We start from the raw sequence: 45,710 nt of genomic DNA on the forward strand, positions 1-45,710 counted from the left end.
AGCTGTAAAGTCTCAAATCGATACTGAGGCTAAGACTGCTCAAGATGCGATCAATAGTGCTAAGACTGACAATGAGGTAAACAATGCCGTTAACAGCGGTAAGGTTTCAATTGATAAAGATGTTGCTAACGCAGCAATCGATAATGCAGTTGCAGGTAAGCTTAAGGAAATTCAAGATCCACTAACTACTGACGAAAAACAAGCTTACACTGATTTAATTAATTCTGAAGCAAATAATGCAAAACAAAATATTGCTAATGCAACTACTGTTGAAGAAGTAACTACTGCACAAAACAGTGGCGTAGATGCAATTAACAAGATTGAAGTGCCAACTACTTCTACAGTTAAGGACGATGCTATTAAGGCAATTGATAAAGCATTACAAAATAAGACTGATGAAATCAACAATGCCTCTAACATCAATCCTCAAGAAAAGACTGATTTAATTAATCAGGCAACTGAAGCAGCAAATGCTGCTAAGAACAATATCAACAACGCCACTACTAATGCCGATGTTGATACTGCCCAAACAAATGGTGAAAAAGCAATTGCTGATGTAACAGTTCCAAACTTGTCTGATGTTAAGAAAGAAAGTATTGATTTAATTAACAAGGCTTTAGATGCCAAGACTGACGAAATTAACAATGCTTCTAACCTTTCTCAAGATGAAAAGCAAAGTTTGATCAATGATGCAACTAATGCTGCAACTGAAGCAATTAACAACATCAACCAATCTCAAACAAATGATGATGCTAAAGCTGCTGCAACTACTGGTGTTCAAAACATCGAAAATGTCACTATTCCAACTCTTGATGATGCTAAGAAGAACGCTAACCAAGCTATTGATGATGCATTAAACTCTAAAGTAAATGAGATTAACAATGCTTCTAACTTGAATGATACTGAAAAGCAAAAATTAGTTGATCAGGCAACTGAAGCAGCAACTACTGCTAAGAATAGTGTTGAAAATGCCACTACCAATGATGCTGCTCGCGATGCAGCCAATGCAGGAATTGACAACATTAAAGGCATTCGCTTTACTTCACTAGAAGATGCCAAGAAGGTAGCAAACACTGCAATTGACAATGCTTTGCAAGTTAAGACAGATGAAATTAATAATGCATCTAACTTAAGTACTGAAGAAAAGCAAGACTTAATCAATCAAGCAAGTGAAGCAGCTAAAAATGCAAAAGACAATATCAACAATGCCACTACCAATGATGCTGTGACTGACGCACAGAATAAGGGTATTGCAGATATTGCTAATGTGACTGTTCCAAGCTTAGCTCAAGCTAAACAAGATGCAATTAATGCCATTAAACAAGTTCAAGATGCTAAGAATAAGCAAATCTCTGCTGCATCTAACTTAAGTGCTAAAGAGCAAAAAGAATTAACTGATCAAGTAGACAAAATTGCTAACGATGCAATTGCTAAGATTAATGATGCAGCAACTACTACCAATGATGCAGTTACTGCAATCCGTGATGACGCAATCAAGCAAATTACTGATCTATTTATTCCAACTCTAGACGGTGCGCAAACTGATGCTCTTAATGCAATTGAAAGTGCTAAGAATGCTAAGTTAAATGACATTAACAACGCTGTTCACTTAACTGATCAAGAAAAGCAAGCTTTGGTTGATCAAACCAATAAAGCTGCTGATGAGGCAACTAAGGCAATCAACGCTGCTCAAACTAATGATGAAGTCAAGAGCGCAGAAACAGCAGGTTTAGATATCATTAATAACATCACTATTCCAACTCTAGTTCAGAAGCAACAAGAGGCGATTGAAGAGTTGAATGCAGCCCGTGATGCTAAGAATAGCGCAATTGATAATGCTGCTGATTTAACTACTGATGAAAAGAACAGCTTGAAAGATAAAGTTCAAGCAGAATACAGTAACGCGGTATCAAATATCACCAGTGCAACAACGGATGAAGCAGTAACAACTGCTAAAGAAAACGGCATCGCTGCAATTAAAGACATTCAAATTCCAACTAAGTCAGCTGCGAAGGAACAAGCAACCACTGACCTTAATACGGCAGTTGACGATGCTAAGAAGGCAATTGACCAAGATAGCAACTTAACTGACGAAGAGAAGCAAGCTGCGAAGGATCAAATTGATTCCGATGCTAAGAAGGTCCAAGAAGCCATCGATAATGCGAAGACTGATGATGAGGTAAACAGTGCCGTTGATAATGGTAAGCTTGCCATTGATAAAGACATTGCTAATGCAGCAATCGATAATGCAGCTGCTGGTAAGAAGGCCGAAATTGCTAAGTCACCATTAACCGATGAAGAAAAGACTGCGTTAAACAATAAAGTCGCTCAAAAGGCTCAAGATGCTAAGGAAGCAATCAATGATGCCACTACGCCAGAAGCTGTAACCACTGCGCAAGAAAATGGTATTAAGAAGATCAATGATACTGAAGTACCAACCGAATCAGCAGCCAAAGAAGCAGCTAAGAAGGCAGTAGCAGAAGCTGCTGAAACTAAGAACAATGCAATCGATTCTTCAAACTTAACAAATGAAGAAAAAACTGCATTGAAGCAAGAAGTTACTGATGCCCAAAATGCTGCCAATACTGCAATTGATAACGCAACTACCAATGCCGCAGTAACCGAAGCAGAAGACAATGGTATTAAAGCCATTAATGGTATTGAGGTACCAACTAAGTCAGCTGCGAAGGAACAAGCAACCACTGACCTTAATGATGCCGTTGACGATGCTAAGAAGGCAATTGACCAAGATAGCAACTTGACTGACGAAGAGAAGCAAGCAGCTAAGGATCAAATTGATTCTGATGCTAAGAAGGCCCAAGAAGTCATCGATAATGCGAAGACTGCCGATGAGGTTAAGACTGCCGTTGACAATGGTCAGCTTGCCATTGATAAAGATGTTGCTAATGCCGCCATCGACAATGCAGTTGCTGGTAAGAAGGCTGAAATTGCAAAGGCACCATTAACCACCGATGAAGCTAAGGCCTTGAATGACTTAGTTGACCAAGAAGCAAAGGCCGCTAAGAAGGCAATTGATTCAGCTACTACCATTCCAGCGGTTGAAGATGCTAAGAATACCGGAGTTGCTGCAATCAACGATATTGCAGTTCCAACAACTTCATCAACCAAGGATCAAGCTAACCAAACAATTGATGATGCTTTAGCTAACAAGACTAAAGAAATCAATGATGCAACCAACTTATCTAATAAGCAAAAGCAAGACTTAATTGATGAAGCCACCGATGAAGCAGCAAAGGCTAAGGAAAATATTAAGAATGCCACTAGCAATGAAGCAGTCAACAAGGCTACGACAGATGGTGTAGATGCTATTGCAAATGTCACTGTCCCAAGTCTTGATGATGCGAAGAAAGATGCTAGTCAATTAATTGATGACGTTCTTAAGCAAAAAGAAGCTGAGATCAATAATGCTTCCCACTTGACTGATCAAGAGAAGCAAGACCTCATTCACCAAGCACAAAACGCCGCTGACGAAGCCAAAGACAAGATCAACCAAGCGACAACTAATGACGATGTAGCTACGGAAAGAGACGCTGGCGCAGAAAAGATTGCCAATATTGCTGTTCCGAGTCTTGATGATGCTAAGGATAAAGCCACGAAGGCAATTGATGATGCTTTAGCAGATAAGACGAAGGAAATTAATGAGCAAACTCACTTATCTGACCAAGAAAAGAATGATCTTATCAAGCAAATCACTGATATTGCTGATAAGGCAAAGGATAAGATTAACAATGATTCTAATGATGCAGAAGTTGCCAAGGACGAAAAAGAGGGTATCGATGCAATTGTTGATACTAAGGTTCCTGGCTTAGAAGATCATAAACAGAATGCAATCAAGTCCTTAGACGAGGCTAAATCTACTAAGCTTGCCCAAATCGATGAAGCAGGTCACTTAACTGCAGATGAAAAGGCTAACTTAACTCAACAAGTTGATGCAGAATACAATAAGGCCCTTGATAATATTAATAAGGCAACAACCAATGATGATGCTGATAAAGCAAGTGCAGACGGTGTAGAAGCCATTCTTAATGTTGCCGTTCCAAGTCTTAATGAAAAGAAGCAAGATAGTATCGATGCTCTTAATGAAGTGCGTGATGCGAAGAAAGAAGAAATCAACAACGCAAACAACTTGAACCAAGATGAAAAGGACGAGTTGACTAAGCAAGTTGATCAAATTGCTGATAATGCCATTAATGCAATCAATGGAGCAAAGGATGATCAAACAGCTAAGAACGCGGAAAATAAGGGTATTCAAGATATTCTTGATGTTAAAGTGCCAAGCTTAGATGAAGTTAAGACTAATGCTAAGCAAGCAATTGCGGATGCCTTAGAAAGCAAGACTAATGAGATCAATGCTGCTTCAAATCTCGATTCTGCCACTAAGCAAGAATTAATTAACCGTGCTAACGCAGAAGCAGATACAGCCATTGAAAAGATTGATCAAGCTACCAGCAATGATCAAGCATTAGCTGCATCTCAAGCAGGTGTTGATAAGATTTTAGGAATTGAAGTGCCAACTCTTGCTGATGCTAAGCAAAGTGCCATTGATGCAATTAATGATGCCCTTAAACAAAAGGAAACAGAAATTAATAACGCCTCACAGCTAACTTCTGATGAAAAGCAAAATCTAATCAATCAGGTAAACAGCATTGCCGACAATGCTAAGGATGCTATTGACAACGCAACTACTAACCAAAGTGTTGAAGAGACAAAGAATGCTGGGATTGAAAAGATTAATGCTATCAATGTCCCAACAACATCAGCTGCTAAGAATGAAGCGATCAAGGCAATTGATGATGCCTTAACTAATAAGGTTAATGAGATCAACAATGCTACTAATATTACTGCTGAGGAAAAGGTCAACTTAATTGATGAAGCTAAGAACGCGGCTAATACAGCTAAAGATAATATTGATCAAGCAACATCTGATAGTGAGGTTACAACAGCTACTACAGATGGTATTAACGCGATCGCTAATGTAATAGTCCCAAGTCTTGAAACCGCGAAGGACCAAGCAAAGAATCTGATTGATGATGTTCTCAACGAAAAGAAGAATGAAATCAATAATGCGCAAAACCTTTCAGATAGTCAAAAGCAAGACTTGATTAACCAAGCAACTGATGAAGCAGATCAAGCGAAGAAGAATATTGATAATGCTACAACCAATAATGATGTTCAAACTGCAGAAGACAATGGTGCTCAAGCAATTGAAAATGTAACTGTTCCGAGTCTTGATGATGCTAAGAAGGCTTCAACTAAGGTGATCGATGAGGTATTGAAAGAAAAGATGGCAGAAATTAATGCTGCAACTAACCTTTCCAATACTGAAAAAGATGCTTTAATTAAGGACGCTACAACTGCGGCTAATACTGCTAAGGATAATATTGCGAAGGCAACAACTAATGACGCAGTTAAGGATGCTGAGACTGATGGTGTTAAGGCAATCCTTGACATTAAGGTTCCTGGTCGAGAAGATCAACAAAAGGATGCTATTGCTGCCCTTGATAGAGCATTAGCTGATAAAGTCAGTGAAATTGATAATGCTAATAATCTTTCTGAAACTACTAAGCAAGATCTTAAGCAACAGGCTCAGGCAGCCTACACGACCGCCGTTGACAACGTAAATAACGCCCAAACTAGTGCGGAAATTAATGCTGCTCGGGATAACGGTGTTCAAGCAATTCTTGATATTACAGTACCAACGTTAACTGATGCTCAAGATGCTTCAATTACAGCAGTTGAACAAGTTCGGGATGCTAAGAAGACCCAAATCGAAGCAGCTAAGAACTTGACTGAGACGCAAAAAGAAGCATTGAAGAACCAAGTAGACGAGATTGCAGATAAGGCAATTGATAATATTAAGAATGCAACCACTGACGCCACTGTTAAGGATGCGGAAACAGCAGGAATCAACGAAATCTTGAATGTAACCATCCCAACTCTGAATGCTGCAAAGAGTGATGCTAAACAAGCTATTGCCGATGCATTAACAGCTAAGATGGCTGAAATTAACGCTGCTCAAAATTTAACTGATGCTGAAAAGCAAAAGTTAATTGACCAAGCACAAACAGAAGCTGCTGCTGCAAACAAGAACATTGATGCAGCAACAACTAATGATGCGGCTGAACTTGCTGCGAAGAATGGCGTGCAAGCAATCTTAGATATTCAAGTACCAACTGTTGAAGAGACTCGCGACCAAGCGAAGAAGAACGTTGATAATGCTTTGAATTCTAAGAAGGAAGAAATCAACAATTCTAACCTAAGCCCAGCAGCGAAGGAAGCGTTGATTAATGAAGCTGAACAAGCAGCAGAAAATGCGCGGACAGCGATTGACAATGCTACTACTGCTAGTGCAATTGGTGAAGCAGAGGCAGCTGGAATTGCGGCAATTGAAAATATTAAGGTTTCAAACGCTTCTACTGAATCTGATAATTCTTCTAACCACCAAACTAATACTGAAACGCCAACTGAAGGCAACAGTGCTAGCCAAGATAATAACAATGCAACTCAAGCTCCGGTTCAAGGTAACAATACCCAAGCCGACCTAACGGGAAGTCATGGAACAAACCTTACTATTGGTCAACAGACAGAAAAAGCTGCTGATACAAATAGCAAGGAAACATTACCACAAACAGGTAATGAAACAGAACGTGGCTTAAGCATTGCTGGTTTAGCAATTGCAAGTCTATTAGGCTTATTCGGACTTTCAGGATTAGGTAAGAAACGCGATTAAATTAATTAGTCGTTTGATAAACTTAAACTGGTTTAGGATAAATTAAAAATGCCCCGCTCTTATTTAGGAATGTGTAAATAAGAGCGGGGTATTTCGTTATCCTTTTATAAAAATATTTATGCTAATTATTTGATTTATTTATAATGTATTTGTTACGATTATTACGATGATTAGTATCTGAGAAGATGATCTCATGTAGATATTCGGCTATTATTTCATCATGCAAATTAAGTGTAAAGGGGGGCTAATTTTTCTTGTTTGGTACTTGAGGAGCTGCAGGGTTATTTATGCCTTGTGTGAGAGAGGTTTTGACGATGCAAAAATTAGAGCAATTGATTGATAAAAACTTTGCTGAAACAGCTCATGGTAAGGTTGCAAACTATATTCCGATATTAGGAATTGTTGATCCGCAGCAATTGGGCATTGCCATTTATGACGTTGACGAGGACGAAATTGGAACTGCTGGAATGGCAGGAACGAGATTTGCAATTGAGAGTATTGCAAAGGTCGTTGCCTTAATATTAGCGATCAAGAGATTAGGACATGAGCGTGTCTTAGCAGAACTGGAAAATGGTTCGGCAGATTATAGCCTAAGTTCGGTACTATTGGATGATGAGTTGACCGAGCAAGCACACCGAGTAAATTACCTTAATAATTCCTCCGCCTTGTTAACGACAGCCTTAATTGACCAGTTGATGGGTCAAAATAGTTTTAATGCTCTTCTTGGTTTCTGCCGGGAGATCTGCAATGACCCATGTATCAGTTTGAATGAGCGTTTATTTCGGTCAGCAATTATGAATGACAAAGATATTCATGCACTGGCTTACTATATGAAAGATAAGGATATTTTAGAGACTGTTGATCAAACATTGATAACTTACTTTATGCAAAGCTCAATGATGGTGACGTCGCAAAGTCTGGCTAACTTAGGAGCAGTCTTGGCAAATGATGGAATTAAACCTTGGGATCATGAGCGTCTTATTAGTCATGAAGATAACGAGCTGGTAAAGAAATTGCTAACAACAGTTGGTTCGTTTGAAGAATCCAAAGAATACACAATTAAAATTGAACTCCCTATTAAAAGTGGTACTGGCGGTGGCTTATTGGCTTGTGCCCCGCAAAAATGTGGTATTGGTATTTTTAGTCCAGCTCTTGATCAACATGGAAATAGTTTGGCAGGAATGAGTTTATTACAAGATGTTGTTGATCAATTAGAATTAGTAGTTTAATAAAAGCGAGGCCCGAAGGAAATTCTTCAAGTCTCGCTTTTTGTTAATGTAATTTTTCTTGGAATTTCTGTAAATTACCAGGAGTTGGGGTTAAGTTAGTCCATTCTGGTGAAAGAAACTTACTATTGATTTGGTAATGTGGTTGCGGTTGCTTGTTAGAAATAAAACTATTAGTAGCTTTATCAACTTTTACCCAACCAGCCCAACCGATATGAATAGTATCTTCCATAAATCCAGGCTTATCACCATCATGAGAAAGATCCAAAATGTGATTGAACCCTTGTTGGCGAAGCTGGAATTTGATTTTTTCAACAGATTGGTAATACATATTCATGTCCATTCCCGTGTACTTTTCCCACTTTGAATTAACCGGTGGGATAATAAAGAGGACGTTTGAATTGGTATTCTTAAACTGATTCAAAACTACTTCCAAATCGCCATATTCTGGTGACTTAGTATAATTGAAATTCCGTTGTGATCCCTTTGTTTTCGCTAAGTTTTTCTTCACACGCTGCGTATAGAAGCTGTTTTTAATACCAAAACGATTGTTATTAGTATCCTTGGCGGCTTCATTCATTGCATCATCATAAAGTTCATTGTAATTGTAACGCGGAGGAAGTTTCTTAACGTTTGGGAGGATATGCTTGCCATAGTTATTATTTAATTGAAAACCTGAGAAAATGGCATCTTCATGAACCAGCATGTTAAGCCGGAAGCGGATAACTCCCATATCGAAACTGCTCAGGGCTTTTCCTTCGGCGATTTTTTTAGCATACGAAGAAACAGTCCCATCTTTGCCAAGCATTGCAATTAATCGTGTTGCAATGTAGCGATCGTATGGTGATTTAGGATTAGCGTGTTGAAGCCAGTTAAGGTTAGCGAGTTCACCATTGTAGTACTTGAAAGCTGGTGGTTGAACACCCTGCTTGGTAAACCATTGTGGTGAAATGATATAGACGGCCTTATTATCTCTCATCTGCGTTTCCATTGAATTAATGTTAAAGAATTGCGGAAGAGATTGGGTACCCCGTGAACCAAAAAGGAAGGGGGTATAGTTATGATAACGAGCAGCCATTACAGAAGGATGGAAGCGATCCATTCGCCGTAATTCACTAGAACCAAAGAATGGAACATAGTGGGTGTGCTTATCACTGAGTGCTTGTTGTTTGATTGATTGATTCTTAAAAACAACGGGGCTTAGTGATACTGCAGCTTTATGTTCAATCGCCGCTGAGTGCTTTTTACTAATCGGCAGTGAAAACAAAAGAACTACTAATAGACAAGCGACAATCAGCGGGCCAAAGATTGACCACAGCTTTTTGCCATTATGCATTTTGGAGCTCCTTTACCCGTTCTTCAATCTTTTCAATAGTGTCCCATTGGCTACGGTCAAATTCTGAAACTGGTACTTGAACGCCAAAAGCATCTTGTAAACCAAGAAGAAGGCTAACAGTTGCCATTGAGTCTAAAAGACCACTTTCAAAAAGGTTTTGACTTGCATCACTAAAGTCTGCAGTGTCCCGACCAGTTGCATCAGCTAAAATATTAATAATTTGTTCTTGCATAATTAAAATCCTCCTAAAATTATTTGAATAGATAAGTATCTAAGAACCCACTGAAGATCAAGAAAGTAAACATTACAAAGTTAAATGTGACAAAAATAGCAACTCCAGTAGTGAACTTATTATGTGGTAGCTGTTTTAAGTTTTTGCGCTTGAAACGCAGCCACCAGTCATTAACTACTAGGCCTAGACCTTGGAGAAAACCATAGAGAATATAGTACCAGGTAATTCCATGCCAAAAGCCCATTAGTAACATATTAAGCATATATGCGGTTGATGACAAGGCATTTCGATTCTTAAACCACCGTTTTTTGGTAGCAAGAAAGACGAACCGCATAAAGATATAATCACGGAACCAGAACGAAAGGCTGATGTGCCAACGATTCCAGAACTCTTTAAGGTTTTTCGATTTGAACGGTTGCTTAAAGTTCATTGGGGTCCGCACACCCATAAAGTAACTAATAGCAACTGCAAATAATGAATAACCAGCAAAGTCAAAGAATAAGTAAAGTCCGTAAGTGTACATGACACCGACTAAGTTCCAAGAAGGAAATGATGGATCAGCCAAGGCCGCTTTTTCAAAGAAGGGGTAAAAACGCTGACCAAAGAAATAGCCGATGACAAACTTGTACAAGAAACCAAGGAATAAGTAGAAAATTCCGGTGTTAACAAGATTTAAATATTCCTCGCGGGTCGGAACCTTTTTATAATCCTTCTCAAAACGTCGGTAACGATCAATTGGTCCAGAAGTAATGGTTGGCATGAACAGGATGAAACGAATGAACTTCCATGGGGAAATCTCTTTAATCATTCCGTCACGTGTTTCAATTACTGTTCCGACTGCCCGGAAAGTTAAATAACTAATTCCCAAGAACCCAAGGAGGGAGTTATGACCAACCATTGCTGGTGAAAGCTTAACAATTACAATCGGCAAAATTGATAGGGCGGTAGTAAAGTAAAAAACACCACTCGAATTATTATTTTGCCGGTAGCGATGATAAGCCATCACAATAATTGTCTGGTAAATAACATAAGCAATTAATGAAATTCCTTGTTGCCAGCTTGAACCATCGAACATTAAGAAGATAAAAATGAAACTAATTAATGCTTCATACCAGCTAAACCTCTTCCCAAAGTAAAGGCCGATTCCCAACGGCAAAATAGCAAGAAGTAAGTAGAAGAAGTATACCGGGGTTCCATAAGCACTGAAATTAGGAAGGTTCGAAATCCAATCAATCATTACTTGTTAGCCTCAGCAATCATTTGTTTAACTGCAATCTTGCCATTTGCAGACATTGGGAATGATTCACGGTAAACGAATTGGGTAGGCATCATGTATGGCATGATTAAGCCGTCCAAACTTTCACGAATCTGTTTTGTTAATCCCGCCTCATCGTCAGTCGCTTCGGTTGGAATAACATAAGCAATCAGGTGTGTAACTTTGCCGTCTTTATTATATTTTGGAACCGCAACTGCTTGTTTGATTAAAGGACTCTTTTCAAGAGAGGCACGAACTTCATCAAGTTCAATCCGGTAACCATGTAATTTAATTTGGAAATCCATGCGGCCTTTGTGGTGAAGTAAGCCATCACTGTCAAGGGTTCCCGCATCCCCTGTCCGGTAAGCAGGCACACCATCAATCTTAAAGAATGACTTGGCTGTTTTTTCTGGATTATTCATGTAGCCCCGTGCCACACTATTACCACTGATTACAATTTCACCTTGTTCACCAGGAGTAGTGATTTCTTGATCGCCATTCCAAATGGATAATTTGACTCCTGGCTTAGCATAGCCAACTGGTAGGCGATCATTATTTTCAATGATTTCTGGTGTGATTTCGATTTCTGATACGGCAACTGTTGTTTCAGTTGGACCGTAAGTGTTGAAGATTTTAGCATCTGGGAATCGTTGATGAAGACCTTTAGCAGTCTTTACTGTTAATTCTTCCCCACAGAAGAGGAATGTCTTTAAGGTTGGCATTTTTTGTTGGTTAAATGCTGGGCTAAGCATTAACATATCAGCAAAGGATGGCGTCCCTACAAATACCTCAAGGTCAAGGGTTGGTAAGGCAGTAAACATCTGACCGAAATTCTCAACAACTTCGTGAGGGAGCGCCTTGATTGTCCCACCGTTAAGTAATGCCGGTAACCAGTACATATTTGAAAGATCAAATGAGTATGGTGGTTGACCTAAGAAATTAGCATGTTCTTTGATTTGAAACTCGTCACTTAACATCCAGTCAACAAAGGTCATAAAATTATCGTGACTAACTTCAACCCCTTTTGGTGAACCAGTAGTTCCAGATGTAAAGAGGACATAAGCTAGTTCGTCACCATTAATCATTGCTGAAGTATCAAAAGTTTGTGGTGTTGCTAAAATCTTTTCAAGCTGTTGATGATCGACAATTGGGGCATTAAACTGGAGATCATTGCTTGGAAAATCATTAACAGCAATAATCATCGCTGGTTTAGCAGTATCTAGGATTGATTGCATCCGTGGAATTGCTGAATCGTTGGACACGGGAATATAAGTATGTCCAGCTTTTAGAGCTGCTAAAAAGCTAATAATCATTTCAACTTGATGATCACCATATACGAGAATCGGACTACGATCAGGCAAAGATTGAGTACTAAGCCATGCCGCTAAAGTATCAATTGCTGAGCTTAAGTCCGCATAAGTGGTCGTTTTGCCCATTTCATCATATGCGATCCGCGTTGAGTTGTCTTTGGCGATTTGCTCAAAGACGGTAATAATATTCTTACTCATATATTATCTATTTCCTCCGCATTAGAATTCGTTGTAGATAAATGGCTCTTGGCCTGCTCCATAATAACCGTAAAGGTAGATTAATAAAAGAAGCACTACAAAGTAAAATAATGTTTTTAAGATGAATCGTAATGCAGGATGGCGTTGAATAATCTGAGCCATAGTTCTCCTTCTCTCATCTTTATAAATTTGTAATTGGCATTCATATCAAGAATACCATTAATTATGTATCTCTGCTAATAGGGTGAGTTACTTTCACCTTACTATAAAGTCCTTAAGAAAAAATTAATGAAATATTCAAAAATAAGAATGCTTATTGCCTTAAAATTATAACTTTTTCTGAGCTAATTGTAACTAGAAAAACCTAAACTTTATTTATAATTTTATATGACAGGACAATGATGGACTAATGTAACAATAATTGCAAGAAGCGCTCATTTTCGATAAGATTAAGCGGTAGATAATAGTGAGAATTAAGGAGACGAACGCTCGATGATTAAGGGAATTGGAATTGATATAACCGAGATTGAACGAGTTAAGAAAGCTGCGACAGCGCATTCTCAATTCATCCAGCATGTATTGACACCGCCTGAACTAGAACAATATAGTCAATTTAGCGGTCAGCGATCAGTAGAATATCTCGCTGGTCGGTGGTCATTAAAAGAATCTTTTGCTAAAGCATATGGAACGGGGATTGGTGCTAAACTAGGCTTTCATGATATTGAAATCATTGATAACCAATATGGGGCGCCGATTGTGACTAAATCGCCGTATAATGGTAATGCTCATGCTTCAGTGAGTCATACTGCTACCTTAGTAATGACAGAAGTAATTTTAGAAAGTGAGAATAAATAATGGTTAATGGTCGTTTGCGAGATACATCATTAATAGTGGACTTAGATGCATTACGTCATAATATTCAAGAACAGAAAAAAGTATTGCCCGAAAATAGCAAAATCCTGGCCGTTGTAAAAGCGAATGCTTATGGCAATGGATTGATTCCAGTTGCCCAAACGGCAATGACCAGTGGTGCGAGCGGTTTATGCGTGGCAATCCTAGATGAAGCATTAGAATTACGGGATAACGGGATTGAAGCGATGACGCTTGCCCTTGGAATTACGTCCGTTGAAGATGCGTTAATTGCTGCTCAAGCCGGAGTTTCTTTAACAGTTGGCTCCTTAGATTGGCTTGAGCAATATCATCAACTAGCACAAGTTGCCAAGCCTAAGAAACCATTAAAGGTTCATCTTGGAATTGATTCAGGAATGGGTCGGATTGGTTTTACAGCGGTAGACACATTTAAGCAAGCTGTTAAGTTGCTTGATAATCCTGAATTTGAATTTGAGGGGATGTTCACCCATTTCGCAACTGCTGATAGTCCTGATGAAAATTACTTTAATCAGCAAGTCCAACGTTGGCATCAATTTGTTGCCAGCCTTGATGAACTACCACCATATGTTCATATGGCAAATTCAGCGACTGGTTTATGGCATCGGGAGAAAATCACGGCTAATACAGTTAGAATGGGGATTTCAATGTACGGACAAAACCCATCTGGACGTGACTTGAAATTAACACTTGATTTACAGCCCGTTAGTTCATTAGTTTCATCAATTTCTTTTGTTAAGCAATTAAAGGCAGGAAGATCGGTCAGTTATGGGGCCACTTATACGGCAGAACAAGATGAATGGTTAGCCACCTTGCCAATTGGTTATGCTGACGGTTACCCACGGTGTATGACTGGTTATAAAGTATTAGTTGACGGTCAATTTTGCGATATTGCCGGACGAGTATGTATGGACCAAATGATGGTTCGCCTTCCTAAGTGTTACCCAGTCGGCACTCCAGTAGTATTGATGGGCAAGTCCGGTGATCAAGAAATTACAGCAACTGATTTAGCTGAACAGGCCGGAACTATTAACTATGAAATCCTAACTAATATTAGTAATCGGGTTCATCGCATTTATCGCCAAAGTAAATAATTAAGGGAAGCGAAGGTAATGACAAAACGAAAAGTAAAACGGGGTGACATCTATTACGCTGACTTATCCCCGGTAATTGGATCGGAACAGGGAGGCGTTCGTCCAGTCCTGATCCTTCAAAATGACGTGGGAAATCATTATAGTCCAACAGTAATCATTGCTGCGATTACTGCCCAAATGCAAAAAAAGAAGATGCCTACTCATGTCCAACTAAAAGGTAAGTCGTTACCGTTAACTCATGATTCGGTCATTTTGTTGGAGCAATTACGTACGATTGATAAGCAACGATTGAAAGACCGAATTGCTCATTTATCGCCAGAGGCAATGGCAAAAGTGGATAGAGCATTAACTATTAGTGTGGGATTAAATGCTGCCTATGATGAAAATAAATGAGTTTGACAATTCGCGTCAGAACTCGTATACTCACTATTAAATTAATCACGGTTCTTTTAATGTAGCCCAGAGAGACTACAAAAGACAAAATAATATAAGCATAGTGGGCACAAAACTATGCTTCCTCTTTTGTAAAGCTCTAGGACCATTAAAGGGACTAGAGCTTTTTTAGGTCTAAGGAGGATATCTTGTGAAAGAACAAAAGGGGACAACAATTTTTAGTATTCCAATGAAGAACAGAAAGACTAATACTTGGGATATGTTTGCCACATGGGTCGGGGCAAATGCCAATAATGGGACATGGTTTGTCGGCGGAGTGCTCGCCGCTTGTGGATTTTCAGTTGCCATGAAGGTCTTAGTATTGTCATCTGCCTTATCATATGTATTTTTAAGTTTGGTAGGTTACATTGGTTATAAGACTGGGGTATCAACGATGACTTTAAGCCGTGCTTCATTTGGTGAACGAGGCAGTTATCTTCCATCATTAGTTAATATTACCCAATTTATTGGTTGGACAGCAGTTAATACTTTTATTGCGGCCCAATCGGTAAGCATTCTTTTCCATGACTTATTAGGATGGCCTGTGTGGGGACAACATGGTGGCTATTTAGGGCTAGTAGTCGGGATTATTATCATGAGCGTGCTCCACATTATTAGTGTTTCTAGTGGATCACGTTCAGTCCAAATGATTGAACGCTTAGGAATAATCCTTGTTCTTGTGTTTGTCATTTGGGAGTCGGTGGCTGTTTTTCGCACTGTTTCCTTTAGTCAAATTGTAAATTGGCATGTTCCTGCGCAATCAAAAATGGCAGTCGGCGCGGCGGTTGATTATGTAGCAGCTTTTAATTTAGCTTGGGTAACTGCCGGCGCTGATTTCACCCGCTTTACTGCTAAAGAAAAGAACGCAACTTTGACGCCGTTCCTTGGTGCTTTACTAGGGGTTGTATGGTTTGCTTTTATCGGCCTGATTTCAACAATTAGTATTGCAATTTCAAGTGGGGTATATAACGCAAATAACTCCGATCCCTCAACGATTGCTAGCAAGTTAGGACTGGGGATAGTTGCCCTCCTTGTTATTATTTTGACCTCGATGACGGCCAATGCTGTTAACTTATTAGCGGCCGGATCAGCTCTTTCAAATATCTTTACAAAGCTCAAATTAAAGTATTCATTATGGATCGTAGTATTGCTTGCGACAGTTGTGACCTTTATTCCGATGTTTGTCGGTAGTTTCTTGAGTGCTTTTGAATCGTTCCTTGACTATGTGGGGATGGTGTTAGGTCCGACGATTGCCATTATTTGTACTGATTTTTATTTCCGTGCTCACCGGCAATATGATGTTGATGAATTAGGTAAAGTTGGTGGAAAATATTGGTATCGCGGAGGCGTCAACTGGGTAGCGATTATTGTTTTTGCTATCGGGGTTGCTTTCTTCTTAGGCGTGCATCAGCTGCCAATCTTCGTAAATACGATTGGGGCCACATTTATTGATATGTGTTTGAGTGGTATCCTATACTATGGAATTATGTTGCTGGTTGACCGAAAGGAAGATGAATTATGCTATTAAAAAATGTACATGTTGATAATCATGAAGAAGTAGTCGATGTTCGAATTCTCAATGGAAAATTTAGTGAGATTAAGGCTAACTTAGCGCCCTATGATGGTGAAGAGGTTATTGACGGTAAAGAAAATTTACTTTTGCCACCATTTGTTGATTCTCATGTTCACTTAGATGCTACGCTTACTGCTGGTCAGCCAGAATGGAATGAAACCGGGACTTTATTTGATGGTATCCGGATTTGGAGTGAACGGAAACAAGATTTAACTAAAGAAGATGTTAAATCGCGTGCGAAAAAGACACTACTAAATATGGTTGGTCATGGAATTCAACACGTTCGAAGCCATGTTGATGTGACTGATCCTCATTTGATTGCTGCCCGTGCTCTCCTTGAACTGCGTGAAGAATTAAAAGACCAAATCGACCTGCAGTTGGTTGCTTTTCCACAAGAAGGTATTCTCAGCTATCCTCATGGACGTGAATTAATGGAGCAGGCGATTAGGGAAGGATTAGATGTTGTTGGTGGCATTCCTCATTTTGAATTTACAACTGAATATGGTTGGCAATCTGTCCATTTCTTAATGGCTCTCGCGGATAAGTATGATCGTTTAGTTGATGTCCACTGTGATGAAATCGATGACCCAGCTTCGCGTAACCTTGAAGTTTTAGCGACCGAAGCCTATGAACGAGGGATGAAGGACCGGGTCACGGCAAGTCATACGACAGCGATGGGATCATATAATGATGCTTATACTTATAAATTATTCCGTCTATTAAAGATGAGTGATATTAACTTTGTATCAAATCCATTAGTCAATGTTCACCTTGGCGGCCGCTTCGACACTTACCCAAAGCGTCGCGGCGTTACCCGGATTAAGGAATTAACAGGAGCAGGGATTAATGTTTCTTTTGGGGAAGATGATATCCAAGATCCGTGGAATCCTCTCGGCAATGGTAACATGTTAGATGCAGTTACGATGGGTGTTTATATTGCTCACTTGATGGGGTATCACCAACTGCAAGATGCCTTTAATTACGTAACTTATAACGGCGCGAAGACATTGCATATTAGTGATGATTACGGAATTGAAGTAGGAAAACCGGCAAACTGTATCTTATTGAATGCCCACGACTTTTATAATGCCCTTAATAAGCATGTTGAAGTTCTTTATAATATTCGTCATGGGAAAGTCCTTGCCGAGACAAAACCAGCTGAAACCAAAGTTAACATCAAATAAAATTAAAAAAATCTCATAATAATTATTGACAAGTTAGGGAATGGTCGGTATATTATATTCAACAATTAAATTTAGATTAGAAAAACGTTGAAGGAAATAACGATTTGAAATTGGTGACAGAGAATTAGCGGGTGGTGTGAGCTGATCAAGATTTCTAATTGTTAATCGTTCCTGAGTTACCGGCTGAAACCAAGTAAGCTGAGGTTGGCTGCCATCCATTATTTTGGCCACAAATGATTGTTTGTGAATGAGAGGATTGACTACGAGTTGATCAAAGTAGGATGGTACCGCGCAGAAGCGTTCTTACAATTGCAATAAAGCAATGTAAGGGCGCTTTTTTCTTTCTAAATTTTAAGAAAATATTTTGTCTTGGAGGTAATTATTATGACTGAATTAAACGCACGACAGGAAGAATTTGCTAAGGCTCTTTTTGAAGCTTATGACACTAATACGCCATTAAACGAGGAAGAATGGAAAGACGTTGTTACTGATGATGAAACCGCATATGCAGTTCAAGATGCGGTAGTAAAGTTAAAAGGAAAGCCAACTGCAGGCTATAAAGTTTCGTTAACTAGTAAAGAAACTCAAGACATGTTTGATGCTGATTCACCATTGTACGGACAACAAGTTGCTGAACGATTCCTACAGTCACCAGCGGATGTTGACTTGCAGATGTTAAACGAACCGTTATTAGAGGTTGAATTAACCTTCCGCGCAAAAGAAGACTTGCAGCCTAGTGATACATTAGAAGATTTGTTTCATAAGGTAACTGTTGCGGGTGCCTTAGAATTACCTGATGCACGTTTTGTCGACTGGTTTCCAGATTTAGGAAAATATAATGTAATGGCTGATTGTGCTGTTGGTGGTCTTGTTGTATATGGTGAAGAACATGATGCAGATAGTGTATTTGAAAACGTTGACGATGCTGCTAATGTTCATGCTGTTTTATTCAAAGATGGTGAGAAATTAAAAGAAGGGGTATCATCAGAAGTTTTGGGCAATCCCTTTAAGTCTCTTCAATGGTTAGTGCAAAAATTAGCTGAACAAGGAAAAGCATTTACCAAGGGCCAAATGGTATCATCTGGAACATTTGTCTTACCACCTAAGCTCACTGCTGGTAAGTGGGAAGTTGAGTTTGATAGCGGTTTAGGAAACGTTGTGGTTAATGCAAAATAAGTGTTGAAAGCAGGTGGGAAAATTGGGTGAGGAATCGCCAACGGAAATTAATATTTTGAGAATTAAAAGAGGCTGGGAGAAAACTTTTGTTTTCTCTCAGCCTCAACCGCTTTTATAAATAATAGTAAGATAACGTGGAAAATAACCACAAGGCTCGAGTCTAAGTACGAACGATAATCAGCCCGTGCCGTGCTAATCATCGTTCTAGCTTAGCCAACCGCCTTGTCGAGAGGGTTATTTCCCACTCTCTTTAATTTAATAGCTTTGGTGCAAGTCTTCAATTTCTGAAACTTCCAACCCCTTTTTTTTAAGTCGTTTAACAATTCGCTCCATCTTTTCTTTAGTAACATCAGCAGGTAAGGTGTATAAGACTCGTTTCATTGTCTCGTCTTCGGGATCGAGTGAAATGACATTTACGATCTGGCAAAAACGAGTGATTTCTTTGGCAGCCGTTACCAGAGCTCCCCGTTCATCAGGAGTGATGACGGTTAGAACATAGCTTCCGTTGTTGACGTTCCAGCCAGCAGCTAGCATTCGTAAAAGACTATTATGGGTTAGTATTCCGTAAAACTGGTTATTATTGTCCAGTACCGCAATATATGGAAGATCACGAATAGCAAAGAAGATAGAGAAGAAAGCGGCGTTAATTGAGATAAATTTAGTGGCATTTTTTAATAATGCAGTTACCGGTAACTGCATATCTCCATTTCGTGCCTTGTGCCGGTAAAGGTGCATTTTGTAAATGTTTCCCCGAAAAATCTTTCCCGACTTATCCAAAACTGGTACACAGCGGTAGCCAGTATCCTCTAAGATAGTCAGAGCCTCATCCAATGTCGCGGTTTCTGGAAGAGTTGTTAAGGTTGCTTTGGGTTTGATTAATGAATTGAAAATCATAATTAACATCCTTTTTATCGATTAAGTGCACCAATTATAATAACACATTTCTATCAAAAGGATTAGAAAAAGATTAGAAGATTTATGCTGTTAATTCAAATCAGTATGCTGAAAAAAGTAACATAGGGTATAATACTAATTAAAATTTATGCTGGACGGGAAGAGTGACCGTGCAGCTTTTTTGCGTGAAAGGAATGAAAGAATAATGAAAATGATTGTTGGCTTAGGAAATATTGGGACGCGGTACGATGAGACCCGTCATAATACTGGCTTTATGGTAGTTGATCAACTAGCACGAGATTATCATCTGGGAGCATTTACTCACCTAAAGCAAGAAGCAGTCGCAGTCAGTGGAGTAATTAATGGTGAAAAAGTAATGTTGGTTAAGCCAACGACGTTCATGAATGATTCAGGACGAGCAGTCGGACCGTTAGTAGATTATTATGATATTGATTTGGATGATCTTGTAATTGTTAATGATGACTTAGATATGCCAGTTGGCAAAGTACGCTTAAAAACACATGGAGCTTCTGGTGGCCATAATGGACTTAAAAGTATTATCAGCGTGTTAGGAACCAAGAACTTCAACCGGGTAAAAGTGGGAATTGATCATCCCCAACATGGAACGGTGGTAAGTCATGTCTTAGGTAAATTTTCTAAAGAAGAACTCCCTAAATTTGACCAAGCAGTTGAACAAGCTGAGCATGCATTAGAAGACTGGATTAATGGAGAAGACTTTGCCAAGTTAATGAATACTTACAATTAAAATAGAAAGGTGGCGTTGATGGTGCAGATAGAAAATTTAATCGAGAAGACGCCATCATTTAAACAAATTACGGCTGACCTCCAACCCAAGCATCATCAATTAATAACTGGGATTTCTGGATCAGCGCGAACTGAATTACTAAGTGCTCTTTCTAAAGAAGGGCAGCGACCAATTCTAGTAGTGACCGACACGATTTCCCATATGCAGGAATTAGCTAGTGACTTAGAGAACCTCCTTCCTGCCAATCGTGTTTATCAGTTTCCGGTTGAAGAGGTTTTAGCAGCAGAAGTAGCAACTAGTTCTCCTAACTATCGTCTTCAGCGGGTACTGGCCTTGAATGCGTTGATTAATAACGAACCGGCAGTTGTGGTTGCATCTGCCGCGGGATTACGGCGCAATATTATTTCACCGGAATACTTTGCTCAGTCCTCGTTAAAAATTAAGACTGGCGGGGAAGTGGATCCAGCTAAAATTCGGCAGCAGTTAAGCGCAATGGGGTACCAATATCAAAAAATGGTTTTGCGTCCTGGTGATTTTGCAATTCGTGGGTCGATTATTGATATCTATGCCTTAAATACTGATAATCCGGTTAGAATTGATCTCTTTGATACAGAAGTTGATTCGCTCCGGTACTTTGATGCTAGTACCCAGCGAAGTATTGATAATGTTGAAGAAGTTCAGATACTGCCAGCGACAGACTTTATCATCCCATCGCCTGAATTTTCGCGGGTGGCTAAAGCGCTTGATGCTGAATACAAAAAGGTAGTGAAAGAATTAAGTGCTGATGATGCTGATATTAAACAGCAGGTGGCTAACCGCTTTGAACCATTATTGAACGCACTTAAGAACCAGCACTTGCCTAATGAACTTTTAGAATTTAGCAACCTGGTTTATCCGGCTAAGCATTCCTTATTTGATTATCTTCCTGATGATGGGACAATTTACTTTGATGATTTGACGCGGATAAAGCAATTTGCCAAGCAGATGACTCAAGAAGATGTAGGCTGGTTTAAAGATAAGGTTGCTCACCATCAATTAACGGACGTTCCAGATCTTAGCAATGACGTATCGACCATAATAAAAAAAGACCTGCATCCGCAAATTTATGGTGCCTTGTTTAAAAAAGGTCTCGGTAATATTAAACTTAGCCAAATTACCGACCTAAAAAGCAGAACCATGCAACGTTTCTTTGGTCAAATGCCACTGTTGAAAGCCGAACTTCAACGATGGATTGATCAAGGGCAAACGGTAGTCCTGATGGCTAATAGTCCAGAACGACGAAAGCAAATTGCCCAAACGCTTGCTGACTTTGATATCACCGCAACAGAAACTGAATTAACAAATATCAAGCCAAATGTTGTGCAAATTGTTGCTGCTAACTTAAATAATGGATTTGAAATGCCGCTGGCTGGGCTGGTTGTTATTACGGAAGGCGAGATGTTTAAGCAGGTAAAGAAAGTTCATCATCGTCCACAAAAACTTGCCAATGCCGAACGATTAAAAAATTATACTGACCTTAAACCAGGTGACTATGTAGTTCATGTCAATCATGGAATTGGGATTTTTAGTGGAATTAAGACGATGGAAGTTGACCATGTTCACCAAGACTACATGATCATAAATTACCGGGATAACGCTCAGATATATGTGCCAGTAACTCAGCTAAACCTTGTCCAAAAGTATGTATCATCAGAATCTAAGACCCCGCATATCAACAAGCTTGGCGGTAACGAATGGGCAAAGACTAAACGGCGCGTTTCTTCAAAAATTGAAGATATCGCTGATGAATTAGTTGACTTATATGCTAAGCGAGAAGCGGAGAAGGGGTATGCTTTTCCGAAAGACGATTATCTCCAAAAACAATTTGATGCTAATTTCCCATATAATGAAACTCGTGATCAGTTGCGAAGTATTGATGAAATTAAAGAAGATATGGAAAAGCCAAAGCCGATGGATCGACTATTGGTAGGGGATGTCGGCTATGGTAAAACCGAAGTTGCAATGCGGGCAATTTTTAAGGCAGTCACTGGCGGGAAGCAGGTTGCCTTCTTAGTACCAACAACTGTTCTTGCCCAGCAACATTACAACACCCTCATGCGCCGGTTTGAGGGCTTCCCAATCAACATTGCCTTGATGTCACGTTTTAAAACGCCAAAAGAGCTCAAAGAGACAGAAGCAGGGCTAAAGGATGGAAGTGTCGATGTCGTTGTCGGAACTCACCGAATCCTATCAAAAGATGTTGAATTTAAGGACCTTGGGCTGTTAATTGTTGATGAGGAACAGCGATTTGGAGTAAAACATAAGGAAAAACTAAAACAATTAAAAAATAATGTTGATGTTTTAACCTTAACGGCAACCCCGATTCCCCGAACCTTGCATATGTCAATGCTGGGCGTACGAGACTTATCAGTTCTTGAAACACCGCCTGCTGGCCGTTACCCAATCCAAACCTATGTAATGGAGCAAAATAGTGGTGCGATTCGTGATGGGATTATTCGTGAAATGCAACGTGGCGGACAGGTTTATTACCTTCATAATCGTGTTCATGACATTGAAGAGACAGTGGCATGGTTACAAGAACTTGTTCCTGAAGCCCGAATTGGCTATATTAATGGTCAGATGAGTGAAAATGAACTGGAGACAGTCCTCTATGAGTTTATTCAAGGAAATTACGATGTATTAGTGACTACCTCTATTATTGAAACGGGGGTTGATATCCCCAACGCTAATACCCTCTTTGTTGAAAATGCTGATCGGATGGGGTTAGCACAGTTATATCAGATTCGTGGACGGATTGGTCGTAGTAATCGAGTGGCTTATGCTTACTTTATGTATCAACCTAATAAGGTCTTAACCGAATTAGGAGAAAAACGGTTGGCCGCAATTCGTGATTTTACCGAGTTGGGATCTGGATTTAAGATTGCGATGCGCGACCTTGCTATTCGGGGAGCTGGTAACCTCTTGGGAAAACAGCAACATGGGTTTATCGATTCTGTTGGTTATGACCTTTATTCAGCGATGCTTAGTGATGCGGTAGCTAAAAAGCAGGGTAAGAAGCAAACTATTCACTCTGATGCGGAAGTTGAGTTAGGGGTTGAAGCTTACCTACCAACGGACTATATTGCTGATCAACGGCAAAAGATTGAATTATATAAGACAATTCGCCAAGCTAAGACGGATGAAGAAGTTATTGATATTCAAGGTGACTTGATTGATCGGTTTGGCGATTATCCGGCACCTGTTGGGACGCTGTTACTTGTAAGCCAATTGAAGAATCGTGCTGATCTGGCAATGATTGCTGAGATTAAACGACAACGAGATAATATTAATATCAAGTTTACCGAACGTGCTAGCCGCTTGATTAAGGCCCCCGCAATAATTAAAGAGTTAGCTAATACGCGGTTTAAAGCAACAATTGGTGAGGATAATCAGCAACTAACGATTCGGCTGGTTATTCAACCTAAAATGACAACTGATGATTGGCTTCACCAGTTACTACAATTTGTAACGGCTTTAGGAAATGTTATTCAAGCCGATGAAAAAGGAGCGGAAAAATGAGATTAGATAAATTTTTAAAAGTATCACGAATTATTAAACGTCGATCAATCGCTAAGGAAATCGCGGATCAAGGACGGATCTTAATTAATGGGCAACCAGCAAAATCATCCAGTCGGGTAGCGGTTGGTGATACTTTAACAATTAAGTTTGGTAATAAGACAGAAACGGTTAAAATTAATCGAATTGTTGAAACGACGAAAAAGAGTGAAGCGGAAGATATGTATGAAATTGTCGATGAAACTTATGCGGAATCCTTTGACCAACTATAATGTCTTCTGAGATATAAAAAAGTTGATAATTATATAGACATTCTCTGCGGTAACTTGCTATACTTAAAGCGTGATAAGTTAAAATGGAGGGGAATGTCAGATGAAAGGACAATCTGATAGCAAAGTTTCACAATTAAATACCCCATATGCCCGCCAGGTTTCGAATCAAAAAACATATAATCGGCATGTGCATAAGCGCCGTTGTCAGCGGATTATTGCTGTTTTTTTGGTTATATTCTTAATCTTTGGAATTCAGATATTTCAAAGCAAACGGACATTAGCGGATATTAATGGTAATATTCGACAAGCACAATCACAATTAACAAAACAAAAACAAAAGAATCAACAATTACAACGTCAGATTAAGATGTTACATAATCCCGAATACATCCAACAGGTTATTCGTGCCAAGTATAATTACTCTAAAAAAGGCGAGACGATCTATAATTTGAACTAATGATCACAAAATTAGCTCAATAAGATGTTTTTAGTAGGGTTAGAATATTTTAAATGTTAAAATTAAGAATGTAATTGGGTGATTTTCAACTTAATTTTTTAATGAGAAGATTAGTTATTTTCATACGTTTTCAAGATGAAGTTATGATATACTCAAATACAAAAAATATGAGATGGTTCAGGAGGATCTATAGGTTTCATGGCAATTGAAGTTGGAGCAAAGGTTTCAGGTAAAGTTTCAGGAATCACTAATTTTGGTGCATTCGTTGATTTAGATGACAATCAGACAGGGCTAGTACACATCAGTCAAATCTCTGATAAATATATCAAGGATGTTCATGATGTATTGGCTGTCGGGGATGAAGTTACAGCAAAAGTAACACGGATTGGTGATGACGGTAAGATTGCCCTTTCAATCAAGGCCGCAGCTCCTCGTGAACATCAAGATCATCATGAAAATAACCATCATCGTGAAAATAATCACCGGGATTTTCATCACGAACGGAATAACAATTTCCGTGGCCACAATGATAACTTCCGTGGTGGCTTTAGTGGTCGCCACCATAATAGTCACCAACACGAAGACTTTAATGACATGTTAGCTGGCTACTTAAAGGAAAGTGAATCACGTTTATCTACTTTGAAGCGTCAAACTGATGGTAAGCGTGGCGGCCGTGGTGGTCGACGGAGCTAATATGACGGATTTACAACAAGCATTTGAGCGACACCTAGAAAGGAGTCGCTTTTTTGCTACCCAGGATAAGGTAGTAGTTGCCGTTTCAACCGGGGTCGATTCGATGGTTCTGTTAGATCTCTTGCAGCACTTGCCGTCAAAGAATCGTCCCCAGATTATTGTTGCCCATATGAACCATCAGTTACGAAAACAAAGCCAGCTTGAAGAACGGTTTATTCGGCAATATTGTAAACGAAATGATTTAAAACTAGCGGTTGCACACTGGCCACAAACTCTTCATCCACAGACCGGGGTCGAAAACGCTGCTCGGCAAGCCCGCTATCATTTTTTTCAGGAAGTGATGAAAGATAACCAAGCAAAAATCCTGCTCACGGCACACCACCAAAATGATCTAGCAGAAACAATGCTGATGAAGATGACTCGTGGTGGTCAGTTGAGTCAATTAGTGGGAATACGGGATCGGCGCCCATTTGCTTCTGGAACCTTAATTCGACCACTTTTGCCCTTTAGCAAACAGCAGTTAAAGAAATATGCTTTACAGCACCATCTTAAGTGGTATGAGGATAAGACGAATAAAGACTTGAACATTCAACGGAATCGATTTCGGCATGCGATAATTCCAATGCTTGAAGAGGAAAATCCCCAGTTGCTTTCTCACCTCGAAAGCTATCATCAACAGTTAACGGATCTTCTTGCTTGGCGTGATCAAGCAGTTGCAGATCAATTAGCAGCATGTGTTGATCAACAAGGAAGGATGATCCTGGCAAGGTTAGCGAAAAACAAGGAAATTATTCGAAAAGAAATTTTAAGACAATGGTTTAATCAACAAGGAATATATGATATTAAGGACCAGCAACTTGATGAATTGCTGCAGACCTTAGAAAACGAGAAAAAGCCACAGCAAATCATTGAATTGCCGCACCGATATATTCTTGAGAAATCCTACGCTACTTGTGCATTAAAAAAATTGGATAATCCGCTTGAGAACCTACAAAAGCCCCAAGATCATGTGATAAAATTGGAACAATGGTATCAAGTAGATTCAATAAAATTAATGGCAGTGTCAGCTGAAAAATCTTTCTTTAAGGATGAAGAGCAGGTGGTTTCGCAATGGTTTGCTTCTGATCAATTTCCACTAGGTCTACGAAAATGGCGACAAAAAGATCGTATTCGCTTAAAAAACGGTCATCACCAGTTAGTTAAACGGGTACTAATAGATCAAAAAGTTCCCCAAAAACAACGTGATCAGCAAATGGTCTTGGTCGATGCTCATGATGAGGTCGTCTGGATAGTTAATCGAAAGTGGAGTTGGTTTGAACGGCCGACCGACTATCAGCAGACATGGCAGCCATGTTTTATTGGAATAAAAAATAAGGAGAAGAAGGTAAATGAATAACGATATTGAGCGTGTCTTATATAGTGAAGAAATGCTTGGCAAACGAATGGACGAATTAGCAACGGACTTAACAAAAGACTATAAGGATAAACGGCCGATTATCATTTCCGTTCTAAGCGGAGCAGTTTTATTTACTGTTGACATGATTGAACGGCTAGATATTATGGCCCAAATCGACTTTATTGATGTTTCTAGTTATTTTGGTGGATTAGGTTCGACTGGAAAAGTTAAACTTATCCATGATTTAAAAACAGACGTTAAAGATCGGCATGTTCTAATTATGGAAGATATTGTTGATACTGGTCGTACTTTGAAATACTTGATGGACCTGTTAGCTGACCGGGGAGCAAAGAGCATCAAGGTTTGTTCATTATTAAATAAGCCAGAAGGTCGGAAAGTAGATGTTGAACCTGACTATGTTGGCTTTACGGTTCCTAAAGAATTCTTAGTTGGTTATGGTCTTGATTACAAAGGATTCTACCGAAATTTGCCATATGTTGGAATTTTGAAGCCATCTGTATACCAAAATGACTAAAAATGTTAGATAATTAGGATGACGGAAAAATCGATATTAACATGGACGGTATTTTAAAGATATTCTTAATTAACGTCCATTTTATGGATCCGTAAATATGTAGTATGTATTATTAATAACATTGGCGATAAAACTATTAATTCTTCTGTGAAATTAATGGTCAATATTTGTCAAATATGCTATGATAGTGACTACAATTATAAAATATCGTTGCTGGTAGATAGGAGGTTGTTATGAACAACAATCGTAAAAAAAATAATTTTACTCATAACGTTCTCTTCTATGCCGTGATGTTCTTGTGTATTATGGGAATCGCCTACTTCTTCTTTGGGGGTAATACCTCAAATGGACAAAGTAAGACCGTTTCCCAAAGCGAGTTTATCTCCGAACTGAAGAGTAATAAGGTTAAGAGCGTTCAGCTTCAGCCAAATGGTGGTGTATATAAGGTTACGGGTACTTACCGTAAACCCCAGTCAAATAATGACAATTCCGCCAACAATACTGGCTTTGCTCTTACACCACAACGAAACAATAAGGTAACCCAATTCCAAAGTTCTGTTTTGGAAAGTGACGTAACTGTTAGTCAACTTCAAAACTATGCTAACCGTCATAATGTAAAGATTAGTACTCGTGCTGAAGAATCTAACAGTGTCTGGATGAACCTGTTGTTGACTGTCTTGCCATTAGTCATCATGATTTTCTTCTTCTACATGATGATGGGCCAAGCTGGCCAAGGTGGTGGCGGCCGTGGAGTGATGAGCTTTGGTAAGACGAAGGCTAAGCCATCTGATGCTAAGAAAAACAAAGTTCGTTTCTCAGATGTTGCCGGTGAAGAAGAAGAGAAACAAGAATTAGTTGAAATCGTTGAATTCTTGAAGAATCCAAAGAAGTTCACTAAGCTTGGTGCTCGTATTCCATCTGGTGTTTTACTAGAGGGGCCTCCAGGTACTGGTAAGACCTTGCTAGCTAAGGCGGTTGCCGGTGAATCAGGGGTACCATTCTTCTCAATCTCTGGTTCTGACTTTGTTGAAATGTTTGTCGGGGTTGGTGCTAGTCGTGTTCGTGACTTGTTTGATCAAGCTAAGAAAGCTGCTCCAGCAATCATCTTCATTGATGAAATTGATGCTGTTGGTCGGCGCCGTGGAAATGGCATGGGCGGCGGTCACGATGAACGTGAACAAACCTTGAACCAATTGTTAGTTGAAATGGATGGTTTCCAAGGTGATGAGGGAATCATCGTCATGGCAGCTACGAACCGTTCAGATGTCTTGGATCCCGCACTTTTACGTCCAGGACGTTTTGACCGAAAGATTTTGGTTGGTCGTCCAGATGTTAAGGGCCGTGAAGCCATTCTGCGAGTTCATGCTAAGAACAAGCCAATGGCAAGCGACGTTGATTTAAAGGAAATTGCTAAACAGACTCCTGGTTTTGTGGGGGCTGACTTAGCTAACCTCTTAAACGAAGCGGCCTTATTAGCTGCGCGGCGAAACAAAACTGAAATTGATGCTGCTGACTTAGATGAAGCAGAAGACCGGGTAATTGCTGGACCAGCTAAGCATAACCGTGTCCAATCTGAACAAGAACGAAAGACTGTTGCATACCACGAAGCAGGTCACACAATTGTAGGTCTTGTATTAAATGACGCACGAGTTGTTCATAAGGTTACAATTGTTCCACGTGGGCGCGCAGGTGGATATGCTATCATGCTTCCACGTGAAGATCAGATGTTAATGTCGAAAAAGAATGCGATGGAACAAATCGCTGGTCTGATGGGTGGACGGGCTGCTGAAGAGCTTGTCTTTAAGTCACAATCTTCAGGAGCTTCGAATGACTTTGAACAAGCAACTCAAATTGCTCGTTCAATGGTTACCCAGTACGGAATGAGTGATAAGATTGGTCCAGTAGAACTGCAAAGTTCTGGTCAGGTCTTTACAGGTCAAGGCTATGACCAATCGCCTTACTCCGAAAAGACTGCTGCTTTAGTTGATGAAGAAGTACGTCGAATCTTAACTGAAGGGCACGAAACTGCCTTACACATTATTGAGACGCACCGTGAGCAACATAAGCAAATCGCTGAAGCATTACTCAAGTACGAAACGCTTGATGAAAAACAAATTCTTAGTCTATATAAGACTGGAAAAGTTCCTGATAAGGATGTGGCTGCTGAAGACGAAGAGGCACGTGCACAAACCTTTGAAGAATCCAAGCGTGAACTTGAACGATTGGAAAATGAGCGTCACGCTGAAGCAAAGGATAATCAAAATGATTCATCCGATACTAAGAGTGACAACTCAAATGATTCACAATCAAGTGATGATTCAGGCAATTCTGAAGACAAGTAAACTATTGAAAAGACGGAAGATACAAAACCTGATTGGTAGGTGGTGGTCTTCCGTTTTTTCTTTAGGATTAATTTTAAGGAGGAATTTAAAATGAAAACAACAGATTATTTAGTAAAGTCGATGACTAAGGATGGAAAGTTTCGGGCTTATGCTGTAAATGCTACCCAAGTCGTTCAAAAGGCACATGAAATTCATGATACATGGAGTGCTTCTTCTGCTGCCCTTGGTCGAACGTTAATTGGAACGATTCTCTTGGCTACTTCTAGTTTACAAGGAGAAGCAGGAATGACGGTCAAGATTCAGGGAAATGGGCCGGTTGGCTTTATTATTGCGGATGGAACTGCTGAAGGAACTGTAAAAGGCTACATGGGTAATCCACACGTTTCTTTACCAGCAAATGATAAGGGGAAGATTGATGTTGCAAAGGCAATTGGTAATCAAGGAACTCTTTCTGTAACCAAAATGGCTCCAGGCGACAAGACACCATATACCGGTGAAGTAAATTTAGTTTCTGGTGAACTTGGTGATGACTTTACTTACTACCTTGCTCAATCTGAACAAATTCCTTCAGCAGTTGGTCTTTCAGTATTCGTGAACCCTGATGAAAATATTGACGTTGCTGGTGGCTTCATGATTCAAGTAATGCCTGGTGCTAGTGATGAAGAAATTAGCAAACTTGAAAAGACATTGAAGGGCTTGCCATTGGTATCACAAATGTTACGTGATGGTGATACGCCAGAAGATATTTTGAAGAAGATTTTTGATGATGACTTAAAGATCCTTGAAACAATGCCAGTTCGTTATGCATGTGATTGCTCAAAGGAACGTTTTGCACACGCCCTTGCAAGTATCTCTAAAGATGACATGAAGAAGCTGATTGACGAAGACCACCATGCAGAAGCTGTTTGCCAATTCTGCGGGAAGAAGTACGAATTTAACGAAGACGAATTAAAGAAGATCTACGCGGAAATGACGGCGAATGATGATAAAAAATCAACAGATGAAAAGTAATTTTTGGTGCTAAGCGCGTTGATATGCTATGATAGTTGAGTTATCGGACAATTAAAAATGAAACTGGATGGCCAGCACAGTTTCTTAAGCAGTAATGAGGTGAAAAAATGAAGTGGAAAATCGGTAACGTTGAAATTCCTAATCAAGTTGTTGTTGCACCAATGGCTGGAGTAACCAATTCCGCCTTTCGGGTTATCTGTAAAAGATTTGGTGCTGGCTACGTTGTCTGTGAAATGATCTCAGACCGTGGCATTATGTACCATAATCAACGAACTTTAAATATGATGGATGTCGACCCGGAAGAACATCCAATGGGAATTCAAATTTTCGGTGGAACCAAAGAAACATTAGTTGAAGCTGCCAAGTATGTGGATCAACATACCGCAGCTGACGTGATTGATATAAATATGGGGTGTCCTGTTAATAAGGTTGTAAAAACTGACGCGGGTGCACGATGGTTACTGGATCCTAATAAAGTTTATGAAATGGTGTCATATGTTACTGATGCTGTTAAAAAGCCAGTTACCGTTAAGATGCGAACGGGTTGGGACGATAAGCATATTTTAGCTGTTGAAAATGCTTTAGCAGCTGAACGGGCAGGAGCTAGCGCGATTGCGATGCATGGTCGAACTCGAAAACAAATGTATACGGGACAAGCAGATTGGAATATACTAAAAGAAGTAGCGAGTCAATTAAAGATTCCGTTCATGGCTAACGGTGATGTACGAACACCAGAAGATGCCAAAAAGATCCTTGATATGACGGGAGCAACTGCGGCAATGATTGGCCGGGCAGCAATGGGTAATCCGTGGATGTTAAAGCGGACAGAACATTACCTTGAAACCGGCGAATTACTTCCTGAAGCAACCCCCGAACAAAAAATTGAGATGGCAAAAGACCACCTTAATCGTTTAGTTGATTTAAAAGGTGAATATGTGGGAGTTCGTGAGTTCCGTGGGTTATCTACGTACTACATCAAGGGTATTCCGCGTGCTGCCCGGACTAAGGTAGCATTAGTCGAGGCCGAAACACTTGATGAAATGAACGATATTTTTGACCGCTTTGCTGAACAAACTGCAGAACGAACTGTAAAAAGACAGCAAGCTTAATTACGAGGAGGAGAACTTAAGTGTCACAAGAACTAGATCAAATGCGCGTTCGGCGTGAAAAAATGGAAGAGTTAAAAGAAGCGGGAATTGAACCATTTGGCCGCCGCTTCAAACGAGACCATCTTGCCCAAGACTTGCATGATAAGTTTGATCAATACGATAAAGAAGAATTAAACGAGATGGGCGCCAAAGTAATTATTGCGGGGCGAATGACAAGAAAGCGGAGTAGCGGTAAAGCTGGGTTCGCTGACTTTGTTGATCGGACTGGTAAGATTCAAGTTTACGCTCGTAAGGATATGGTAGGTGATGAACCTTACCATGTTTTCAAGCGGTCAGATATTGGTGACTTCCTGGGAATTGAAGGGGATGTTATCAAGACAGATACAGGCGAATTAACTGTTCGTGCACATAAAATTACCTTCTTGTCAAAAGCATTGCGTCCGCTTCCTAATAAGTGGGATGGGGTTACTGATCCTGAAACTATCTATCGTCAGCGTTACCTTGATTTAATTTCTAACCCAGAAAGTTTCAAGCGTTTCCACCAACGGACAGCGATCATCAAGGCTGTCCGGAAGTACATGGATGATAATGGCTTTACAGAGGTTGAAACCCCAATCTTGAATACGCAAGCTGGTGGTGCTAATGCGCGTCCATTTATCACTCACCACAATGCGCTTGATATTGATATGTACTTGCGGATTGCTACCGAATTGTACCTCAAGCGGTTAATCGTTGGGGGCTTTGAACGGGTATACGAATTGGGTCGGATTTTCCGGAATGAAGGGATGGATCCTCACCATAACCCTGAATTTACTACAATGGAAACTTATGCTGCTTACTTTGACTTCCAAGATGTTATGGATGAAACGGAAGGAATCGTTAAGGCAGCAGCTAAAGTTGTTTCAGATGATGGAACGATTACTTACCAAGGACATGAAATTGACCTTGGAGGAAACTTTAAACGGATCACGATGGTGGATGCCGTTAAGGAAAAGACTGGCATTGACTTCAGCGATGAATCAATGACGGACGAAGATGCTAAGAAGTTAGCCGATGAGCACAAGGTTGAATATAAGCCTTACTGGACAAAGGGGCATATCTTGAACGCATTTTTTGAAGAGTTCGTTGAAGACACACTTATTCAACCAACTTTTGTCTATGAATTCCCAGTCGAAGTTTCACCATTAGCAAAGCGGAATGCTGATAATCCTGCGATGACTGATCGTTTCGAATTGTATGTTGATGGTAGCGAATTGGCAAATGCCTTTAGTGAATTAAACGATCCAATTGACCAGAAGGAACGTTTTGAAATGCAAGCAAAGGAAAAAGCTAACGGTAATGATGAAGCTGAACCAGTCGACTTAGATTACGTTCAAGCCCTCGAATACGGAATGCCGCCTACTGGGGGACTTGGTATCGGAATCGATCGTCTTGTAATGCTGCTTACTGATGCAAAGTCAATTCGTGACGTAATCCTCTTCCCAACTATGCGTCCCGAAAAGGAAGAAACGAACGATAAGAAGAAAAAGAACAAGAAGAAGTAAGACCAGTAATTGTTGTAATGCTGGGCTTTGGGGGCAATTTAAGCCATTGCTTTATCTTGCTTATTAGTATTAAAATTGCTTATAAAAAATGGTGTGTACACCAAAAATACACCATTTTTTAGAAAAGAAAGTAAAAAGGGTCTGGCGCAAAAAATGTAAGAACCCGTATCTGATTTGCTCAGGTACGGGTTCTTTCTACGTTTATTAGGTTATTTCAATACACCATTTCGGTGGATGTTTTAATTAGGACACAAGTATTTCTAGTTATAAATAGTGTAAAATAGGGATTATCAGATGGAATCGACTTAATATTTCTACTTATTATCCACTAGAAGCTCTTTTAAGCCACTTTAATTATGATTAGGTTAAATTATATGCTTGTTAATAAAAATGGCTAAAAAGCTATCAGAAACAATATTTATATTATCTGAACCGAAAAGTTATTTGGGGTGTTATCTAAGTTTATTTGTTATACGTTATCCGAAAGCTTTGTGTAGTTGAGAGGAGCCAAACAGATGAAAGCTTTATTAGTAATTGATTTGCAAAATGGTGTTTGTAACCAAGGTGGCCAGAAATTGTGGCAATTACCAGTATTAATTCATTTGGTTAACCAACGAATTAATCAGTATAGTGCCCAGGACCTACCAATAATTTTTATCCAACATGAAGATGATACCTTAGTTGCTGGAACGACGGATTGGCAACTACTACCAGAGCTTAACTTTATGAAGGACGACCTTGTCATTAGGAAAAGTCATCCGAATGCTTTTTACCAAACAGACTTACAATATTTTTTAAAACAGTTGCAAATTAACGAGTTGGAAATTTGTGGAGCTCAAACAGAATACTGTATCGATGCAACGGTTAAAATGGCGCATGGTTTAGGTTACCAGCTGACAATGAAACCGGGAGCTAGTAGCACTATTGACAATCAATTTATGACTGCGGAAGAGACACGTCGTTATTTTGAATGGCTTTGGGGAAAGAACTTCCTGAGCTATTGCTAAATTTCTCTGTAAATTACTCGAAACGAAATATAAAAGGTTGATTACCTGCCGTACAGAATTCTTGCTTTAATTCTGAAGGGGTAGTAGTATGCTCAACTTTTTTCTCATGATTACTCCTCCATAATTCTATAACACTATAGTTATAAACAATCATAATAGTTGTAGTTGAATTAGGTAAGACAAAAAGGTAGGTACTGTGACATAAGTCCCTAAATTAAGAAGATCCATTCGGAAATTGAAAAAATTTTCGAATGGATCTTTCCTTTTTGATTTAATGTCTTTAGACCTAGTTGAGTGCGTGAGCAGAGCGAATGCACGAAACAAAAAACCACCTGCTATGCGGGTGGGCGATAAAAATTATATAAAAAAGGCCTCTTTTGCCTTAAGGTGTAGGTGTTCAAGCCAAAGTCAATAAGGGGAAAGAGGTTATATAAATATGGCTAATAAATTAAATAGCTTAGCCCATACGAAGTAGTTATGTAAATATCACATAAAGTATAGGCATAAAGCGATTTTTAATCAATACCGAAGAGACCTAGAAGAAACCTAAGAGATTATATTCGTTTGTTGTGCAAATATAAGGGAGTAGAAATAATTGAAGGTCATATGATGCCAGATCATGTGCACTTGTTAGTAAGTATTCCGCCGAAGCTAAGTGTATCGCAGTTTATGGGATACTTAAAAGGGAAAAGTGCATTAATGATGTTTGATCGACATGCAAACTTAAAATACAAATATGGGAACCGACATTTTTGGGCTGAAGGCTACTATGTGAGTACAGTTGGATTAAATGAATCAACGATAAAGAAGTATATCCGAGACCAAGAGAAACATGATATAGCAATGGATAAGCTAACAAGTGTGGAATATTCGGACCCTTTTAAGGGTAAGTGAGGTAGTACAAATACCGCTTAAAGCGGTGACAAAGTAGTCAGAGCATTTTGGCTTGAGCAAAGCGAAAGCCAGCGTCTTGAGACGCCGGCTTTTATTATCGGCTTATAGCCGATGTGCAAACTACCCGATTGACGGGTGGTTATGATTAAGGAGCTAGGAAATCCTCGACAATTAAGTCATAAGATTCTAGCGGATTACTCAATTAAGGCTAATAATGAGGAAATTAAGAATAACCATACAGCATCACCCCGGTCCAACTGGCGGTTTTTTTGGTTAGTAGTTATTGCAATCATTACATCGCCGATTACGTTTGTGTTAAGTCTGGGAGCATTAATCGTTCTTATTTGCGCCTTGGCAGCTGTCTTTCGGGTCAGTGTGGGAATATTAGGAACCCTAGTTGGCTTGATTTTTAGTAGCGGGGTAATGATCTATTCAGGACTTGGAGTTATTGCTGCTGCACCAAGGACGGGGATCCTGTATGCCGGAATTGGGGTAACAATGATTGGCTTTTTACTCTTATGTATTCCCGTAGGATATTGGATTATTCGCTGGTTAGCACAGGCAATTGCTAATTTAGCTAAGTATATTTACCAAAAACTACTTCAAAGGAAGGCTGAGAAGCATGAAAAAACATTTAAGGTTGGTTTAGGAATACTTGTTATTGGGATTGTTTTAATGGTAGTTGGCTTTGCTGGTCACGGAATGAAAAATGTTAGTTTTGAGGGAACTACCCCAGTAATTGAGAAACAAGTTACTAAAAAATTAAGCACAGCTAAAGAGTTTAATAGAGTTAATCTTACTAGCTCAAGTGCTAATGTTTTAATCAAGACAGGATCAAAATTTTCAATTAGTTACCAAGGTAGTAATGCACGACTTCCTAAGGTTACGGTAACTAATCAGCCCGCAACCATTCATCAAGATGAAGGGCGTGGGATATTCTTTTCCTACAATAATGGAGACGATACCATTATTATTACAGTGCCTAAGGGAACTAAATTAGCCGGAAAACTTGATGTCGCTGATGGCGATTTGAGTATTACAAATGTTGATTTGGAGAACATGGATGTTAACATTGGCTCTCTGATGGGTAAAAAGTTGGTGACAACGAACATATTTGGTATCAACCAAATACCATGACGAAACTCGCTAATAAGTTAGCTAAGGATTATGGTAAAATTGATCCTCAACATGCTGACTACTACCACCAGAATGTTAAAAAATATATCACATCATTAGATCAACTTGACCAAAAGATTGCTCAAGTTAAGAGCCAGGTAAATCCGCAAAAGAAGGAAGCTGCGGTAAGTGAACCGGTATTTGACTACGCGTTGGAAAACCTTGGTTATAAAGTAATGGATCAACACTTTGAAAAGGCAATTGAAGAGGGAACCGATCCTTCACCTAAGGATATTCCTCAAATTCAGACTGCAATCAAGAACCACCAAATTGCTTTCTTTGTTGATAATACACAAGCAAGTGATCATGTTGTAGATAATCTTGTTAAGCTTGCTAAAAAGAATCATGTTCCCGTTTTAAGGGTGACTGAAACAAAGCCAAGTCGAAAGATGACTTATACAGAATGGATGATGAAACAATATCAGAAATTATCATCTATCCAGCAACAATAATTTTAATCTCTCAATAATAAAAAATGATCTCCAGAGTTCACACTGGGGGCCGTTTGTGTATTTCACTGTTTATTCTTTATTTAAGTAATAAGGATTAACCTCTTATATTTGACTTTCTCTTTCTCAGTTAGCTTTGGGGAACTATGTCTTTTTTAAAGAATGGGAGTAATTAAGAAGGAGCGTTGCAACTTGCTCTTGAATGCTTGTCCTTGGTCCATAGGGATAGGAGAGATAAATTCTTCTATGAAAGCCATTTTTCCCAATTTTATGTAATGAAATTTTTTCAAGATTAGCTGTAGAGTTCCAGGATAACTCAGGAACAAAACATGAAGCATAGCCCTGAGCTACTAAATTAATCATGAGATTACGATCGCCTGTTCGTAATACAACTTGAGGATCTATTCTTTGTGCAGAAAGAAAGCGTTGGATAAAGTCGGCAAATGGTGACTCGTTCATTTCAATTAGGGGCAGTTGGTTAATTTTTTCCAATTGAAATGTTGATTGTGAATTTTCCTTACTCGTTGCCAAAAAGACTTCTTCGGATAGTAATAATTCGTTATGTTGCTCAGGAACCGGTAGAGGTACAAGCTGAAAATCATAATGCCGAGGATCGTTATCGATTTTACTTTGGATAAATTGAAGATTAATTTGTGGATATTTGTTATGAATTATTTTGAGAAACGAAACCAGTAAGGGAGTAGTTTCACACATCTTAATAGTGATCTTTTTATTGTTAAGTGAGTGAATTGCCTTTACATTTTCCTTTGCTAACCGTAGTTGATTGAATGACCGATTAACTACCGTAAAAAATAATTACCTTGAGCGGTCAAGATTAGCTTCTTTCCTTGACGAATAAATAACGAAACGCCTAATTCGTTCTCCAACTCCCGAATACTGCGACTGATAGATGGTTGTGCAACATGTAATTTAGTTGCCGCTTTTGTCATATTCATTGTTTTGACGACTTCGGTAAAGTATTTCAATTGCGATAAGTTCATCTTTGTTACCTCTTTCATAGCAATTTTGTTACTAACTACATAAAAAGTAATATTGGATTTTAAAAATAAATGATAATATTCTAATTATATTATAATTTTTGGGGTGATGAAATGACAATTGATGACTATGTTAGGAAAAATCAGCAGCAGTTTATTAATCTATTGGCTAACTTTGTAAGTCAAAAAAGTCTTAGTCAAACAGGAGAAGGAATCCAAGCAACGGTTAAATTCTTGAAAGAACTTTTAGAACAATTTATTCATGCGAAAGTGGAGATTATTGAAACGGCTGGTAATCCAATTATTATCGCAACACTTTCTCCAGGAAAGGATAATGAATATTTGTTTTATGGGCATTATGATGTTCAGTTACCAGGAGAATTGGCTGAATGGAAAGTAAAGCCATTCAAATTGACTCAGCGTGATGGTCGCTTGTATGGTCGCGGTACTGGCGATAATAAGGGCCAATTAATTGCACAAATATGTGGTTTTTATGTTTATCAGCAATTATATGGGGAGTTACCTTTTACAGCCAGAATTCTCATTGAGGGTGAAGAGGAGATTGGAAGTCCGCACCTTATTCAAGCAGTTCGCACCTTGAAAGATCCGTACCTAAATAACCTTTCAGCAGTTTTTGTAATGGATGGATCAATAAGTCAATCAGGAGATCATGTTTTACGATTAGGAAACCGGGGTGTCTTATCGTTTAGGTTAGGAGTAAGGACTAACGGAAGTGATCTGCATTCAGGAAATTTTGGAAATGTTAGTAAGAATGCGGCTGTTGAACTTATGCGGGCTTTAAATAAGCTAATTAACCCATTGACTGGTCAATGTAGAATTAAGGAATTTTATAAAGAAGTCGTTGAGCCAAGCAGTCAAGAACGAGAGTGGTTAAATGCTCTGCCAAGTCAGTACAATATTCCAGCACCAATTTATAAGAATAAATTTGATTATTACTATCGTCTGATGTTTCAGCCATCAATGACAATTAACGGTTTGAGTAGTGGTTATGAGGGAAATGGGGTAAAAACAATTATTCCAGGCAAAGCAACTGCAATTATTGATTGCCGCTTGGTTGCTAACCAAACATGTGATGAGGCAATTAAATTAATTAATGACACGCTTAAAGCAGAATTAGATGAGAAACAAATCCAAATTAAGTACTTGGTTAAGCTTGATCCTGTAAAAATTGAAGCAAGTAACCCATTAATCCCTCGGCTGGTTTCGACAATTACAGAAGCCACCGGTAAAGCATTGATTGAGCCGGTAATGCCTGGCAGTGTTCCTAATTATATTTGGAGAGATATTATCGGGATTCCGCCGTTTACTATTCCCTTAGCAAATTATGATCAGCATAATCATGCACCAAATGAGAATATAACAATTGATGCTTTTCTTGATGGGATAAAGATTATTGCTTATCTTTGTCGAAATTTAAATTCTAAATAGTGGAAAGAAGGTTACCTTATGGATGAATCACAACATTTAGTGAGCCAGAATGAAAGGCCAAAGTCGTATCGAACATTAGTATTAGTTTTTTTAGGATTTATTATTTGCTTTATTGATCGTTCTGCAATGAATATTGCACTTGCTTATGTTGGAAAAAGCTTTACGTTAACTCCAGCTCAATTAGGAGTAGTCGGCTCTGCTTTTTTCTTTAGTTATTCATTAATGCAGGTTCCAGGTGGTTGGCTTGTCGACCGGTTTGGTACTAAATGGATGACGGTGCTCTCGCTTTTGGCCTGGTCAGTATTTACCGTGATGACAGGATTTGCTTGGTCATTTACTTCGCTAATTATTATTAGGGTTTTGTTTGGAATTGGTGAAGGATCATATCCGTCAGCAGCAATGAAACAGGTCCGCTTGGCATTCCCAGAAAATAAACGTGGTCAAGCATCCGCGGTTGCTATTTCATCTAATTATATTGGAAATGCACTAGCGCCGTTTATTGTAGCTCCCTTGATTGCCTTGTTAAGTTGGCGTGGTGCATTTCATGTCGTTGGGGTGTTAGGCCTTGTTTATTTGGCATTCTATTATTTCTTCGAGCGACCATTAAATCGTGAAATTCCAGATTATGATACAGGAGCTCAAAAGGTTAAAGGAAAGTTTGACTGGCGAGTATTAAGCTTTTCGGTAGTTGTATTTGGCTTTAGCGTGATTACAAAGGGATTAGATACTTGGATGCCTACTTACCTTCTTCAAGCACGTCATATTAATCTAAAAGGAATTGCTTGGTTAGTTCCCCTTCCTTCCATTACGGCAGGGCTCGGATCATTTATCGCCGGATTCATTATGGTTAAGTTCTTTACCGGTCACGAGAAATGGCTAATTTCCCTTTCAGCTCTAGTAACTATGGTATTCATGTATGGAATGTTTCATTCACTAAGTTTGACCGGGGTGATTACCTTTGAAGTATTAGCCTATTTTACTAAATCAATTGGTTTCGCTGCCTCCTATGCTTTTGTGGCACAATTAGTTGCAAAAACAAATTACGGGGCGTCAATTGGGGTAGTTAATTTTGGTGGGCAACTCGCGGGCTTCTTAGCACCAATTCTAATTGGCCTTGTTATCCAAGGTACTCATAGCTATACTGCAGCCTTCTTGGTATTAACATTCTTTGCATTACTGGCATTTGTTGCTTCATTAACTATCCATGGTAAAAAAGTAAATTAGTAGGGAGAAAGTGATGAGATGAAAATTGAAAAGGCACGATTATTTAAAATTGATTTACCCTTAAGGAACGCTTTTGAGGTTAGCTTCGGTGTAATTAAGTATAAGCGCACGATTATCTTAGAGTTGACGGATCAGAATAGTAATTGTGGATATTCAGAGTGTTCAGCTTTTGATGTTCCATTTTATAATGAAGAATTTCGCTCAGGAGCATGGGAACTATTAAAAGAACAATTATTACCCAAAGTTGTTGGCCATGACATTAATCATCCAGATGATATTTATCAACTATTTAGTCATATTCGGCGAAATAATATGAGCAAAGCATGTGTAAATTGTGCACTCTGGGATTTATATGCTAAGCAGCTTCAGCTTCCATTAGCAAAAGCACTAGGCGGAGACAAACAAAAAGTTGAAGTTGGGGTTAGTATTGGTGTTCAATCCTCACCAGAGAAATTAGTTGAAACGGTTCGCAGCTATCTCAATGATGGTTATCGGCGAATAAAAATGAAAATAAAACCGGGAGCTGATTATCAGTTTATTAAAGCTGTCCGGAACGAGTTCCCAGAAGCAATACTGATGGCTGATGCCAATTCGGCATACCACTTAAAAGATTTGCCGATGTTACAACGGCTTGATGAGTTGGGGTTAATCATGATTGAACAGCCGTTGGAACCAGGCGATTTAGTCGATCATGCACAACTCCAATCCAAATTAAAGACAGCGATTTGTCTGGATGAAAGTATCCTTTCGTTAGCTGATGCTAAGCAAATGATTCGATTAGGTAGTGGTCGTATTATTAATATTAAAGTTGCTCGGGTTGGCGGATTAGGAGTAGCAAAACAAATTCAGGAATATGCAAGTAAGCATGGTATTCAATGCTGGTGTGGCGGGATGTTAGATTCTGGAGTGGCAAGAGCGGAAAATATTGCAATTGCTACTCTCCAAGGATATACACTTCCTAATGATATCGCTGCCTCAACTCGTTATTATAATCAAGATATTATCAAACCAGTAGTTGAGGTGGATGGAACTTACGTCAATGTTCCTCATCGTCCCGGACTAGGCTACGAAATTGATTGGAACAATATGAGAAAATTTTGTAAAGCGGAACTGGTATTAAAGTAAAAAATTTGAGTAGCAAAAAGAGGCTGGGAAAAAACTCCTACTCCAAAATAAAAACCGGATGATAAATTTTTTGAACAATTCATCATCCGGTTTTTATGTACACAGGAAATCGTTCCTGATATGCTGTAATTACCATAAAACAACCAAAAGGAGCGATTTCCATGTATCAAAATTATACCATAGGACAAACCGAATTCGTACTAAACTATAACTATGATTTACCACAAAATCATATTGCGCGACTAATTAGTGATTTTGTCGACTCGATTCCACAAGATGTGCTATTAGAAGATTCAGGAGCGGCTACTGGCCGCCCTTCATCGCATCCAGCAATTATGCTTAAGATTCTCTTGTTTGCCTACGCACGTCAAACTTATTCTGGAAGAAAGATTGAAATGATGTTGGATGAGAACCTGCCAATGCGTTGGTTAGCTCATGATTATACTTATAGCTACCATACCATCAATAACTTTCGCCGCAGTCAGCACGCTAGTAAGCTAATTAAACATGCCTTTGTCTACTTTACCATGGCTTTGAAAGATCACGGACTAATTCAAAATGATGCAATTTTTATCGATGGGACCAAGGTGGAAGCCGATGCCAATAAATATTCATTTACTTGGCGGAGGGCAGTTGAAAAGTATCACGCTAAGTTAAGAGAAAAGACAAGTAAGCTTTATGAGGAACTAGTAGAAAAGCAAGTGGTGCAAAAAATGGCACCGGAGCTGGTTACTTCCGCCGAAGGCATGGAAGTAATGGAACAAGAACTGGCGGAGAAAATCACTAAATTAGATGAAGAGATTAAGCAAGAACCAAAAATCATCAAAGGTGGTTCAGTTAGAAAACGGCGCCGTCGTTTTCTAAAAAAGCTTCGTCACCAATTAAGCAACGACCTAATTCCGCGTGCCAAAAAGTATGAACGTGCTGAAAATATCTTCCAAGGTCGTAATAGCTATTCCAAAACTGACCACGATGCGACCTTCATGTGTATGAAGGAAGATCCGATGATGAATCGGGAGTTAAAGCCCGGCTATAACTTGCAAATCGCTACCCATAAGCAATTTGTACTTGATTACGGGCTGTTTTCAAATCCAACTGACACCAGGACCTTAGTGCCATTCCTTACCCAGTTTCATGCTTTAGATTTCTTTGAACATATCGTCGCCGATGCAGGCTATGGTAGTGAGTATAATTACATAATGATTCTTGATCGGTTTAAAAAGCAGTCGGTTATCCCATATACAACCTATCAAAAGGAACAGAAACGTAAATTTAAAAACGATCCAACTAAATCACAAAATTGGCAGTATAATGCCGAGAATGATTACTACATCGATCATTTAGGAGTCCGTTTTAGCTTTTATCGATATAGTAAGCGAACCGATAAATATGGTTTCGAACGTGATTTCAAACTCTATCGAGCGGATAAGCACCAACTGTCAGTGCAATTGGATGAGTTGGCAAAAACACCAGGTGGTCGGCAACGCTATATGCAGGTTAACCCAACGTGGAATTATTACAAGGCTAAAGTAAAAGCAACCCTCTCAAGTAACGAAGGCAAGGCAATTTATCGTCGACGGAAGTTCGACGTTGAGCCAGTCTTTGGTCACATGAAGAGGGATTTTGGCATACGCCGAACTCATCTACGTGGACAACGGGCTGTGGAAAATGACATGGGGCTAACCCTGATGGCATTAAATCTAACGAAATTTGGTCAATCAATTAGTCGATTGGAGACTAATTTCATAAATAATTTAAAATCCGGACTACGATTTTTGAATAGATCAAAAATCATAGTCCGGATTTTACTGTTAGAGAATCAAGAATTAATAGTTAATTCCCAGCCTCTCTAATTATTATTTTTGGCTGGTGATGGTTTATTATAGCCATAATTTCCAGTGACTGAAACGGTGGCATCTGGATTAAGGCCTGGATCAGCAGCTCCTGGTAGGTGAAACGCGCTATTAGCTGGCGGAGTTACTGCTATTTCTGTTGAGTGAGATAATTGGGGAATCCAATCATAAGGAATCCGATAGGCCCGATAAATTAGATGATCAGCAATGTATGGATAAATATATTCCCAAACTATTTCATGACTTGGCGTAACCTCTAAGAAACGTCCGCCGGCACCTTCGTCAATTAATGTATTTCCATTTGGAAGTCGTTGGACGCTACCCTGTAATGGGGAGTAGAAGTAATTCGCGTGGGCTGCTACCTTATAGCCCATATCCTTTGCAGAAAAGCTCCATTTCTTTTCTAAAGTAATTGGGTTAAATTCAATTACTTCTGATCCATCAATGCGTGTTGTTTTCATTCCAGTTGACGAGGTTTGATTAGGTGCACCATAACCAGACCAGCCTCCATTGTTGAGAGCAAGAATATTTCCCGCGCCAGGTAATCCTTTAGGAATTAAATGCACATTATGCATCCCTACTAGGGGTCCTAATTTACGTAAAGCAAAACTCTTAGTAAAGTCAGGGCCTAATAGCCAAACGATTTTCCCAGTATCGTGGTCAACAATCCAACTCATCATTGCTTCACGTGAACCCATTAGAATGTTATTCGGTTTAAATCGCTGGTCACCCTGATCAAACCATTTATTTGGTCCGAGGTAGCTAGCATAATTAATATGAAATACATCCCCTTCATTACTAGCAGATTGAAAGTTGGGGTTCTTAAAGATTGCATTTTTTTGTTCATCAGTTAATGGGAAATCATTAAAATGATCTAATGTACTCCAAGACCAAAGCTTGTTGCCATCGCGGTCAATTTCTAATAAGACATGGTCAAGAAGGGGATAGGGGGATATTGAATCAATTTTTCGATCATGGTGAGTAAGAAGTAAAACTTTTTTAAAATCATCTTTTGTTTCTTGCCCAGGTACGAAATACCCCACAGGATTTCCTTCAAGTTGATAATCGTGGTGGACTCTTGCAACCCATGTTTTTCCTATCTCTTGATCGGTAACTTCTTCATTGTGGGTAAATGACCATCGAATATTACCATCCCAATCAATTTCAGTTAAATCGGCATAGTCTTGATAAGCGTCACTGCTTTTTCGACAGCGTAAAGAGCCGAAAACCTTGCCACCATTAATCATTTTATTAGGGAAGCCTTGTAGATCTTTCCATTCGTGAACAATTTTTCCGTTCATATCGATTAAGATTGTACCTTCATTTTTAGCATTGAATAGTGTATAGCCCGACCAAGTTTTACTAGGTCTGAAGTTAGTAACTCCGGTTGGAAATATTGATTGTCCCATTTTTTCACTCCTTTGATTATTCAAAACTTAGAAAGTAGTAAGTACAAGCTAGAGAGTTTTTTTACTGTTGCGAAGATAGCAGATTCTGTGGTGTTTAGACCAGTAATAACAAAATAATCTGGTGCTTTTAACAGGAGCTGTTCTTAACACTTTCCAGATATCGCTTACATTATTGATCAAATAAATATTATAATCAATAATTTTGCAGAGCTAAGAATTGCTAATTACTTTAAGATTGGCATATCGTAGTAAATATTAATAGCACATAAACCTGAAGCCAAGAGCTGCGGTAATTAACTAGGATTCTTGAATTCATTCTAGAAAAGCAGAAAAGATAATTTCATCGAGCTAAGTTAGATGTAGTAAAAAGGATTTTTTGAAAAAGTTAGTGATAAAAATTACGTGAGTTTTTACTAAATTAAAGAGTATTTGCCAATTATTTCTGCTTTAATACATACAATTTAATTCGAGAAAAGTAGAAAGTTCGGCTATTTAAAATAGTGAAAAAAGTTAATAAAAAAGTGTTGACGAGGGAGTAAAATCCATGTATAGTAATTATCGTTGTCAAAACAGCTAAGTGCTATTGAGATGGTTTAACAAAAAAGTTGGAAATAGCTGTTGACATCTGATTGACAACATGATATAATAATAAAGTTGCTGATTGAGTTACTGATCAGAAGGAATTCAAAATTAATTAAAATTTCTTCTTGACAAGCTAATCCGATATATGTTATAATAAATGTGTTGATTGGCTGCTTGATTAGCCGACAGGTAGACCTTTGAAAACTGAACAAAGTTTCGACGAATCAAATGTGTAGGGTCTTCAATCACGATGTGATTTGAAGCAAAACATTTGCGAAGTCAATTCGCTTAATAACAAAGATAATTGAGAGCTAT

At 39.1% G+C, this 45,710-nt stretch carries 35 protein-coding genes and 1 pseudogene (1 of these 36 only partly in view); 27 read left to right on the top strand and 9 right to left on the bottom strand.

The window, feature by feature from the left end:
- Both CBG10_RS09300 and CBG10_RS09305 read left to right on the top strand, forming a co-directional pair.
- Positions 1-6,751: the 3' end of a DUF1542 domain-containing protein gene (locus tag CBG10_RS09300; protein WP_094512426.1), read on the top strand. The gene continues 7,673 nt to the left of window position 1, outside the view; only the last 6,751 of its 14,424 coding nucleotides appear in the window; the start codon falls outside the window, past its left edge; its stop codon occupies positions 6,749-6,751.
- 287 nt (positions 6,752-7,038) lie between these two features.
- Positions 7,039-7,980, top strand: coding sequence for a glutaminase (locus CBG10_RS09305; RefSeq protein WP_094509842.1), 942 nt, complete (start codon positions 7,039-7,041; stop codon positions 7,978-7,980).
- Positions 7,981-8,023: 43 nt separating this feature from the next.
- Here the strand turns inward: CBG10_RS09305 and dltD are convergent, their stop codons facing one another.
- From dltD to dltX, 5 genes are read right to left on the bottom strand one after another with little or no spacing between them, the layout of a single operon-like run.
- On the bottom strand, positions 8,024-9,313 hold the full coding sequence (gene dltD / locus CBG10_RS09310) for a D-alanyl-lipoteichoic acid biosynthesis protein DltD (RefSeq protein ID WP_094501037.1): 1,290 nt from the start codon (positions 9,311-9,313) through the stop codon (positions 8,024-8,026).
- Entirely contained in the window at positions 9,306-9,545 is a 240-nt protein-coding gene (dltC, locus tag CBG10_RS09315) for a D-alanine--poly(phosphoribitol) ligase subunit DltC (protein ID WP_003665624.1), read from the bottom strand. Before dltC ends, dltD begins: the two co-directional genes overlap by 8 nt.
- 19 nt (positions 9,546-9,564) lie before the next feature.
- Entirely contained in the window at positions 9,565-10,782 is a 1,218-nt protein-coding gene (gene dltB / locus CBG10_RS09320; RefSeq protein WP_094501039.1) for a D-alanyl-lipoteichoic acid biosynthesis protein DltB, read from the bottom strand.
- On the bottom strand, positions 10,782-12,308 hold the full coding sequence (gene dltA / locus CBG10_RS09325; RefSeq protein ID WP_094501041.1) for a D-alanine--poly(phosphoribitol) ligase subunit DltA: 1,527 nt from the start codon (positions 12,306-12,308) through the stop codon (positions 10,782-10,784). Before dltA ends, dltB begins: the two co-directional genes overlap by 1 nt.
- A gap of 21 nt (positions 12,309-12,329) precedes the next feature.
- On the bottom strand, positions 12,330-12,470 hold the full coding sequence (dltX, locus tag CBG10_RS09330; protein WP_003665629.1) for a teichoic acid D-Ala incorporation-associated protein DltX: 141 nt from the start codon (positions 12,468-12,470) through the stop codon (positions 12,330-12,332).
- Positions 12,471-12,800: 330 nt separating this feature from the next.
- Here dltX and acpS point away from each other — a divergent pair, with 330 nt between their 5' ends.
- From acpS to CBG10_RS09360, 6 genes are all read left to right on the top strand, one after another.
- Entirely contained in the window at positions 12,801-13,163 is a 363-nt protein-coding gene (gene acpS / locus CBG10_RS09335; protein WP_003665630.1) for a holo-ACP synthase, read from the top strand.
- Positions 13,163-14,290, top strand: a complete 1,128-nt coding sequence (alr, locus tag CBG10_RS09340; protein ID WP_094512428.1) for an alanine racemase — start codon at positions 13,163-13,165, stop codon at positions 14,288-14,290. Before acpS ends, alr begins: the two co-directional genes overlap by 1 nt.
- Before the next feature lie 18 nt (positions 14,291-14,308).
- Complete coding sequence (locus tag CBG10_RS09345) at positions 14,309-14,683, top strand: type II toxin-antitoxin system PemK/MazF family toxin (RefSeq protein WP_094512429.1); 375 nt, start codon at positions 14,309-14,311, stop codon at positions 14,681-14,683.
- Positions 14,684-14,873: 190 nt separating this feature from the next.
- Positions 14,874-16,250, top strand: a complete 1,377-nt coding sequence (locus CBG10_RS09350) for a cytosine permease (RefSeq protein WP_094512431.1) — start codon at positions 14,874-14,876, stop codon at positions 16,248-16,250.
- Positions 16,241-17,479 carry a cytosine deaminase gene (gene codA, locus CBG10_RS09355; protein ID WP_094512432.1) on the top strand — a complete coding sequence of 413 codons (1,239 nt, stop codon included), beginning with the start codon at positions 16,241-16,243 and terminating at the stop codon, positions 17,477-17,479. Before CBG10_RS09350 ends, codA begins: the two co-directional genes overlap by 10 nt.
- A 384-nt stretch (positions 17,480-17,863) precedes the next feature.
- Positions 17,864-18,655 carry a 2-keto-4-pentenoate hydratase gene (locus CBG10_RS09360; protein WP_003667252.1) on the top strand — a complete coding sequence of 264 codons (792 nt, stop codon included), beginning with the start codon at positions 17,864-17,866 and terminating at the stop codon, positions 18,653-18,655.
- Between the two features lie 255 nt (positions 18,656-18,910).
- On the opposite strand, the gene cbpA is transcribed toward CBG10_RS09360, so the two are convergent.
- The gene (cbpA, locus tag CBG10_RS09365) at positions 18,911-19,549 is read right to left on the bottom strand and encodes a cyclic di-AMP binding protein CbpA (protein WP_179225391.1); all 639 of its coding nucleotides are present in this window, start codon (positions 19,547-19,549) and stop codon (positions 18,911-18,913) included.
- 205 nt (positions 19,550-19,754) lie between these two features.
- Between cbpA and pth the strand changes: the two genes are divergently transcribed.
- The 15 genes and pseudogenes from pth to CBG10_RS11290 all read left to right on the top strand — a co-directional run bounded on the left by pth (position 19,755) and on the right by CBG10_RS11290 (position 36,758).
- A complete protein-coding gene (gene pth, locus CBG10_RS09370) occupies positions 19,755-20,315 on the top strand; it encodes an aminoacyl-tRNA hydrolase (protein WP_094512434.1) in 561 nt (186 codons plus the stop codon).
- A gap of 18 nt (positions 20,316-20,333) precedes the next feature.
- Positions 20,334-23,873 carry a transcription-repair coupling factor gene (gene mfd, locus CBG10_RS09375; RefSeq protein WP_094512436.1) on the top strand — a complete coding sequence of 1,180 codons (3,540 nt, stop codon included), beginning with the start codon at positions 20,334-20,336 and terminating at the stop codon, positions 23,871-23,873.
- On the top strand, positions 23,870-24,142 hold the full coding sequence (locus tag CBG10_RS09380) for an RNA-binding S4 domain-containing protein (protein WP_003665648.1): 273 nt from the start codon (positions 23,870-23,872) through the stop codon (positions 24,140-24,142). The genes mfd and CBG10_RS09380 overlap by 4 nt, the downstream gene beginning before the upstream one ends.
- Positions 24,143-24,242: 100 nt before the next feature.
- Positions 24,243-24,599 (top strand): FtsB family cell division protein, encoded by a 357-nt coding sequence (locus tag CBG10_RS09385; protein ID WP_094509834.1) that lies wholly within the window; start codon positions 24,243-24,245, stop codon positions 24,597-24,599.
- 198 nt (positions 24,600-24,797) lie between these two features.
- Positions 24,798-25,292 carry a S1 domain-containing RNA-binding protein gene (locus CBG10_RS09390; RefSeq protein WP_003665652.1) on the top strand — a complete coding sequence of 165 codons (495 nt, stop codon included), beginning with the start codon at positions 24,798-24,800 and terminating at the stop codon, positions 25,290-25,292.
- Position 25,293: 1 nt separating this feature from the next.
- Entirely contained in the window at positions 25,294-26,688 is a 1,395-nt protein-coding gene (tilS, locus tag CBG10_RS09395) for a tRNA lysidine(34) synthetase TilS (RefSeq protein ID WP_094501057.1), read from the top strand.
- On the top strand, positions 26,681-27,223 hold the full coding sequence (gene hpt, locus CBG10_RS09400; RefSeq protein ID WP_003665656.1) for a hypoxanthine phosphoribosyltransferase: 543 nt from the start codon (positions 26,681-26,683) through the stop codon (positions 27,221-27,223). The genes tilS and hpt overlap by 8 nt, the downstream gene beginning before the upstream one ends.
- A gap of 233 nt (positions 27,224-27,456) precedes the next feature.
- Positions 27,457-29,565 carry an ATP-dependent zinc metalloprotease FtsH gene (gene ftsH, locus CBG10_RS09405; protein ID WP_094501059.1) on the top strand — a complete coding sequence of 703 codons (2,109 nt, stop codon included), beginning with the start codon at positions 27,457-27,459 and terminating at the stop codon, positions 29,563-29,565.
- 90 nt (positions 29,566-29,655) lie between these two features.
- Complete coding sequence (gene hslO, locus CBG10_RS09410; protein ID WP_029507900.1) at positions 29,656-30,576, top strand: Hsp33 family molecular chaperone HslO; 921 nt, start codon at positions 29,656-29,658, stop codon at positions 30,574-30,576.
- 107 nt (positions 30,577-30,683) lie between these two features.
- Positions 30,684-31,685, top strand: coding sequence for a tRNA dihydrouridine synthase DusB (gene dusB / locus CBG10_RS09415; protein ID WP_094512437.1), 1,002 nt, complete (start codon positions 30,684-30,686; stop codon positions 31,683-31,685).
- Between the two features lie 20 nt (positions 31,686-31,705).
- Positions 31,706-33,229, top strand: a complete 1,524-nt coding sequence (gene lysS, locus CBG10_RS09420; protein WP_094512439.1) for a lysine--tRNA ligase — start codon at positions 31,706-31,708, stop codon at positions 33,227-33,229.
- 515 nt (positions 33,230-33,744) lie between these two features.
- Positions 33,745-34,236 (top strand): cysteine hydrolase family protein, encoded by a 492-nt coding sequence (locus CBG10_RS09425; RefSeq protein WP_094512440.1) that lies wholly within the window; start codon positions 33,745-33,747, stop codon positions 34,234-34,236.
- Positions 34,237-34,726: 490 nt separating this feature from the next.
- Positions 34,727-35,130, top strand: a pseudogene (gene tnpA, locus CBG10_RS09430) (IS200/IS605 family transposase).
- Positions 35,131-35,271: 141 nt separating this feature from the next.
- A complete protein-coding gene (locus CBG10_RS11615; protein ID WP_225359326.1) occupies positions 35,272-36,267 on the top strand; it encodes a DUF4097 family beta strand repeat-containing protein in 996 nt (331 codons plus the stop codon).
- Complete coding sequence (locus CBG10_RS11290) at positions 36,264-36,758, top strand: metal ABC transporter solute-binding protein, Zn/Mn family (protein ID WP_179225392.1); 495 nt, start codon at positions 36,264-36,266, stop codon at positions 36,756-36,758. The genes CBG10_RS11615 and CBG10_RS11290 overlap by 4 nt, the downstream gene beginning before the upstream one ends.
- Positions 36,759-36,899: 141 nt before the next feature.
- Here CBG10_RS11290 and CBG10_RS09445 read toward each other — a convergent pair whose 3' ends face one another.
- On the bottom strand, positions 36,900-37,469 hold the full coding sequence (locus CBG10_RS09445; RefSeq protein ID WP_094512442.1) for a LysR family transcriptional regulator substrate-binding protein: 570 nt from the start codon (positions 37,467-37,469) through the stop codon (positions 36,900-36,902).
- 86 nt (positions 37,470-37,555) lie between these two features.
- On the bottom strand, positions 37,556-37,756 hold the full coding sequence (locus tag CBG10_RS09450; RefSeq protein WP_094512443.1) for a LysR family transcriptional regulator: 201 nt from the start codon (positions 37,754-37,756) through the stop codon (positions 37,556-37,558).
- A gap of 111 nt (positions 37,757-37,867) precedes the next feature.
- Between CBG10_RS09450 and CBG10_RS09455 the strand changes: the two genes are divergently transcribed.
- The 4 genes from CBG10_RS09455 to CBG10_RS09470 all read left to right on the top strand — a co-directional run bounded on the left by CBG10_RS09455 (position 37,868) and on the right by CBG10_RS09470 (position 43,404).
- Positions 37,868-39,202, top strand: a complete 1,335-nt coding sequence (locus CBG10_RS09455) for a M20/M25/M40 family metallo-hydrolase (protein WP_094509820.1) — start codon at positions 37,868-37,870, stop codon at positions 39,200-39,202.
- 18 nt (positions 39,203-39,220) lie between these two features.
- Complete coding sequence (locus CBG10_RS09460) at positions 39,221-40,426, top strand: MFS transporter (RefSeq protein WP_094509818.1); 1,206 nt, start codon at positions 39,221-39,223, stop codon at positions 40,424-40,426.
- Between the two features lie 18 nt (positions 40,427-40,444).
- The gene (gene menC, locus CBG10_RS09465) at positions 40,445-41,551 is read left to right on the top strand and encodes an o-succinylbenzoate synthase (RefSeq protein ID WP_094509816.1); all 1,107 of its coding nucleotides are present in this window, start codon (positions 40,445-40,447) and stop codon (positions 41,549-41,551) included.
- A 161-nt stretch (positions 41,552-41,712) separates the two neighbouring features.
- Positions 41,713-43,404: an IS1182 family transposase gene (locus CBG10_RS09470; RefSeq protein ID WP_094512445.1), complete on the top strand. Its 1,692-nt coding sequence runs from the start codon at positions 41,713-41,715 to the stop codon at positions 43,402-43,404.
- Here the strand turns inward: CBG10_RS09470 and CBG10_RS09475 are convergent.
- Positions 43,401-44,813 carry an arylsulfotransferase family protein gene (locus tag CBG10_RS09475; protein ID WP_094509652.1) on the bottom strand — a complete coding sequence of 471 codons (1,413 nt, stop codon included), beginning with the start codon at positions 44,811-44,813 and terminating at the stop codon, positions 43,401-43,403. The genes CBG10_RS09470 and CBG10_RS09475 overlap by 4 nt on opposite strands.
- Between the last annotated feature and the right edge of the window lie 897 nt (positions 44,814-45,710).

It is taken from the genome of Limosilactobacillus reuteri (genome assembly GCF_002254085.1).
Lineage (GTDB): Bacteria > Bacillota > Bacilli > Lactobacillales > Lactobacillaceae > Limosilactobacillus > Limosilactobacillus reuteri_K.

What these genes read in the sequence shown, in the direction of transcription:
- CBG10_RS09305 (WP_094509842.1), top strand. Translation starts at nt 7,039, where the DNA reads ATGCCTTGTGTGAGAGAGGTTTTGACGATGCAAAAATTAGAGCAATTG.
- dltD (WP_094501037.1), bottom strand. Translation starts at nt 9,313, where the DNA reads ATGCATAATGGCAAAAAGCTGTGGTCAATCTTTGGCCCGCTGATTGTC.
- dltC (WP_003665624.1), bottom strand. Translation starts at nt 9,545, where the DNA reads ATGCAAGAACAAATTATTAATATTTTAGCTGATGCAACTGGTCGGGAC.
- dltB (WP_094501039.1), bottom strand. Translation starts at nt 10,782, where the DNA reads ATGATTGATTGGATTTCGAACCTTCCTAATTTCAGTGCTTATGGAACC.
- dltA (WP_094501041.1), bottom strand. Translation starts at nt 12,308, where the DNA reads ATGAGTAAGAATATTATTACCGTCTTTGAGCAAATCGCCAAAGACAAC.
- dltX (WP_003665629.1), bottom strand. Translation starts at nt 12,470, where the DNA reads ATGGCTCAGATTATTCAACGCCATCCTGCATTACGATTCATCTTAAAA.
- acpS (WP_003665630.1), top strand. Translation starts at nt 12,801, where the DNA reads ATGATTAAGGGAATTGGAATTGATATAACCGAGATTGAACGAGTTAAG.
- alr (WP_094512428.1), top strand. Translation starts at nt 13,163, where the DNA reads ATGGTTAATGGTCGTTTGCGAGATACATCATTAATAGTGGACTTAGAT.
- CBG10_RS09345 (WP_094512429.1), top strand. Translation starts at nt 14,309, where the DNA reads ATGACAAAACGAAAAGTAAAACGGGGTGACATCTATTACGCTGACTTA.
- codA (WP_094512432.1), top strand. Translation starts at nt 16,241, where the DNA reads ATGCTATTAAAAAATGTACATGTTGATAATCATGAAGAAGTAGTCGAT.
- CBG10_RS09360 (WP_003667252.1), top strand. Translation starts at nt 17,864, where the DNA reads ATGACTGAATTAAACGCACGACAGGAAGAATTTGCTAAGGCTCTTTTT.
- cbpA (WP_179225391.1), bottom strand. Translation starts at nt 19,549, where the DNA reads ATGATTTTCAATTCATTAATCAAACCCAAAGCAACCTTAACAACTCTT.
- pth (WP_094512434.1), top strand. Translation starts at nt 19,755, where the DNA reads ATGAAAATGATTGTTGGCTTAGGAAATATTGGGACGCGGTACGATGAG.
- mfd (WP_094512436.1), top strand. Translation starts at nt 20,334, where the DNA reads ATGGTGCAGATAGAAAATTTAATCGAGAAGACGCCATCATTTAAACAA.
- CBG10_RS09380 (WP_003665648.1), top strand. Translation starts at nt 23,870, where the DNA reads ATGAGATTAGATAAATTTTTAAAAGTATCACGAATTATTAAACGTCGA.
- CBG10_RS09385 (WP_094509834.1), top strand. Translation starts at nt 24,243, where the DNA reads ATGAAAGGACAATCTGATAGCAAAGTTTCACAATTAAATACCCCATAT.
- CBG10_RS09390 (WP_003665652.1), top strand. Translation starts at nt 24,798, where the DNA reads ATGGCAATTGAAGTTGGAGCAAAGGTTTCAGGTAAAGTTTCAGGAATC.
- tilS (WP_094501057.1), top strand. Translation starts at nt 25,294, where the DNA reads ATGACGGATTTACAACAAGCATTTGAGCGACACCTAGAAAGGAGTCGC.
- hpt (WP_003665656.1), top strand. Translation starts at nt 26,681, where the DNA reads ATGAATAACGATATTGAGCGTGTCTTATATAGTGAAGAAATGCTTGGC.
- ftsH (WP_094501059.1), top strand. Translation starts at nt 27,457, where the DNA reads ATGAACAACAATCGTAAAAAAAATAATTTTACTCATAACGTTCTCTTC.
- hslO (WP_029507900.1), top strand. Translation starts at nt 29,656, where the DNA reads ATGAAAACAACAGATTATTTAGTAAAGTCGATGACTAAGGATGGAAAG.
- dusB (WP_094512437.1), top strand. Translation starts at nt 30,684, where the DNA reads ATGAAGTGGAAAATCGGTAACGTTGAAATTCCTAATCAAGTTGTTGTT.
- CBG10_RS09425 (WP_094512440.1), top strand. Translation starts at nt 33,745, where the DNA reads ATGAAAGCTTTATTAGTAATTGATTTGCAAAATGGTGTTTGTAACCAA.
- CBG10_RS11615 (WP_225359326.1), top strand. Translation starts at nt 35,272, where the DNA reads ATGATTAAGGAGCTAGGAAATCCTCGACAATTAAGTCATAAGATTCTA.
- CBG10_RS11290 (WP_179225392.1), top strand. Translation starts at nt 36,264, where the DNA reads ATGACGAAACTCGCTAATAAGTTAGCTAAGGATTATGGTAAAATTGAT.
- CBG10_RS09445 (WP_094512442.1), bottom strand. Translation starts at nt 37,469, where the DNA reads ATGTGTGAAACTACTCCCTTACTGGTTTCGTTTCTCAAAATAATTCAT.
- CBG10_RS09450 (WP_094512443.1), bottom strand. Translation starts at nt 37,756, where the DNA reads ATGAACTTATCGCAATTGAAATACTTTACCGAAGTCGTCAAAACAATG.
- CBG10_RS09455 (WP_094509820.1), top strand. Translation starts at nt 37,868, where the DNA reads ATGACAATTGATGACTATGTTAGGAAAAATCAGCAGCAGTTTATTAAT.
- CBG10_RS09460 (WP_094509818.1), top strand. Translation starts at nt 39,221, where the DNA reads ATGGATGAATCACAACATTTAGTGAGCCAGAATGAAAGGCCAAAGTCG.
- menC (WP_094509816.1), top strand. Translation starts at nt 40,445, where the DNA reads ATGAAAATTGAAAAGGCACGATTATTTAAAATTGATTTACCCTTAAGG.
- CBG10_RS09470 (WP_094512445.1), top strand. Translation starts at nt 41,713, where the DNA reads ATGTATCAAAATTATACCATAGGACAAACCGAATTCGTACTAAACTAT.
- CBG10_RS09475 (WP_094509652.1), bottom strand. Translation starts at nt 44,813, where the DNA reads ATGGGACAATCAATATTTCCAACCGGAGTTACTAACTTCAGACCTAGT.